We start from the raw sequence: 57,356 nt of genomic DNA, 5'->3' as shown, positions 1-57,356 counted from the left end.
AGATCGAAGTACGGGCACGCTGACCGAGGTCGAGGCGGAGCCGAGGACTCGGTTGTCCCAGCAGAGCAGGACCACAGCTTCTACCTCAAGTATCAGCGGCCTGAACACGAGTTGTTGAGGCAATGGTGCGGCCACCGCGCCGTCACGTTGCAGGAACGGCTGCTCGCCGCCGAGGCTGAAGTTCATCGCCTTGATGTCCTGCTCGCATCAGTCGTCAAACATTTGAAGGTCAGCGGCGACACCCACTTTGCGGAGAGTCTCATGCGAGAGCATGTCGAAGACCAGGTCACGCCGACGAACCTCAGACCAGTTGTCGAGCGCCCACTGGCCTGGTGGGACGTCCCGTCCCCTCCTCGGCCCAGATTTCGGGGACGATGGTTCTAGAGCTTCGAGGCGCTCTACATGCCTTGCCTGGGGTGATGGGCGGAAGCCATATGCGGCGATCACTCGCCATTTCGTGACCAGTTGCCTTCCCCCCGAACGTTCGAGAGGATTGCACTTCCTGCTCGGATCAACACCTTTGGATGGAACTAATGACCACAGCCGCTGGACCTGACCTCGTGCTTGTTTGCCCCCAGTGTGAGAAGGCCGAACTGGCCTTTTCCTCGGATGGCGTTGAGTGCAGTACGTGCGGCGAGGCGGACAGCCCCGACGCCCTGGCAAAGTCCTACGTCGAGAGGATCCTCGGCGTGAGCGAGTACACCGCTGTTTCTGATGGCGAAGTGTTCCCGGTTTTCTCCTGCAAGGAGTGTGGCGGGGAATCATTGGTTCGAGGTGTGAAGCTCCAGCCGGAAGATGACTCTGAGTACGTACATCCGAGCGACGTTTCTCCGGAAGCATGGGCATGCTTCTCCTGCGGAGACACCTGCCTCGAAGGCGAGCTCGTCTACTGCGAAGAGGGCAGCCACGTCGGGCCAGCAATGACCAACGATATGTGCGTCGAGTGTTTCCAGGCGAAGGTCGACAGTGAGTAGACCTGTCCGGGTCCGCAGCGGGTCCGCAGCACGACTTTGACTCGCCGTTTCTCCCTCATCTCACCAACGGTCGAATCTGCTGGTCGGGCGCTTTTTGCTCACACAACTCACATCGACAAATTTCACCGTTTCCCGAGAAAGGGTCGTTCGGGACGAAGAGGTCGTGGGTTCGAATCCCGCCACCCCGACAGTGATAAGCAGTTCAGAGGCCCTTTCCGCAGTGCGGAAAGGGCCTCTGGCCTTCTCACGGGTCGACTGCCCCGACAGTCCACTTTCGAAATGTCAATGGATCGACTCGTGCACCATCGCCGCGATTCGACGTTCGAGATCATTGAACGCCACCGACGTCACGTCCCGCTCATCTCCGAGGTCGATGTCGACGATGTCGCGGATGTGGCCCGGCACTCCGTGCGAGGCACCGCCCGTCATGACGACCACGCGATCCGACAGGTACACAGCCTCCTCGATACTGTGCGTCACGAAGATGACAGTTGTGCCCTCCGCCTTCTGGATCCGCGCCAACTCGTGCTGAAGAGTGGTTCGCGTCAGCGCGTCGAGAGCGCCGAAGGGCTCATCCATCAGCATCACTGCCGGATTGTTGGCCAGCACCCGTGCAATCGCCACGCGCTGCTGCATACCTCCGGAGAGCTGATGCGGGTACTGCTCCGCGAACCGCTCGAGCTGAACGGCGTGAATGTACTTGTCGGCCTGTTCGTTCGCGATGTTGCGACCCAGTCCGCGCTGGCGGGGACCGTATGCGACGTTTTCACGCACGGACATCCACGGGAAAAGTCCGTAATCCTGGAAGACGACGCCTCTCTCCGGGCCGGGGCCGCGTACCGGATTACCACCGACCACGAGGTCTCCCGAGGTCTGCGCCTCGAAACCGGCGAGCATCCGGAGCAGTGTGCTCTTCCCGCAACCGCTGGCGCCGACGAGGCACACGAATTCACCGGATTCGATCGTGAGGTCAACGCCCGCGAGCGCCTGGACGGCACCCGGACCGTCGCCGTACTGCTTGGAGAGGTCCCGGATAACGATATCGGCGGCCTGCGCGGCTCGACCGGCCTGCGGCGCGAGGGTCGTTACTGCGTTCGACATGGGATTGCCCTTTCGTCGTCAAGTGTGGATGCGGGTCAGGACAACCCGGGTCGGCTACCGGTCGCAACCTTCAGGATCCATCCCATCAGCCGGTCGGTGATGAATCCGGCCAAGCCGATGAAGACCATGCCGGCGATGATCAGGTCGGTACGGCTCATGTCCCGCGCCTGGGTGATCATCGCGCCCAGACCGGTGGAGATGCCTACGGTCTCGCCGACGACCAGCACCACCCAGGACAAGCCGAGCGCGATGCGCAACCCGCTCGTGATGCTTTGCATCGCACTGGGAATGATGATCTTGTAGAGCGTTTTCGGCTGCGGCGTCCCCAACATGGCGGCCGCCTCGAGGAGACGCGGCGGAACCTGGGCGACGCCCATGACCGTGTTGAGCAGGATCGGGAAGAACGCGGCAATGAAGATCAGGAAGATCGTCGAACGGTCGCCGTAGCCGATGATCAGCAACGCCAGGGGTGCCCATGCTGTGACCGGGATGGGACGGACCAGGTTCACGGTCGTCTCGAGGGCTCGACGCACCGGCCCGAAACGGCCCATCAGCACGCCCAGTGGGATCGCCAGGGCAGCCGCGAGGAGAAAGCCGTTGAGCACGCGCAGGGTGCTGGCGGCGAGGTGTCGCCAGAGCGATCCGCTGTACGCATCATCGTGAATGCCACCGAACGTGACGTCCCACATCCTGCGAGCAACCTCGCCCGGTGGTGGCAGGAATTGCATTTGAACGCCGAGCGGGAGCGTCCAACCGAACCGCACGCCGAGGCTCCAGAAGCCGCCGAGCAGAACCAGGACCGGCAGACCGTAGAAGACAGCCGCTGTCTTTTTGAGGGCAGCGAGCGGGGCGGACACGACAGCAGTGCGAACTCGGGGAGTTGCAGGCGGAACGGGCTGATTGGGTGTCTTACGGCTGATCACGTCGGTCATCACTGGTCCGCCTTCTGGAACGAGTCGTCGATGAATACCTTCAGGTCGGGTTCGACCGGGATCTGGCCCAATGCCACCATCTGCCGGGTGAGCGCCGCGACCTGGCTCCGGTAGTCGTTGGAAAGATCAGAACGAGGCCAGATGTTGGCGATCGCGGTCTCGGCGACCTCGGAGTCGAGTCCGAACTCTCCGACCACGCCCTGCTGCCACACGTCGCGTTCGGCATCCAGGAACGCTGCCGTCTCGGCGTGTACGTCGACCAGCGTCCGCACCAGATCGGGGTTCTCGTCGATGGTGCGCTGTGTGGTCGCGAGCCCGATGTTCACGCGGCCAACCGGGGTTTCATAGGGAGAAATCAGGCTGTGCGCGCCTGCCTTGATCGCGGTGGCCGGACCGAGTTCCGCAGACGAGAACGCCGCGATCTGGCCGGTCGACAACGCGTTCGCCATATCGGAGAAGGGGAGGTTGACCAACTGGATGTCGCGGTTCGCATCCAATCCGTTCTGCGCGAGGGTGAGCCGGAGCAGAATCTCCTGTGAGGAACCGAGCGGGAATCCGACCTTCTGCCCCCTGAGGTCCTCGACCGTCTCGATACCCGCTGCCGCGACAATGCCCGTGCCGCCATCCGCGGCGGAAGCAATCAATCGAACATCCTGTCCCGCAGCCGCACCCGCAAGGAAGGCGGGGACGCCGGCGACACCGAAATCGATTGCTCCGCTGACCAATGCATTCTTGATGTCCGGTGACGTGTCGAACACGACGACCTCGACGGAAGTTCCCGCGGGCGCGAACCGGTCGTACAGGAAGGGATGGAACAGGTGGGGCTGACCTCTCAGCGTGCCGACCTTCACGATGTTCGTGCTGCCACCGTCGCCGGTTGGTTGCGCCGCGAACGTGGCGTCGATGTTGCTGCACGAGGCCGTGAACAGCATGGCGAGACCAGCCGCAGCGACGGCGAGTTGCCGAAATAAACGAAGGGGCACGGGAACTCCTGGGGTAGAACAACGAAATCAGGGTGACCTGCTGCAAAGAGGCGCTGGTCAAGTGGAATACAAGGCTGTATCCGTGGTGTATACAGTCGCCCGGTTCGGTTACCCCGAGCGTTCCGCTACGTGACAGCGTTGTTACGAGTCGTCGCCGTCCGTAAGTGTCACGTCACACGGGGACTCTTCCGAGAAACGCGCGCCAGCCGCCGAATTCGGTGATGTCCTCGCCCACGGCAGCGGACGCCGGTGTGCAGGTGAAGCCGATGACAGGCGTGCCGTCCGAGAGAGTGATCGCGGTGAGCGCCATCGGCTCGGGTAGTGCCGCCAAGAAACTGCCGAGTCCCGCTCGTGAGATGCGGTACAACTCACCGGGAATCGACCGGCCCTGCCCTCCGGGACTGTGCACCAGGCCAGGCTTGGCCGGCAGCGTAGCCAGTCGGACCATGATGTAGTCGTCCGTCGTCTCGATGTCACGTTCGTAACGGGCACCCATCGCCTCGAGCTGAAAATGAAGTGGCTCGCCCCTCAAGTGCGCGCCGAACACAGCCAGCGGCACGCCCACCTCCGGCGCAAGCGGCGCACTGCGGACCCCTGCAACCAAGGCTGCGACGTCGAGTGCCACCTGGTCCCCGAACGCCGGCGTGATCGTCATGAAACCGAACGATTCACCGGGCGCACCCTCGGCGGGCACCGCGACCGAAGCCATGTCGAGCAGGTTGCAGAAGTTGGTGAAAGTACCGAGACGCCGGTTGATCTCGACCGGCTCGGCCAACACGTCTTCGATCAGCGGGTGCTCGGTGGTGGTGGGCAGTAGCAGCGCGTCGATGTCATCGAACAGCTCGGCTGCGAAACGCTTCGCATGCGCCAATGTTCCTATGTCGCTCGCGAATTCGTGGGCTGACTTTTCCCGCGCGTTCAGAATGATGGCCGCGACCGTCGGATCGAGCGCGGCCTCCGGGTTCGCAGCGACGAACGATCCCACAGCGTCGAAGCGTTCGGCGACGAGCGCACCGTCGTACAACAGCCGGGCTGCCGCGAGCAGGGGCTCGATGTCGACCTGAACCACCTCGGCGCCGGACCTCTCCGCACGTTGGACGGTGGCCGCGAAACTACTGCGGTACGTGGGCGACAGCATTTTCAGCTGCGTGTCGATCGGTACGCCGACGCGAGGTGCCGACGGGGCGGACAGCGTAACGTCGGCCGGCCATACCCGGCTCCGCGGGTCGGCGGCATCCGGACCGATCATCACCGACATCGCGAGGGTGGCCACATCCAGGCTCGGCGCCATCACGGTTACGCAGTCGAAGTCGGCACAGGCGGGGACGACGCCTCGGGTCGGGACCAAACCGAGAGTGGGCTTGATGCCCACCACGCCGTTGAACGTCGCCGGCACCCGTCCCGATCCGGCCGTATCGGTGCCCAGTGCGAAGTCGACCATCCCCAGGCCTACCGCGGCGCCCGATCCGGAACTGGAGCCGCCCGAGACCCGCTCGGGGTGATGCGCCGCACGCACCCGCCCATACGGGCTGCGCGTCCCCACCAGTCCGGTCGCAAACTGATCGAGGTTGGTTTTGCCGAGCAGGACAGCGCCGGCCCGCAACAGCCGCTCCACCGCGGGTGACGACTCCGCCGGGACGTAGGCGAACTCCGGGCACCCCGCGGTGGTCGGCAGTCCCGCCACATCGATGTTGTCCTTCACCGCGAAGGTCGTGCCGGCCAGCGGCAGCGCCTCTCCCGCCGCGATGCGAGCCTCGACCGCCGCAGCATCGGCGAGGACGTCGTGCTCCGCGCGCAACGTAATCCAGATTTCCGGCCGGTCGCACTCGGTGATGCGGGCGAACGCATGCATGACACGTTCGCTGGGGGTCGCTTCGAAGACCGTTGTCATAGTGACCGCTTTCTCGGGCGGGCCGTGCGACGACCCAGAGATGTATACGTCGCTGTATACATAAATGGAGCGTTGTTACAGACGCGCTACGCGGCGTGACCGTTTGATGTCACCGGATGCGAAAGGGCGTCCTGCGGGGGCCGTTCGCAAGAATCGGCGCACTCGGAATTGATACCTAGAGATTGTTTACAGCTTCGACGGCGAGCTCATCATGGCTTCCAGCCCCGAGGACATCTCTCTAGTACTGGGCGTGGACGTACGCGACCAGACCGCCGGCTACGTGCGCGCCTCTCGCACACGGGGTGCTGAGGTCAGGGCAGCAGACGGTCGAGGAAGCCGTTGCTGAACACGCGATGGGGGTCGTTGCGGTCGAACGCCGCCAGGGCGGCGTCCCAGCCCTCGTCGGACGACAAGCCCTCGCGATACATCGCGGGTATGGTGCCGCCGAGGAAACCGGCGTCGCGGTACCCGCCCTCGTTGTCGAAGGCCCACCCCTTCGACCATTCGGATCGGAAGGTCGCGTAGTCGCCCGAGTAGCGGTCGGCCATCCACTGTTCCATCTCGCGGAAGAAGGCGGACAGTCCCGCGGTGCCCGGAATCGACACGACGTTCATCCAGATCGCGGTGTCCCAGTCCGGACGGTCGGGCCGGGGACGTACCGGTGAAAGATTGGGAGCGCCTGCCGAATCGGTGAGGACCTCGGATTGGTCGTCGATGCGGCACAACCGGACCTCGAACGGCATGTTGACCGGATACTGCCCGAGCGACGCGTAGTACGTCATCCGCTCGTGCAGCCACGTCGTGAATTCGTGGATGACTTGCGCGATGTTCTCGCGCCGGGTCACCACCACGCCTCCACCGGCGACGACCCGCAACGTGGTGGCCCGAAGGTAGAACATCAGGTCTTTCGACCATCCCCACAGATCGCTGGTGTCGGTGGCCACGAGTCCCGCTGCGACCGCGCCGAACTGAGAGGCACCGAACGCGGGAGTGATGGCCTGGTTGCCGCTCGCCACCTGAGCGAGCGCATCGGTCACCGGTTCGGGGATGGAGTCGGAGAACACGTAAGGATAGGGGCCGAAGACCTCACGCGATTCTGCCGGTTTCTCCGGACTGACCGACCAGGTCTTGAGCCACGGCGTCTCCGTGAACGGAAACCAGATCGCTTCGACGCGTCCGTGTTGTTCGACGTAGCTTTCGAACGTGCGGCCCGGCGCACCGGGCGGGGCGAACAGTTCGCGCCACGGCACGTCGGTGGAACTCTGGCAGCGCACGCGGTAGTTCGCGCCGGCCTGCAACGTGACCGAGGTGACGAAGGTTCGTCCGAGGTGCGCGAGCAGAGGCGTGATTTCGGCGTCGGAGCGACGGAACTCGCGCAGTTCGTAGGACCCCGCGGCGTCGTTCCATACAACGGCGGTGAGGGCGAGCACGAGGTTCGACAGCGATCCGAACGACTGGCCGGCAACGACCGCCTCACCGGCGGCGGGGTACGTGGAGCCGTGTGCTCCGATCGACAGGGCACCGGCGATCGAGATGTCCCCGATGGCCGGGGAATTCGCCCAGCCGAGCCCCTCTCGTTGGAGGGCGCTCAGGATGGCTTCGATGCTCGCGCCGGCGTCGGCGGTGACCGTCGCCGGATAGCCGGTGGGATCGACCGATACAGAATTCAGTTGCGACATGGTGTCCACCAGGACGACCTTCTCGACGTTCTGCCCGGCTTCGAGGGTGAGGGGGCTCCAGCTGTGCATGGAGCCGCGCGGCCGAATCCGGAAGCCGTGGATCCGCGCCCAGTCGGCCAGCCGCACGATGTCCTGGGCGTCACGGGCAGTCGCGGTCCACACTGCGTCGAATTCGATCGTCTTCGCCCAGTTGACGAATCGCTGCTGCGCGAGCGGAATGTCCGCGGGGAAGTTCGGGGGCGCCGCGATGGTCGCGGCCGGATCGCCGAGCGGCACAGCACCCGCGCGGCTCCACCCTGTCCCCATCACGAGCGCGGCGCCGGCCGCGGCACCGAGAAGACCACGGCGACTGAGGATGGGGCCAGAGGCGCGAATGCTCACGGTGGCGAGCTCCGTTCTGTCGGGACGAGCCGGGCTATGGCCTAAAAATAGAACAAGTTCTCTTTTTTGGCCATAGCCCGGCAGGCCGACAGTCCCCAGAGTTCGGACCCGCCCGGGTACGAGGCGGCGCTACCTCGTCAGGACGCGAGGCTAGAACGCGAGACCGGAAGCCTCGAGGGTCTCCATGATGTACTCGGGAGCACCGTCGATGGACCACACGGCAAAAGCCACGGTCGCGAGGGTCAGTGCGGGACCGAGGATCCCCATTTCGAACGGCCCTCCGGCCCTGATCGCGATCATCTTCGGGAGTTTGATCTCCCACCATCGGGAACCTCTCCACGGGACGAACGGTGCAAGGAAGGGAATCCCCTCCTTCGTGATGGCGTCGCCGATACAGTGCGTCACGCATCCCAGCGCCACCGCGACACCGAGCCCGGTCGACCCCACCTCCCCCGGGAACCATCGCCACGTGAGGATCGACAGCACCGCCGCGACAGCCGTGACGGTGAACCACCCGTTCTTCTTCGCCCAGTTACCGAACAACCCCCGCAATGCCAGGCCCAGGGTCACAAAGAGGACCGCGATGACTGCTGCCCGGTCGAATCGCGCGACGAGCAGGGACACCCCCGTACCGAGCAGAGCAGCGAACAGCGCGGTGTGGGTCATCGTGCGGTGCCCCCCACGACGCTTTCCGTCGCGCCGGCCCTTGGTGATCGAGTAGTACCCCAGCGACACCTTGTCGATCCCTCGCGCCGCGACCTGACTGATCGGGCCGAACGAACGCGACACGGTCGATTGCGCCGTGTCGAGGTCGGGTAACAGTGCTGCGCCGGAACAGACGGCCGCGAACGCGAAGGCCTCGGCCGTCGAGGTCGGCCCGCCCCATTCGCGGGGAAGCACATCGGCGACGATGAGGCCGACGAGCGCCCCTGACACTGCATGGGTAGGGCCCATCACCATCTCGCACAACACCTTTCGACACACGGAATCGAGTCCGGCCCCGGTGGACGAGCCACCGGGGCCGGACTATCAACCTAGCAATCACACCCGACCCACCCGTCACACGGATGTTCGAATGCGCCGAAAGGCAGACGAGGAGCGCTTACGCTCCCGCGCGCACGCCTTCCTCGACCTTCTTGCCGAGTTCCGCGTCGACGTTGCGCCAGTATTCGAAGATGCGCTCGTAGAGTGCCTCCGAGGTCCCGCCCAGCACGTGGCCGATGATGTTGTTCGCCAGTCGGTCGCGCGCCTCGTCGTCGAGAACCTCGCGGACGAGGATGCCGGCCTGAACGAAATCGCCGTCTTCCGGGTGTTCGATGTATCCGGCGCGCACCGCTTCGGTACCGAACGTCCACAGCCCGTCGTCGCCGGCACGCTCGGGATCGGCGTGCGGCCCACCGAAACTGTTCGGCGCGTACACCGGCGTGTCCGGGTCGTTGAACCGGTACGTCATGGTGCCGTCCTGCGAGTAGGAGTCGACGGTGTTCTTCGGTGCATTCACCGGAAGCTGGGCGTGGTTGGCGCCGATCCGGTAGCGATGCGCATCGGCATAGGAGAACACGCGGCCGAGCAGCATCTTGTCGGGCGACAACCCGATTCCGGGAACGACGTTCGAGGGCGCGAACGCCGCCTGCTCGATTTCGGCAAAGAAATTGCGCGGGTTGCGGTTCAAGGTCCAGGTGCCGACCTTGACGAGCGGGTAGTCCTTCTGCGACCAGACCTTGGTGACATCGAACGGGTTGAAACGGTAGGTCTCCGCCTCGGCGACCGGCATGATCTGTACGTGCAACGTCCAGCTGGGGAAGTCGCCCCGCTCGATCGCGTTGTACAGGTCGGCCCGGTGGAAGTCCGGATCGGTGCCGGCAAGGGTGTCGGCTTCCGTCTGGGTCAGGAACTCGATGCCCTGGTCGGTCTTGAAGTGGTACTTCACCCAGAAGCGCTCACCGGCGGCGTTGATCCACTGGTAGGTGTGCGAACCGAAACCGTCCATGTTCCGCCACGAGCGCGGGATGCCGCGGTCGCCCATGAGCCAGGTCACCTGATGTGCCGACTCCGGCCGCAGGGTCCAGAAGTCCCACTGCATCGTGTGGTCGCGGAGGCCCGACCCACGCAACCGCTTCTGGGAGTGGATGAAGTCCGGGAACTTGATCGGATCCTTGATGAAGAAGACCGGGGTGTTGTTACCGACGATGTCGTAGTTGCCCTCTTCGGTGTAGAACTTCACGGCGAAACCGCGGGGGTCACGCCAGGTGTCGGGACTGCCCTGCTCGCCCGCAACTGTTGAAAAGCGCACGAGTGAATCGGTTTTCGCACCCGGCTGAAAGAGTGCGGCCTTGGTGTACGCGGAAACGTCTTCCGTGACCACCAGTTCGCCGAATGCTCCGCCGCCCTTGGCGTGCACGACACGCTCCGGCACGCGCTCACGGTTGAAGTGTGCGAGCTTTTCGATCAGGTAGTGATCGTGCAGGAGAATCGGTCCTTGGGTTCCCGCAGTGAGCGATTCGTTGTCGCTCGCGACGGGAATACCGACGTCGTTGGTGGTGAACCGGGTGTTCGACATATCAGTGTCCTCCGAATTGCATGCCCGGATTTCGGGTGTGCGTGATCGGCACGGGCCGCGAGAAGCGAGTCCGTGCTGGTGAAGAGATGAAAGATGAGTGGAGATTCAGGGAACGGCTAGCGGCAGTTCGCGCACAGTCCCCAGAAGGTGACCTCTGCTTCGTCGACGACGAAACCGTGGTCGTCGGATGGGGTCAGGCACGGCGCCGCGCCGACGACGCAGTCGATGTCGACCACCGAACCGCAGTTCCGGCAGACGAGGTGGTGGTGGTTGTCGCCGATGCGCGTCTCGTACCGGGCCGCCGATCCGGCAGGTTCGATTCGCCGGAGCAGTCCGGCACCCACGCACGCCTTGAGAACGTCGTATACGGCCTGGGTGGACACAGATCCGAGAGTCTCCCGCACTCGGGCGGCGATGTGGTCGGCATCCGAATGGGGATGCTCGGCAACCGTTCCCAGCACGGCAACTCGTGGAGCCGTCACCCGCAGGCCCGCGGAACGCAGTTGTTCCGTGGGGTCGAAGTGATGCCCGTCCATTCGTTGCATGGGAACCAGTATACCCCTTTTCTGGAATTAGTCAAGAAAAGGGGCATACTGGTCTACTTCGCAGGTCCGGTGCTCATCCGTCCGGAGGTGATGACGATGCCGTGGTGGGTTCCCGGACGCAGCCAGCGGCTCAGCGTCGGCCCTTCCGCCTCCACCCCGACACGTGCGTACCGGAACTTGCCACGCAGTCGCGCGGTCGCGCGAGAGATCGAACCGTCGTCACCGGGCTGTGCGAAGGTGAGTCCACCGATGATCGGCAGTTCCGGACCGCGAGGGCGAGCCGAGGTCGCGACCTTCCATCCGCCCCCGGCTGCGGAGAAGTCGCCGAGCACATCGCCCGAGAACGTCGCCAGCACCTTCGGCAACCGCCAGTGCGCCCGGCCGCCGTGCACCGACGGTTCGGAGTCGACCGCGATGAACGGCACCGCCATCGCCGGGATCAGTCCCCGTCGTAACACCGGGCTGGCCAGTATCTCGCGATAGGGCCCCACCGGGGAGTCCAGGTAGTCGACCATCATCGCGAGCGTGATCGGGAGGGTCGGGCCCTCGGGCCCGTATTCCGCGGCGGCAGGCGTACTGCGGTGCCACCACAACGTCGCCCGTACCGCTGCCGGCCACGGCGGGGGCGGCGACGTCGGCCATTCGATGCGCTCGTCTGCGCTCTCAGGCACTTTCCACAGCACGGTCTGCGTCCTTTCGTCGAGTCGGATGGATCGGGAGTCGGAGCGCAGCAGGAGCGCCGGCAGGGACCGTCGGTTTCACGGGAGGAACCGCGGTCACCGGTTCGTAGGGTGCGCCGAGTGGAGGCCGGGTGTCGTTCGCGCCCTTGTTCGGCCACAACGCCATCGCCCGCTCGGCCTGCGCGGTGATCGTCAGCGACGGGTTGACCCCGAGGTTGGCACTGACGACAGACCCGTCGACGACGTGCAGACCGTCGTGCCCGTAGACACGCAGGTACGGGTCGACGACGCCGCGTTCGGGAGAATCACCGATCGCACAGCCGCCGAGGAAGTGCGCCGTCATCGGGATGTTGACCAAGTCGACGATCGAACCGCCCGGGTCGCCTCCGATCTTCTGCGCGATGCGGCGGATCGCCTCGTGCCCGACCGGAATCCACTCCGGAGGCCGCTCCCCCGGTCCCGGCTTGCTGGTCAGCCCGCGACCGAGCGGGGTGCGCCTGGTCTTCAGTTCGAGGGAGTTGTCGTCCGTCTGCATCACCAGCGCGATCACGGTACGTTCCGACCAGTTCCGCACGGACAGGTTCCGCAGGAACGCACCCGGATTCCGGGCCGCGACACCGAAAAATTTCACCACGCGGGGCACCCGGCCGCCACCGTCGACGAGCATCGCCTGGATCATCCCGATGAGATTGCTTCCCTTGCCGTACCGCACCGGTTCGATGTGGGTGTGATCGTCGGGATGGAACGACGACGTGATCGCCACACCGCCGGTGTAGTCCACGTCGCGATTCCGGGCGGTCGCCGCGAGTACCGCCTCGGAGTTGGTACGCACGACCGTTCCGAGGGTGCTCGACAGGTTGGGCAGATCCCCGGTCTCGCGGCTCGCGAGCAGCAAGCGTGCGGTTCCGTAGGTGCCGGCGGCGACGACCACGTGGTCGGCGGTGAACACGGTGCGGCGCTTACGAATGCCGTCGGTGCTCCGGGTGTGGACCTCGTAGCCACCACCGGGGCGGGGAACCACCCGGGTCACCGTGGTCAGTGCATGGATCACTGCGCCCGCGCGTTCCGCGAGGTACAGGTAGTTCTTCACCAGGGTGTTCTTTGCTCCGACCCGGCATCCGGTCATGCAGCTTCCGCATTCGGTGCAGCCGGTGCGCTCGGGTCCGGCACCTCCGAAGTAGGGATCCGCCACGGTCTTGCCGGGCTCGTCGAAGAACACGCCCACCGGCGTGGTCACGAAGGTCTCGCCGGCGCCCATCTCCTCGGCGACCTCGCGCATCACCTTGTCGGCGGGAGAGGTGGTGGGGTTCGGGCGCACGCCCAGCATCCGGGCGGCCTGATCGTAGTACGGGGAGAGCTCGGCCTCCCAGTCGTCGATATGCCCCCACTGAGGGTCACGGAAGAAGGGTGTGGGCGGCTTGTACAGCGTGTTCGCATAGTTGAGCGAGCCGCCGCCGACGCCTGCCCCGGCCATCACCAGGACGTCGGGAAGCAGGTGCATGCGCTGGACTCCGTAGCACCCCAGTGCAGGTGCCCACAGGTACTTGCGCAGCCGCCAGCTGGTCTTCGGCAGATCCTCGTCCGAGAAGCGACGGCCCGCTTCGAGAACGCCTACCTTGTAGCCTTTTTCGGTCAGCCGTAACGCGGCGACACTGCCTCCGAATCCGGAGCCGATCACGAGAACGTCGAAGTGGGTCATGCTGTTGCTCCTGCCGCGGCGGTCCGCTGTGTGTAGTTCTCGAGATCGAACTGCTTCGTGCGCGCACGGTAATGCCAGGTGAACGTCGGCCACATCACGGAGTTGCGGCCCTTCTCGTCGATGTACCAGCTGCTGCAACCTCCGGCGTTCCAGACCGTCCCCTCGAGGAGCGGATCGAGTTCGTCGGTGTAGCGGCGCTGCGCGTCCCCGGTCACTTCGAGGGCGGTGATCCCGCGGGATCGCATGGTGCGCAAAGCGTCGGCGATATATGCAGCCTGCGATTCGAGCATGTACACGATCGAGCTGTGTCCGAGGTTGGTGTTGGGTCCGTAGACGAGGAACAGGTTGGGGAACCCGTGTACCGAGATTCCCAGGTGGGCCGCGGGGCTTCCGTCCCACGTCTCGGCGAGTGTGCGACCGTCGGTTCCGCGGATGTGGTGGGCGACGGGAGGTTCGGTCGGCGTGAAGCCGGTACCGAAGATGATGGTGTCCACCGGGTACTCGTTGCCGTCCTTGTCGACGACGCCGTTCTCCGTCACCGCGGTGAGCCCGGACGACACCACGCTCACATCGGACCGCGTGATGGTGGGGAACCACTCGTTGGACAGCAGGATCCGCTTGCAGGTGATCGCGAAATCGGGCGTGAGCCGCTCGCGCAGCGTCGGGTCCTGCACCTGCTTGCGGAGCACCTGCCGGGCGCGGCGCTCGAACAACGGCAGGAGGTATTTGCGGGCGAACGGCTTCGTCATGCCCACGACATAGATTTCCTTCTGCCCGTATACGGCGCCGCGCATGAGCTTCTGGGTGAAGGGGAAGCGGCGGTACAACGACCGGACCGAGCGCGCGATGGCGGGGTCGTGCTTGGGCATGACCCACGACGCGGTGCGCTGGAACAGGGTGAGGTGGGCGACGCGGTCGACGATCGCGGGAACGAACTGGATGGCCGATGCCCCGGTGCCGATCACCGCGACGCGTTCACCGGCGAGGTCGTGGTCGTGGTCCCATTCGGCGGAGTGGAAGGTCTTGCCCCGGAACAACTCGAGTCCGGGAACCTTCGGGTAGGTGGGCGTCGAGAGGGCACCGGTTGCGGCGACGAGCACGTCTGCGGTGAGGTCGCCGCGGGACGTCGACACCGACCACACTGCGCGGGCGGCGTCCCACTGTGCCTCCCGCAGTTCACATCCGAACATTGTGCGCTGGGTGACACCCTCGTCACGGGCCACGCGCCGGAGGTAGGCGTAGATCTCTTCCTGGGTGCCGTGGGCACGCGACCAATCGGGTTCGGGTGCGAAGGAGAACGAGTACAGCGCGCTCGGGACGTCGCATGCCGCACCCGGGTAGGTGTTGGCCCGCCACGTACCGCCTACGTCGTCTCCCCTTTCGAGGACGAGAACATCTGCGGTCGGATCCTGGCGCAGCAAGGTAGCGGCCGTTCCGATTCCGCCGAAGCCGGCGCCCACGACAAGGGTGTGCACGTGGTCGGGGAGCATCGCGAGACTCATTTCGACACCAGGGCCTTCCAGACCGGGAGGAGACGCTCCCGGAACTCTCGATCGGATTCAGGGGTACGCATCAGGGCGGAGACGGCGAAACCTCGCGCCAGTTCTATGGCGAGGTCGATGATGTCGGGACTCACCCGGTCGCCCATGATTTCGAGGCAACCGGTGCGCAGCGCGTCGGACACCTTGCGTTCCAGCGGGATCATCGCTGCGTGGAGCGACGGATCGGTCCGGGCCGCGACCCACAGTTCGAGTGCCGCGTCGAACAACGGTCCGGAGAACGCGTCGAACAATGCCTCGAATCCGTACTCCGGGTCGGGGTCGGATTCGAGGATCTCGTGCAGCCGCTTTTCCACCAGATGCTCGATCGCCGCCACGACCAGCGATTCCTTGGTGGGAAAGTGGTGTAACTGTGCGCCACGGGAGACACCGGCGCGGGTGGCGATGCCCTGCGTACTGATGCCCGCGTATCCCTGCTCGACCAGGGATTCCACGGCTGCGTCGAGCAGTTTCCCGCGAGTGGCCGCTGTTCGTTGCGCCTGAGTGCGTGTGGCGCCGGGCACAGTGTCGTGGATCACGCTACGGATCGTAACGGTAAACCAACAAACAGTCCAGACTGTATGTAAACCCCTTTAGGGCGGTTCAGCGACCGGGCCGTCTCATGGGTAGGTGGTCGATACCCGCCTCGACGCAATTCGGGCCGGTGCGCTCGAAACCCAAGCGGCCGTACCAGTCCTCGAGATATGCCTGTGCCAGGATCTCGACGGGTTGCGGATGGTCGTCGATCACCGACTCGATCAAGCGGGCAGCGAGACCCCTGCCCCGGGCCTGCTTCGCGGTCGCGACCCGCCCGATGTGGATGACCGGTCCGTCGGCGTCGAGGACCCGGAGGGTCGCCACCACATCGTCGCCCTCCTCGACCCAGTAGTGCGTCGTGCCGGGCTCGAGGTCGAGTCCGTCGAGTTCGGGCTCGGACACGATCCCCTGCTCGTACACGAACACTTCCGTGCGCAACCGCACGATGCGGTAGAGGGTCGCCGGTGCGATGCGGTCGAGGGTCGCGGAACGAATGGACGTCACACCGGCCATCCTAGGTGGGAGCTCACAGCGAACCCTCGGACGAAAAGCAGCGAGTGGACCACCCCTGGGGATGATCCACTCGCTCGAGTACCGAGATGACGGAGCTCAGACGAGCAACTCCGCGATCTGAATCGTGTTGAGCGCAGCGCCCTTGCGCAGATTGTCGCCCGAGACGAACAGCGCGAGGCCACGGCCATCGGGCGCACCCGGGTCCTGACGGATGCGGCCCACCAGCGAGACGTCGTCACCGGCTGCCGCGAGCGGGGTCGGCACGTCGACGAGCCGGACACCCGGAGCCGCGGCGAGGATCTCCTGCGCACGCTCGACCGACAGGGGCCGCTCGAACTCCGCATTGATCGACAGCGAATGGCCCGTCACGACCGGCACGCGCACGCACGTTCCGGACACGAGCAGATCCGGAAGACCCAGAATCTTGCGCGACTCGTTGCGCAGCTTCTGGTCTTCGTCGGTCTCGCCGGAACCGTCGTCGACCAGCGAACCGGCGAGCGGCAGCACGTTGAACGCGATCGGTGCGACGTACTTGTCGGGTGCCGGGAAATCGACCGCGCCGCCGTCGTGCACCAGCTTCTCCGCGTCGTCGATGACCGCGCGGGCCTGGCCCAGCAGTTCCTCGACACCGGCGATACCGCTACCGGAGACCGCCTGGTAGCTCGAGACGATCAGACGCTGCAGGCCCGCCTCGTCGTGCAGCGCCTTGAGGACCGGCATCGCGGCCATCGTGGTGCAGTTGGGGTTCGCGATGATGCCCTTCGGCGGGTTCTTCGCCTGCTCGGGGTTGACCTCGCTCACGACGAGGGGAACGTCGGGGTCCTTGCGCCATGCCGACGAGTTGTCGACAACGGTCGCGCCTGCGGCAGCGAAGCGCGGAGCCTGCGCACGGGACAACGTCGCACCGGCGGAGAACAGGGCGATGTCGATGCCCGCAAGGTCCTCGTCGGACGTCGCGGCAGCGTCCTCGACGACGATTTCCTCACCCCGGAAGGGAAGCTTCTTGCCGGCCGAGCGAGCCGAGGCGAAGAAACGAACCTTGTCGGCCGGGAAGTTCCGCTCCTCGAGGAGCGTGCGCATGACGATGCCGACCTGTCCGGTGGCACCCACAACAGCAATGGTGGTCATATCTATCGCCCCGTCCCTGCGTGCACGACCGCTTCCTCGGTGCCACCGAGATCGAACGCTGCATGCAGGGCACGCACCGCTTCGTCGAGTTCGGTGTCGTCGACGAGGACCGAGATGCGGATCTCGGAGGTCGAGATGAGATCGATGTTGATGCCGGCGTCGGCGAGTGCCTCACAGAACTTGGCGGTGACGCCGGGATGGCTCCTCATGCCTGCGCCGACGAGGGAGACCTTGCCGATGTGGTCGTCGAAGAGGACCTGCGTGAAGCCGATCTCTTCCTGCCGCTTGGTGAGCAGTTCGACCGCGCGCGGAGCGTCGGAGGTGGGCAGGGTGAAGGTGATGTCGGTCTTGCCGGTCTCGACCTTCGAGATGTTCTGCAGCACCATGTCGATGTTGATGTCGGCGTCGGCGACCGCACGGAACACCTTGGCGGCGTAGCCGGGGGTGTCCGGCAGACCGACCACGGTGATCTTCGCTTCGCCGCGATCGTGCGCAACGCCGGTGATCAGTGCCTCTTCCACAGGGATGTCCTCCATCGATCCGGACACGATGGTGCCGGGCTTGGTGGTGTACGACGAACGAACGTGCACAGGCACGTTGTAGCGGCGGGCGTATTCGACGCACCGCAGCATCAGGACTTTGGCGCCACTCGCGGCCAGCTCGAGCATCTCCTCGAAGGACACCTTCTCGAGCCGCTGTGCGTCCTTGACGATGCGCGGGTCCGCGGTGAACACACCGTCGACGTCGGTGTAGATCTCGCACACGTCCGCCTCCAGTGCGGCGGCGAGAGCGACGGCGGTCGTGTCGGAGCCACCGCGACCGAGCGTCGTGATGTCCTTGCTGTCCTGGCTCACTCCCTGGAACCCGGCGACCAGCACGATGCTGCCCTCGTCCAGGGCCGTGCGGACACGACCGGGTGTGACGTCGATGATCTTCGCGTTGCCGTGGCTGCCCGTGGTGATCACGCCGGCCTGCGAGCCGGTGAACGAGCGGGCCTCGGCACCGAGAGAATGGATAGCCATCGCGACCAGGGAGTTCGAGATTCGCTCACCCGACGTGAGGAGCATGTCCATCTCTCGCGCCGGGGGCACCGGGCACACCTGATGAGCGAGGTCGAGCAGTTCGTCCGTGGTGTCACCCATTGCGGACACCACGACCACGACGTCGTTGCCCGCCTTTTTGGTCTCGACGATCCTTTCAGCGACGCGCCGGATCCGCTCGGCCGTCGCGACCGAGGATCCTCCGTACTTCTGGACGACGAGTGCCACGCTGTCGAACCTCCGGGTCTTGGGAACAAGTCCAGGGGCCAAGCTTACCGATGGCTGTGTGGGGGTCGGTCGGGCCCATCGGGAAAGTGTCGTGCGCAACAACGGGCGGTCGCCGTCGGCGTCACGAACCGGCCGCCCGAATGTTCGACCGGTCTACTTCCTCGAGCCTTCGCCGCAGAAACCGGGCCGTTGCCTCGTTGCCCGTGGTCTTCAGTGCGGCGCGGTACGCGTCGGCGGCGTCGGCCCGGCGCCCGGCGCGCCGCAGCAGATCTGCGCGGGCAGGCTCGATCAACCTGCGCAATCGTGGGTCTTCGGGCAGCGCCTCGAGTGCTGCGAGCCCCGCCTCCCACCCGTCCCGGAACCCGAGGGCAACCGCGCGGTTGACCGCCACGACGGGAGATCCCGACAACTCCAGCAGGCGGTCGTACGCACCGACGATGGTGACCCAGTCGGTCGCGTGCCAGGTCGGAGCGCAGGCGTGGACGGCGGCGATCACCGCCTGGGGCAGGTACGGCCCCGCAGAGCCACCCGCGCGATCGAGCGCGTCGAGACCGTCCCGGATGCGGTCCCCGTCCCACCGCCCGCGATCCTGCTCCTCGAGCGGTCGCACCGCTCCGTCGGCGCCGACTCGCTCGTGACGCCGGCTGTCGTGCAGGAGCATCAGCGCGAGGAGTGCCCACGCCTCCCGCTGGCCGGGCATCAGGTCACACAGCAGCCGTCCGAGCCGAATCGCCTCCGCGCACAGGTCCTCTCGGACCGGTGCGTCACCGGATGTCGCGGAATAACCTTCGGTGAAGACCAGGTAGATGCAGGTGGTGACTTGCGGAACACGTTCGGGCAGAAGGTGTTCCGGAGGTGACCGGAACGGTATCCCCGCATCCCGTATCTTCGCCTTCGCGCGGCTGAGACGCCGCGTCACGGTCGACTCGGTCTGCAAGAACGCCCGGGCGATTTCGGCGGCCGTCAGCCCGCACACCAGACGGAGCGTGAGAGCGACTTGGGCGTCGGGCGCGAGCGCCGGGTGACAGCAGGTGAACAGCAACCGCAGTTCGTCGTCACGCACCCGCGGCACCTCGTCGTCGAGCGCCCCCGGTACGTCGCCGCGCCGCACGGCCGCGACCTCCTTTCCGTCGCGGGCCGCCTCCCGGCGGATCCTGTCCAGGGCACGCCGACGCGCAACGGTGGTGATCCACGCGCCGGGATTCGCGGGTTCGCCCCGGTCCGGCCAGGTCCGCAATGCGTCGACGAAGGCGTCCTGAACGGCGTCCTCCGCAAGGGTGAGATCGCCGGTGAATCGCGTCACCGCTGCTACCGCGCGGCCGTGCTCCGCGCGAAACACCCGGGCGACGTCCATGCGGCCACTCCGCTACTCGTCGACCATGCGGCGTAGTTCGACGCATCCCCGGGGGCCCACCGGGATCTGCAGCGCGAGTCCCACTGCGGTGGCGCGATCGGGCGCGGACAACACGTACAGGCCGTTGGCGATCTCGGTGGATTCGGAGAACGGCCCGTCCGTCAGCATCACCTCGCCGCCCTTCGTGCGAACCGTGGTCGCCGAGGCCGGGGGGCGGAGTGCTCCTCCCGCGCGCACCGCCGAGCCGGCCGCCTCCGTGAATCGGGCATGCGCGGCCGCACCCTCGTCCCAGGCCGGGGTACCCGGATCGTCCGCGCCGCCGGCGGGTTCGCGCAGCAGTGCAAGCCAGCATCCGGCGCTGTGCGGCGTGGAGAACCACTCCACCATCGGCCACAACTCGATGTAGCCGTTGTCCATGTCGGGAATCCGGCGTACGAGGTCGAGAGCGGCATCGACATCGTCCGCCTCGAAGATGTAGAACCCGCCGACGACCTCGTTCGACTCGGCGAACGGACCGTCCGTCACCAGCGGGGTGCCGCCGGTGTTCCTGACGGTCGCCGCTTCGGCCACCGGATGCAGCGCACCGCCGCCGACGATCGCCGGACCGGCGTACGCGTCGAAGACCGCATGATGCGCCACCGATTCCTCGAACTCCGGGGTGCCCGGGATGGAGGCGGGCCCGCTTTCCGGTTCCGCCAGCAACGCCAAGTACTTCATCTCGCTATCCTCTCGTCTCGGAAAGGGGCGGGAAGCCCCTTTGCAAAGACGACGAACAATCGGAGCCCTTTCGGACAAAGCGGGGGCCGGCGGTGCAACGAGGTGTCGTGGCGTTTACACTGCTTGGCATGCAGCGCGCGCTTCTCCTCGGCCGCCGCGGCGGGATCTGACCAGACCGGCTTCCCGTCGCGGGGTTTCTACGCGCCGGTCGATATCCTGATCTGGACCCACCGGTCCCACCTCTTTGGAGATACGTCATGTCACCCGCCGACGCTTTCACCTCCGGTTCGCGCACCATCACCCCGCCGAGCAAGCCCGCGCCCGCCGATCAGCCAGCGTGGAACACCCAGAAGAACTCGTCGATGCCGACGTACCGGTACCGGCCGTTCGCCGAGGAAGTCGAGCCGGTCTCGCTGCCCGACCGCACCTGGCCCGACAAGATCATCGACCGCGCACCCGGCTGGTGCGCCGTCGACCTGCGTGACGGCAACCAGGCGCTCATCGATCCGATGAGCCCGGCCCGCAAGCGCCGGATGTTCGATCTGCTGGTGCGGATGGGCTACAAGGAGATCGAGGTCGGCTTCCCGTCCGCGAGCCAGACCGACTTCGACTTCGTCCGGGAAATCATCGAGGACAACGCAATTCCCGACGACGTCACCATCCAGGTACTGACGCAGTCCCGTCCCGAGCTGATCCGGCGCACCTTCGAAGCATGTGTCGGTGCACAGAACGTGATCGTGCACTTCTACAACTCCACGTCGATCCTGCAGCGCCGGGTCGTGTTCCGCGCCGACAAGGACGCCGTCAAGAAGATCGCGACCGACGCCGCGGAACTGGTGATCGAGACCGCGAAGGATTACCCCGACACCAACTGGCGGTGGGAGTACTCCCCCGAGTCCTACACCGGCACCGAACTGTCGTACGCCAAGGAAGTGTGCGACGCGGTCGTGGCGACCCTGGGCGCCACCCCCGAGCACCCGGTGATCATCAACCTGCCGGCGACCGTCGAGATGGCCACCCCGAACGTGTACGCGGACTCGATCGAGTGGATGCACCGCAATCTGGCCCAGCGCGACTCGATCATCCTGTCGCTGCACCCCCACAACGACCGCGGGACCGGTGTCGCGGCCGCCGAGCTGGGTTACCAGGCCGGCGCCGACCGTATCGAGGGTTGCCTGTTCGGGAACGGCGAGCGCACCGGCAACGTATGCCTGGTGACGCTGGGCCTGAACATGTTCAGCCGCGGGGTCGACCCGCAGATCGACTTCTCGAACATCGACGAGATCCGCCGCACCGTCGAGTACTGCAACCAGCTGCCCGTCCCCGAACGGCACCCGTACGGCGGCGACCTGGTCTACACGGCGTTCTCCGGTAGCCACCAGGACGCGATCAACAAGGGCATGGACGTCATGAAGGCCGACGCCGATGCGGCCGGTTCCGATGTCGACGACATCACGTGGGCCGTGCCGTACCTGCCGATCGACCCGAAGGACGTCGGCCGCAGCTACGAGGCCGTGATCCGCGTCAACTCGCAGTCCGGCAAGGGCGGCATCGCCTACATCATGAAGCACGACCACGGCCTGAATCTGCCGCGTCGTCTGCAGATCGAGTTCTCGCAGTCCGTGCAGGCCGTCACCGACGGGGAAGGCGGCGAAGTCAGCCCCAAGGAGATGTGGGACATCTTCCACGAGGAGTACCTGGCTCCCGTCACCCCGCTCGAGCGGATCCGCCAGAAGGTCACGGCCGCGGAGACGGACGACGGCGAAGACACCGTCACCGCGGTCCTCAAGGTGAACGGTGTCGAGAAGGAGATCACCGGTACGGGCAACGGCCCGCTGGCCGCCTTCGTCGACGGCCTCGAGTCGCTGGGCTACCGCGTCGCCGTACGCGGATACTCCGAGCACGCCATGTCCGCCGGCGACGACGCGAATGCCGCGGCCTACGTCGAGGCCGACGTGACCCGTCCCGACGGCACCACGACGCTGGTGTGGGGCGTGGGAATCGCCTCGTCCATCACCGTCGCGTCGCTGCGGGCGGTCGTCTCGGCGGTCAACCGCGCGAGCTGATCGCTCGGCCGATTCGGCCTCTGTCCCGACCTGCGCGGCGGTACTCTGCGGGAAGTTTCCGGGGTACCGCCGCGTCGTCGGTTCGGTACGCATCCCCGGACCACTGAGCTCGTCCTACGAGTAAGGGGATCGCCGTGGAGTTCTGGGACATCATGTGGTACATCATCGTGTGCTTCGCGTTCATCGCGTATCTGATCATGCTATGGCTGATCATCAGTGATCTGTTCGCCAACCGAGACCAGTCCGGATGGGTGAAGGCGATCTGGATCGTGTTCCTCTTCATCTTCCCGCTGCTCACCGGCCTGGTGTACCTGGTGGTCCACGGTCGCGGTATGGCCGAGCGGTCGGCGCGAGAAGCAGCGCAGATCAAGTCCGCGCAGGACAACTACATCCGTGAGGTCGCGGGTAAGTCTCCGGCCGAGCAGATCGCCGACGCGAAGGCGCTGCTGGACGCCGGCACGATCGACGAGGACGAGTACCGGGTGCTGAAGTCGAAAGCCCTCGCCTGAGTCGCTTCCGTTCGAAAACGATGCCGGTTCACTGCGATCCGAGTACCGCCGCCGCTGCGGCACGAAAGCTCTCCATCACCGCAGCGACGGCGGGTCGCCGTTCCGCACCCGGCCGGGTCACCAGGTCGTAGATCCGTCCCGCGCGAACCCCGGCCAGCGGACGCCGCTCCAGCCGTGGATTCAGGATCGAATACCGTGGCAGGAGAGCCACACCACGACCCGCGACAACCAATTCCTCGATCACGCGGAAGTCGTTGATGCGGTGTATGACCCGTGGCCGTATCCCCGTGACGGCCGCGACGGACAGTAGGACGTCGTCGACCGGAAAACCGCCCCGCACGCTGATCCAGCTCTCCCCGGCGAGGTCGTCGAGTCGCACCTCGGAACGTGCCGCCAGGCGGTGTCCGGGTGCGAGCACGATATCGATCGGCTCCCGCATGAGCGCATCGACGACCACCCGCGGCGCGGTGAGCGGCGCGCCGCGCTCGTCGCGGTGGGTGAGTACCACGTCGTAGTCGGCGAGGAGCCCCGGCACTGCGGACGCGGGCGCGTCCTCGTCGCTGACGTCGAGTTCGACACCGAGCGCGGTTGCCGACGCGAGGACAGCAGGGAGCAGCAACGCGGCTCCCGAGGGGAACACCGCCACGCGGACCCGGCCGGTCGGCGACTGCCGGTAGGCCGCCATTTCTGCATCGGCCCGATCGAGCGCGTCGACGACCTCGTCGGCGCGCAGCACGAGAGCCCTGCCCGCGTCGGTGAATCGCAGGCGCCGGCCGTCGGGTTCGAGCAGTGGCACGCCCGCTTCGCGCGCGAGGATCTTGAGCTGCTGCGACACGGCAGACGGTGTCATCGACAGTGCCGTTGCGGTGGCGGCGACGGTCTCACGGTCTGCGAGTTCGCGCAGGATCCTCAATCTCGCGACATCCATGAAGAAATTCTAAATGTAGCGTTCGGAAAGATTCGATTGTCCTGGACGTTTCTTCCTGCGAACAATATCCGTATGACTCCCCGCGACCGCCTTCTCGCTCTCACCGTGGTCGTTCTCTGGGGCTGCAATTTTCTTGCCATCCGGGTCGGGCTCGACCATTTCCCACCGTTCTTCTTCGGAGCACTCCGCTTCGCCGTGATCGCGATTCCCGTGGTGCTGTTCGTACCGCGACCCGTGGTGCCTCTGCGGTGGCTCGTGCTCTACGGTGCCGGTTTCGGGTTCGGACAATTCGCATTCCTGTTCTGGGCCATGGAATCCGGGTTGCCCACCGGCCTGGCTTCGCTGGTTCTCCAAGCCTCGGCGCCGCTGACGGTCGTGCTGGGTGCAGTGCTGTTGCGCGAGCGGCTCGGCGGCATTCGGATCGCCGGCGTACTCACCGCCGTCGCCGGGATGGTGGTGGTCGCATTCGCACACGGCGCCGCCGACGCGAGCCTGGTCCCGATGATGCTCGCGTTGCTCGCCGGGCTGTCGTGGGCGATCGGCAACATTGCGACGCGCAAGGCCGCCTCGCGCGAACCGATGCGCCTGATGCTGTGGATGTGCGTCGTCCCGGTCCTTCCGTTGCTCGCCGTGTCGTGGGTCGTCGAGGGTCCGTCGGCGTGGGTCACCCTCGGCACCGCGTTCACGACGGCCGACGGAGCGCTCGCGCTTGCCGGTCTGACCTACATCGTCCTGCTCGCCACGATCGTCGGTAACGGCATCTATGTAGCGCTGATGTCGCGTTATCCGGCGAGCACCGTCGCTCCGCTCTCGCTGATGGTGCCGATCGTGGGATTCGCGGCAGCGGGACTCGCGTTCGGTGAGGAGCCGGCTCTCCTGACCCTGCTCGGAGGTGCCGTCGTCATCGCAGGGGCACTGGCTGCCCAGGTGGCACCGAGTCGGCGGAGCGCCGCTCCCGGGCCTGTGGAACACTCGCCGACGTGGGAACTAGCACTGAAATCACCGCGCGCGGCCGGTTCGCCCTGCGCGCCGCGAAAGCTGCCGCCTGGGCGTCCCAGAAAGCCGGACGCGGTAAGGGGTCGATGATCGGCGGGCTCATCGCCCTGAAGATCGAGCCGACGCTGATGAAGCAGGTCGGCCACGGACGCCGCACGGTGCTCGTCACCGGCACCAACGGCAAGTCGACCACGACGCGGATGACCGCCGCCGCCCTGGAGACGATCCACAAGACCGTCACGCAGGCGGACGGCGCGAATATGGACGCGGGCATCGTGGCGGCCCTCGCCTCCGATCTCGGCGCGCCTCTCGCCGCGATCGAGGTCGACGAGCTTCACACCCCGCACGTGGCCGACGCCCTCGCCCCCGAAGCGATAGTCCTGCTCAATCTCAGCCGCGATCAGCTCGACCGCGTGGGCGAGATCAACATGATCGAGCGCAAGCTACGCGCGGGCCTTCAGCGGCACCCCGACGCCGTGATCATCGCCAACTGCGACGATGTGCTCGTCACGTCGGCCGCGTACGACAACCCCAACGTCGTGTGGGTGGCCGCCGGCGCAGGATGGGCGAACGATTCGGTGAGCTGCCCCCGCACCGGGGAACCCATCGCCCGCGAGGGGGTCCACTGGTACAGCACGGGATCCGATTTCGCTCGGCCCCAACCTGATTGGTGGGTCGACGACGACAACTTGTACGGGCCCGACGGTCTTGTGCTGCCGTTGAAGCTGACACTGCCCGGCAAAGCCAACCGCGGAAACGCCGCCCAGGCGGTCGCGGCCGCGGTCGCGCTGGGCGCCGACCCTGCCGACGCGGTCGCCGCAGCAGCAGTTGTCGACGAGGTCGCGGGCCGGTACAAAACCGTCCAGGTCGGCCCGCATTCCGTCCACATGCTGCTCGCCAAGAATCCGGCGGGCTGGCAGGAAGCGCTGTCGATGATCGATCCGACCGTCGACGGACTCGTCATCGCCGTCAACGGCCAGGTGCCCGACGGCGAAGACCTGTCTTGGCTGTGGGATGTGCGCTTCGAACACTTCGAGGGAGTACAGGTGGTCGCGGCGGGCGAGCGAGGCACCGACCTTGCGGTGCGCCTCACCTACGCGGGCGTCGACCACACTCTCGTTCCGGACCCGCTGAAGGCCATCGCCTCCTGCCCGCCCGGGCGGGTGGAGGTGCTCGCCAACTACACCGCGTTCCGGGATCTCAACACCGAAATCTCCAGGAGGACGGCCAATGTCTGACTCGACCGTTCGGATCGGGCTGGTGCTGCCCGACGTCATGGGCACCTACGGCGACGGCGGAAACGCCCTCGTGCTGCGGCAGCGTCTGCGCATGCGCGGCTATGACGCCGAAGTCATCGAGATCGGTTTGAGCGACCCGGTGCCCGAGTCGCTCGACATGTACACGCTCGGCGGAGCCGAAGATGCCGCGCAGCGACTCGCCACGCGGCATCTCCAGCGTTATCCGGGTCTGCAGCAGGCCGCCGGCCGCGGCGCGCCCGTGCTCGCGATCTGCGCCGCCATCCAGGTGCTCGGCCACTGGTACGAGACCTCGTCGGGAGAACGCGTCGACGGTGTCGGCCTCCTCGACGTGACGACGTCGCCGCAAGAGGTCCGTTCGATCGGGGAGATCGTCACACAGCCCGTCGTCGACGGTCTCACCCAGCCGCTGACCGGCTTCGAGAACCACCGAGGCGGAACAACTCTCGGGTCGAGTGCGACAGGCCTGGGACGCGTGTCCCGCGGCGTCGGCAACGGTGTCGGCGACGGACTCGAAGGCGCAGTACAGGGTTCGGTGATCGGCACCTATCTGCACGGACCGGTGCTGGCGCGCAATCCCGAACTCGCCGACCACCTGATCGCGCAGGCACTGGGCGTGGATTCACTACCGCCGCTCGATCTTCCGGAAGTCGACCTGCTGCGGCGCGAGCGCCTGCGCGCCTAGGACTCCGTCGAGAGCCCGCCTCCGTCGAGAGCCCGCCTCCGTCGAGAGCCCGCCTCCGTCAGCTGTGGGCGGAGGCGTGCTCGACGACGAAGCGGGCGAGTTCGTCGGGGACTTCGTCCGGGATCCAATGGCTGACGCCGGCGAGCGTCTCCGACCGGTACGGACCGGAGACATAGCGCGGCGTGGCCTCGACCCCGGCGGGCCCGACGGCGACGTCACCGTCGCTCCACACCATGAGCGTGGGCACCGTGACGGACTCGAGCGTCGCCTTGGGGTCGCTCCACAGCATCGCCCGGTACCAGTTCACCCCACCGCGCACCGCGGATCGATCGGCAAGACGCGCCGCGTCGCGCGTCACCGCAGCGTCGGGCTGGCCCGACCGGCTCAGAACGAAGCGTCCGACCGACTCGTTGCTCAGCAGCAGTTCCGGGACCCACGGCATCTGGAACGCGAGCATGTACCAGGACTTGAACAACTGGGTGCTCGTGGCGAACGCGCGAAGGAACGCCGCGGGATGGGGCACCGACACTGCGGTGAGGGACCGCACGAGGTCCGGGTGCTGGGCAGCCACTCCCCACGCGACTATCGCGCCCCAGTCGTGCCCCACGAGGTGGACAGGCGACCCGTCGCCGACCTGCTCGATGATCGCAATGGCGTCCCCGACGAGCAGGGGAATCCGGTAGTCGCGGCGACGCGGCGGACGCGCGCCCGGTGAATACCCGCGCTGGTCCGGCGCGAAGGTGCGGTATCCGGCCTCGTGCAGCCACGCGGCCACGCCGTCCCACGATCGTGAATCCTGCGGGAACCCGTGAAGCAGTACGACACGTTCGCCGTCGATCGGTCCGTCGTCCCGGATGTCGAACGTCAATCCGTTGTGGACGACGGTCGTGATGCGTTCCCCCACCCTGATCCCTTTCGTCGCAGGCCCCCCGACAGGGGTTCGGCCCGGTTCCGCTCTCGCGTGTACCGGGCCGGATCTCTGCTTCACGAGCACTTCTCTGTCGTCCGCGGACGTCTCCGGCTCGATTCGCAAGATCGATGTTACCTAGGTCACATCGGCGGGTGCAACCCCAGGGGCTTCTTGCGCGAGGATCGCGGTACCCATCCACCGGCGCAGGTACCGGCGCAGTTCGTCCTCGCTGCGCGGAGGATCCCCCGGGGAGACGAAGAACGACTGCATCGTCCGCAGGACGAATTCGACCAGTTCGCCGAGCGACTCGTCGTCGTAGCCGTAGCTCTCCCAGTCGACGTCGAACCGCCGGATCATGGTCATGCCGAAGGCGCGCGCCTCACCCGACGCGATTACTTCCGGATGCGGGTCCGAATACGTACTCGACAGCAGGATGCCCAGGTGCGGGGTACGACGGACTTCCGCGAGCGTGAACACGACCCCGGCGACCATCGCCTCCGCGGGGTCACCGATACCGCTCACCTCGTCGGCCAGCCGATCCAGGAATCCTTCGACCGACGCGATCGCCGCCGCACGCATCAGCGCGTCTGCGCTGGCGAAGTACCGGTACACCGTCTGACGGATGACGCCGAGCGACTGAGCGACGTCGGCGATGCTGATTTCCGCTCCGGACTGCGCGATCAGCTCGACCGCTGCCGCGACTATCCGCTGCGTGGCCTCCTCGTCGTCGACGGGAGGACGCCCGCCCCATCCACGTCTCCGCGCCACGATCTGCTTCCTCGGGTACCACGACCTGCAACAAGAACCCGACGGTAACACGGCGCACGTCTGCACACCGGGCCCGTCTGCGCGTCGCGGGGCCTTCCGCATCGGCGCCGGGATTCCTATCATACAAATGAGCGCACTGATGTATGGTCACGCCGAACCGAGGCCTCGTCACCCGGGGCCCCACCCGTCCGGCCTCCCGGGGCCGGCATGAGACGAGGTAGCGCCACGATGACGAACCTGCAGGTCCGGAAGATGCGCTTCGCATTCGCGGACTACGACGTGCCGTTCCTGTGGAACGAGGAGAACCCGGCCTTCTCGAGCATGGCCAACGCGGTGTCGTTCCTCGCGATCGGTTTCGAGAAGATGATCGTGAACATGGTCCAGGAGGTCGTGCACCGGATCGAGGACCCGAAGGTGGTCGAGGAAGCCAATGCCTTCATGTACCAGGAAGGTCAGCACTCCACCGCCCACCGGCAACACGTCAAAGGGCTGATCAAGCGGTACCCGGGTCTGCAGGAAACGCTCGACGAGGTCGTCGCTGCGTTCGATCGGCTCACGGCGGAGAAATCCCTCGAGTACCGCCTCGCCTACACGGCGGATCTGGAAGCGACCTTCACTCCGGTGTTCAAGCTGATGCTCGACAACGACTCGCACTTGTTCCGGCCCGGCGACGACCGGGTCGCATCGCTGTTCATCTGGCATTTCGTGGAAGAGGTCGAGCACCGCAGTTCCGCGCTCATCATCTTCGATGCGGTCGTCGGTAGCGACCTCTACCGGATGCGCATGGCACCTTCCGTGTTCAAGCACGTGCTCGACGTCATCGCCATCGCGTGCGACGGCTTCAACAAGCATGTGCCGATCGAGGACCGGAAGATCGACGCCATGTCGATGTTCGCGTCGTACCGGCGTAAGCAGATCCTGCGCAAACGCCTGCCGTTCCTCGACGCCGAGGACCACGGGCCGATGCCGCGGGCGTTCGACGTTCTGCCGTTGCGTGAGCAACTCGTCGCACTTGCGGGTGTCGTGCGCAGCCAGTTGCCCAAGCACAATCCCGATCACGAGAAGCTTCCCGCGCTCGCCGACGTCTGGTTCGAACGGTTCGACGCCGGCTACGACGTCTCACACTGGTACACCGCCGAGACCGTATCCGCGCGGGAGGCCGACTGATGTCGGATCTCTGTTCCCCCACGTTCGAGGATCTCGCAACCCGGCTGGGGTTCTCGTGTGCCGAAGCCGGCGGACTCTTCGAACTGCGTAGCCCGTTCGCCCTGGAGAACTGGACCCTTCCGGTGCTCGAAGCGACGATCGTGATCGGTGCGCTCCTGGCGCTGATCTACGCGATCGTCCGGCTCCGCCGCACCGGTGATCCCACCAATCTGGTCGTGTGGCTCGGAACGCTTGCGTTCCTGTTCATCATCGAACCGCTGCTGTACTTCCCCGACGCCTTCGGGGTCGAGGAATACGTGGACACGATGTTCGCGCACAACGTGTTCACGGTCGAGTTCATGTGGGGGCGTCTGCCCCTGTACATCATCGCGATCTACCCGCTGATGGCGACGATCGCGTTCGAGATCGTCCGGATGCTCGGCGTGTTCCGGCAGTACGGCACCCTCGTCGGCGCCGCGTGCGTCGGTTTCGTCCACCACGCTTTCTACGAGATCTTCGATCATCTCGGCCCCCAGTTGCGGTGGTGGGAGTGGTCGCTCGACAATCCGGTCAACCAGCCGTTCTTCGAGTCGGTTCCGCTGCCGAGCGTGGTCGTCTTCGCCGCCTTGTGGCCGATGTCCCTGGCGTTCTGCGTCCAGTACTTCGTCGGCCGCCACGCCGACGCGGGCCGCACCTTCGGAGGTCTCGAACTGGTCTGGCGGACAGTGGTCGTCGGGCTTCTGGCCGCTCTGGGAACGGTGATCCTCCCGGCACCCGCGACCGTCATCGGGATGGGCAGCACGACGGTCCGCGCGACCATCTACGCCGCCGAACTCGTGCTCGTCTCCGCCGTGGCGATCTATGTGCTCGCACGCCAGTGGCGCCGGTTGCGCACCGTGCAGGGCACGACCGGTTCACCGGCGACGCCGGCGTATTCCAACGACTTCGTCAGGTATTTCAGCATCGTGTACCTGCTGGTGATGGCGGTGTTGTGGGCGAGTGCGCTGCCCGACTACTTCGCGGCCACCGACGGCGTGACCGCCGACGGCGATCCCGTCGGCAGCCTCTGGTACACGGCGGCATGCTTCGTGGCGGCGATACTCGTTGTGGCAGCGACCTTCACGATCCCGCGCAGCTACTCGTCGAGCGTCGACGACGCTCGCGCGAGGACACTCTCCGGCGCATAGTTGGCCCAGCCCGTTCCGGGCCAGTTGAACCACCCCGACGACGCGAGTGTGCCGCCGTCGGGGTGGAGCGTCGTTCCGGTGACGAACGACGACAGACCCGACGCGAGGAACACGACGCAGTTCGACACGTCGTGGACGTGACCGACCCGCCCCATCGGGATCGCGACAGCCGCGCTGCGTGGATCCGTCAGCGCGTGCTCGCCCACGGCGAGTTTGTCGAGGTTAGGCGTCGGAACGAAGTCCGGGGCCACGTTGTTCACCCGGATGCCGTCAGGCGCCACCTCGACGGCAAGGGTGCGGGCGAACTGCTCCACGGCAGCCTTCGCCGCCGAATAGACGGCGAATCCGGGTGCGGCACGGTGCGCTTCGATGGTGGTGAGGTTGACGATGCTTCCCCCGCGGCCACCACGCTGCATACGGGGCACCGCCAGGGAACACGCGTGGAACACATGCGAGAGGTTGGTGCGGACGAGCGCGTCCCACCCCTTCGGGGTCGTATCGACGAACGGTGACCGGAACGTGCCACCGACGATGTTCACGAGGGTGTCGAGTCTCCCCCATCGCTCGTCGGCCGCGTCGAACAAGGCCTCGAGCGTCTCCGGATCCCGGACGTCGCCGTGCCGGACGACGGCGTCGACGCCCGCCTCCCGCAGCGACGAATCCAGTGCATCGACTGCGGCACGGTCGATGTCGAGGACGGCGGGACGCACGCCGTTGGCGGCGAGGTCCCGGACGATCGCCTCACCGAGACCGCCTGCCCCTCCGGTGATCACGGCGACGGTGCCGGCAAGACGGGCCCGCTCCTCGAACCATCCTCCGGGCGAGGCGTTCGCGGTGGTGTTCTGCACGGCTGCGGGACCTTTCACGACAGGTACGTGGTGCCGAAGGATTCGAGGAAGTCGACGGTGGCCGACAGTCCCTCGATGGGGCAGGAGACGGTCACCCAGTCCACACCGGCCTTATCCAGATCCGCGAAGACCTCGCGGTGCCGGTCGGGGTGGACGCCCGCCGAACCGATCTCACCGCTGTACGAATAGACGACGTCGATGTGGTCGGTGCGGCCCGCGGCGACCGCCGCCTCGCGCACGTCGGTGATCTGGCCCGCAAGCTGATCGAGGGGGCCGAGTTCCTGCGTGCGCGCGGTCGCACTGAGCTGGGCGCCACCGGACATCGGCATCCACCCCTGCGCTCGCTGCGCGACGCGACGGCGGGTCAGTGCCGAGTTGCCCCCGATCCAGATCGGGATCGGATTCTGCACCGGGCGTGGCCTCGCCACGATGTTGTGCGCACTGAAGTGACGGCCGTCGTAGCTGAAGGGTTCACCGCTCCAGTGCAGCGGAAGGACGTCGAGCGCCTCGTCGAACAGTGCGTTGCGTTCGTCGAAGTCGACGCCGAGCGCATGGAACTCGCTCTTCTGGTAGCCCGTGCCGATTCCGAGCATGAAGCGTCCCCCGGAGATCTTGTCGAGCGATGCCGCTGCCTTGGCGAGCAGGAACGGGTTCCGGTACGGCGCCACCGCGAGGTAGGTGAGCAGACGGAGACGCTCGGTCGCGCCGGCGACATAACCGAGAGCAACGAACGGGTCGAGAGTCTGATGCCCACCGGCGGAGAGCCAGCGCGCGCCCGGAGCGGGATGCTCGCTGAAGGAGAAGGCGTCGAATCCGGCACGCTCGGCAGCCACCGCGACCTCGCGGACGGGCCCGGGGTCGAGTACATCGCCCTCGGGGCCGTTGATCTCGGGGTAGTGGAAGATGAACCGCATTGTCACCTGTGCGCCTTTCCGGCGAGCCGTCTGCCGTTGCTCCACCCGCGCGTAAACGGGATTCTGGTTTGTGAGAACTTTCCTATCTTCAAAAGATAGTCAGATTGTCTCAGGATGCAACGGCGAGGCTTCGGAGCGGTGGAAGGATCCGGTTACGCGGCGTCGGCGCCGTCGAGCAGCCACCGATCGTCGACGCGCTCGACCGTGACGATGAACCGGGTCGCGTCGGTGCGGCCGTCCGGCACCACCGCATTCGTGACGTCCTGGTCGAGGAAGACGAGCACCGTGGCGGTCTCACCGTCGAAGCTCTCGAGTCCGGCGTGGTCGGCGCGGGCGACGGACGTGCCCTGCCCGTTCTCGACCAGTCCACGCAGATCGCCCGCCACACCTTCGTACTTCGCCGCGAACTCGGCGGTGGAATTCGCGGTGACCGCAGCCAGCGACTCGTCGAAGGTGCGGTAGTCGTACGTGCCCAGCATGACCGCGTACTCCCGCGCCTTCGTCACGGCTTCGGCGCGCAGCGCGGCAACTTCCTCCGCCTGCCACCACCGGAACCCGAGGAATGCCGCTGCGGCGAGAAGCGCAACGATCAACGCGACTACCGCCCATCGTGCGGGCCCGCCCCTCCGGAATGCGCCCCGCGCGTCCGGCGACAGCGCCGGGGTGTCGTCTCCCGTGTCGACGTCCGTCGCGGTCGTGCCTTCCGACGTTTCGGCAGGTTGCGTCATCTCAGTTGCCCAATCCTTCCAACAGCTGCTGCCAGTAGTTGAGTGCTTCCACCCCGGTCGGAATGAGGAGCGGGTCGTCGGCGATGTCCGGGCCGGTCACCGCACCCGGCGTGGTCTGGTTCTGCAAGCCGAGGTCGTTCGGTCTCGGGGCCACCCGCGCGCCGCGCTGAGCATGGCCTTCGCCCGGTGGGCAGTAGAGCGAAAGGTTCGGCTGCCGGGGGCCGTAGTCCGGGATGGTGCGGCGCGGGGTGTCGTAGTAACACACCGGCCCCTGCGTGGCCACGAGCGAGAAGTTGCCCCGGTCACCCACGACGACCCGGTCGAGATCCTTCAAAGCCGCCGGAATCGACACGAGTCCGGCCTCCAACGCCGGGGTCCGTGGTCCCAGCACCTCGCCGACCGTCACCAGGTTGGTGAGCAGGACACCGAAATTGTCCTCGGTCGCCGCGAACAGCGCTTCGACGCGGGACAGGGCCTCCGGCGAGCGATCGAGCAGATACACGAGCGAGTCCTTGCTGCCCACCAGTTGGTCGGATACGTCGCGCACCGCCCCGACCGTGCCGGGGAACGACTCGGAGTTGGCGGCCAGTGCGTCGACGAGACCGAGTCCCTCGTCGAGCAGCGTCGCGAGGGCCGGCGCCCGTTCTTCCACCATCCGCGACAACGCGTCGGCGTTCTCGAGCAACGCCTGCAGTTCGGGACCAGTCCCTTCGAGGGCGGTTCCCCAGGTCGCGCCGAGGGTGACCAGAGAGTCTGCGTCCAGACTCTCGATCAGCGACGTCATCCGGATCAGCATCTGGTCCAGCCGAAGACTCTGTTCCTCGACCGGTACGAGGATTTCGTCGCCGGCAACGAGGTACGGGCCCTCGTCCGTCTCGGGTTCGATGTCGAGAGTGAGAATGCCGATCGCTGTTGCGGTGACCACCCGCGCAGTACTGCCGACCGGAATCTGCGTCCCCGGGTCCAGGGAGAGCACCGCGTCTGACCCGCGTCCGCCCGGTGCGACCTCGATGGAGTCGATTTCCCCCACAGCGACGCCCCGGTACGTCACGGATGTGCCCGGACCGATCCCCCGCGCGTCGGACAGGTGTGCCCGGATGTCGATCGCCCCGCCGAGACTCTGCGGTCCCAGCACGTACCGGACACCGAAGACCGTCGCGAGGAGGCCGACGATCACGAACAAGGTGACCTGCACTTTCACCGAGCGGTTCACCGGACACCGCCTCGGAGCAGGTCCTGCAATCCCGTCGCGATGTCCGCCTGCGGCAAGGGCACCGCCGGCCCGCCGTCGAGCGGTACCCCTCCGGTCACGAGCAAGTCGATGGCTGCGGGAATGTCGAAGGCGCCGTCGAAGATCAAGTAGTCGCCGGGTGTCGCGCGGCGGAAGCCGTCCATGAACCCCGTCATGTTGACGAGCGCCGCCTCCACGGTGTTGTTGAAATCCTTGATACCCGAAGTGATGTCGGCGAGGTCGGACACCGCTCCCCCGATCGCGCCGGAGTCCTGCATCACGGCATCGACCGACGCGGACACCGCCGCGGTACTCGACACGAGCGTCGTCAGATCCTGCTGCTGCTCGGCGAGCAAGGTGACCATGCGCGAGCTGTCGTCGATACTGCGGTCGAGCAATTCCTGTTGCTGCGCAAGACGCCCGGACACCGACTCCACCGCGACGAGAGTGCGCTCGAAGTGCACGCTGTTCTCGTCGGCCAGCGCCATCGTGGAGTCCAGGCGGGTGAGCATGTCGCGGATCTTCTCCCCGCGGTTGCCGAACGCGGCATCGAGTTCCGTGGTGATGGTGCGGAGCTGGTCGAGCCCGCTGCCGTTGACCACCTGACCGAGCATCGCGAAGGTTGCCTCGATGTCCGGACCCACCTCCGTCCGCTCGATCGTGTCGCCGTCGGACAGCGGCTCGGGTGACGGGTCCTCCGGCATGTCGATCTGCACGAAAGGGCTGCCCAGCGCGGACGGAAGTCGCACGGACGCGCCGATATTCGACGGGAGCTCGGCAGACGCCGACATGCTGAGATCCAGGTACGCGCGTGTGCCGTCCGTCCGCAGCGTGTGGACACGGCCCACGACGGCCTGCCCGGCACGCACCTCCGCTCCCGGGTCGATCCGGTCGGCGCTCTCGAAGACCGCCGTCACCGTGTACGTCTCACCGGCTGCGGTCCGGCCGAGCGGGAGTTCGTGCAGGCTGAGACCGCACCCGGACAGCACCGTGATCGACGCCAGTGCCCCGGCCACGCGGAGACGCCCGATCATCGGGTGCCGCCTTCGTTCAGGGCACGGTCGAGTGCTTCGGGTACGAGATCTTCGTAGGGGTCGGAGAGATCGAACGGCACGGTGATGGGGTTGGTGAATCCCGCGCCGGTGCACAGCGGTAACGGTTCCTGCGCACAGAGTTCCTGTGCGCGCGGGAACTGGCCGATCTGCGTGGAGATGTTGAGCCGGATACGTGCCCGGCCGTCGGGTCCGATGGCGTTGTCGATGTTCTGCATGGTCAGAGGCAGTACGTCGAAGATCTCGGCGAGCCCGACCTCGTGGAGCGCAAATGTGTCGGTGAGCGTCTGCGCATTCGACATGATCTGTTCGATGTCGCCGCCGCGGTCGGCGAGCAGGACGTCGAGTCGGTCGAGCACGACGGTGAGTTGATCGACCGGGGTTCCGACGTCGAGATCTGCGCGCTGCAATTCCTCGCCCAGTTCGCCCATCCCCTCGACCAGGGTGGCGAGATCTCCCTCCTTCGAACGGACTGCCCCGAGCGCGACCGCGAGGTCGTCGATCACCCCGCCGATGTCGTCGGACTTGGCGCCGACGACCGAGGTGGCCTGGCTCAAGGCGACGATCGCGCGGTTCATGTCCTCGCCCGTTCCGGCGGTCGCGTCCGCCGCGACCTCGAGGGTCCGGCCGAGTTCGCCTCCCTCGGGGCCGAGCGCACCGGCGAGCATGTCGACGCTTTCGAGCAACTCGTCCCAGTTGATCGGGGCGTGACTGCGTTCGACTGGGATGACGTCGCCGTCCTGCAGGGCGGGGCCGTCCTGATACGCCGGCCCCAGTTCGATGAAGCGGTCGCTGATCACCGCCGGGTTCATGACGAAAGCCGACACGTCGGCAGGAAGAGTGACGTCGGTCGGGACCGTCATCGTGACCTCGACGACGCGCCCCGCCGGCCGCACCTCTTCGACCGTGCCGAGGGGCAGGCCGAGAACGGCCACCTTGCTCCCCGGATAGATGCCGTTCACCGACGCGAACTGTGCGACCACGGTTCTGGTGCGGTCGGGTCCTACGACGTACCAGGCACCGGCCGCGCACAGACCCAGGACAGCCACGATCGCGATAACGCGTGTCAGCCACCTTCTTCCCGTCCCTTTCAATTGCACCCCTCCATCACGCCGACGGCGCACAACGCGTTGTCGGGAATCGGTCCGGCAGGGGCGTGCACGTCGACCCAGTTCCCGTTGCCGGACGCATCGGTCGCGGCGCGGAGGCCCGCGGGCAGCGTCGCGAGAATCCGGTCGATGTTCGCGGCGTTGGCCGCGAGCGTCGCGGTGACGGATTCCAGATTCACGAGCAGCGCGTCGACCTCGGACGAGTTGTCGGTGAGGAACGCTGCCGTGGTGGCGGCGAGGCCGCGCAGATCCTCGACGAGACGGACCAGGGCCTCCTTGCGCGCGGCGAGGATGTCCACCACCGTGGTGGCATTGCGGACCAGAACCGAGACGTCCTCGCTCTGCGTGGCGACCACCGAGGTGAGCGACTTCGCGGAACGCAGCAACGACGTGATCCGCGCATCGTTGCGCACGATCATCTGCGACGTCGCTTCGACGCCTGCCAGTGCGTCGGCGATGTGCCGGGAGTCGGAGGGCATGGCGTCGGTCAGCGTCTGCATCATCGTTTCGATGGATTCGATATCGAGTCCTTCGCTCACAGCCTGTACGTCCGTGGTCAATTCGTCGAGGCTGTAGGGCACCGCGGTGCGGGACAACGGAACACGGCCGCCGGTGAGTTCGCCGGCACCCGCGGGTGTCACCGAGAGATAGAGCTTACCCAGGATGGTCTTGAGTTTGATCTCCGCCGTGGTGCGGTCGCCGAGATCCTGTTTCCGGTCGATCCGGAAGTCGACCAGTATGTGGTCGCCTGCCATCTCCAGGCCCTCGACGCGGCCCGCCGGGACACCGGAGACGTAGACCGGGTCGTTGGGAGCGAGCCCCGCCGCGTTGGCGAATTCGGCGGTATACGACTGTGTCCTGACCAGATACGTCAACTGCGGAAGCGCCAGTGCACCGACCATCACGACCGCGACGACGACCATGCCGATCACACCGAGAAGGATCGGATTCGCATTCCGGTCGTGCCGTCCGGAGAAGATCGCCGCGATCGCGTCCCGCGTCTCGCGTGTCGCGCTCATCGGCACACCTCCGAGTAGGCGGTGCCGAGAAGGTTCGTCTCGAAGTCTCCCGACAGGACCGTGAAGTTGCACATGTAGAGGTTGAGCCAGCCGCCGTAGTCGCCGATCCGATTGAGGCTGCCGGCGAGCGCGGGCAGCCCCGCCATCGCCTCGTCGAAGTTGTCGGTCTGCGGAATCCACGCGTCGGTCATCACCCGCAGATCCGTCACCGCGGTATCGAGTGGGGTGACGGCGCCGGACATCAGTGCAGCAGTGGCCCGTACGGCCGAACTACCTCGATCGACGAGTGCCGCGAGTTGCGCCTCGTCGCCGGCGAGTGCCTGGCTCACGACCGCCATCCCGGAGATCAGGGACGAGACCTCCTCGTTGCGCCGGTCGACGACGGTGACGAGTTGCTCGAGATTGGCGATCACCTCGTTGAAGACCTGCTCCTGTTCGACGACGTCCGCGCTGACCGAGGCAATGTGCAGAAGCAGGGATTCGAGTGTTCCGCCTTGCCCCTGGAACGCCTCCACCACGGAAACCGCGAGGGAATTGATGCGGGCGGGATCGATCGCCTCGAACAGTGGCTTGAAGCCGTTGACCAGCGCGGTGAGATCGACCGGCGGGGCGGTCTGCTCGAGGGGGATGGTCGCGTTCTCCTCGAGCACCACGCCTGTCGTGTCGGCAGGCAGGCGCAACGCGACGTAACGTACGCCGATCATGTCGCCGTAATTGACTTTCGCGGTGACGTCGGTCGTCAGTTGCCGACCGGATTCGATGTCGAAGTGCACTCGCGCACGCGAGCTTCCGTCGTCCTGCGGTGCGAACTCCACACGCGCGACCTTGCCGACACGGACTCCGGCGAGTGTCACGTCGCTGCCGGGAGTGAGCCCCTCGACATCGGTGAACTCGGCTGAGTACTCGCGGGTGGATCCGACGACGGGCTGGTCGAGGGTGTTCCCCACGACGACAGCGGCGAGCACTCCTACGACGCAGAACGCGCCCAGGCGCAGCATCGGTCCGGTCAGGGCACTCACGGGATGCTCACCTCCGCTCCACGAACGAACGGCGCGAGCAGCATCGACGCGGCTGCCGACGGGTCGTCACCGAACTCCGCCGCGTCGGGCGCGATACCCGCGGCGATCTGCTCGAGGTAACGGAGCGGTGCGCGCTCGGCCGATGCGGACCGAATCGAGGAGGGGTTCGGCGCAGGCGTCCGGACCGGATCACCGCAGTTCGCGCCGTCCATGCCCGGGTACCTCGGGCAGTCCGCTGCTGTGTACGGCATCGGGTCGGCGAAATCCGGAACTGCGGTGATGTTGAACCGGCCGGTCGAGAACACCCGGGCGCCGGCACCACCGAAGACGGACAGGTAGCGAAGGGTCTCGTCGAGGCCTGTGGTGTTGCCTGCGAACGCGCCCATCACCGGTGCCCCGTTCCGGACCACCGCGATCATGTTGCCGGTGTTGGCGGACAGCACAGCCGCGCCTTCCTGCCCGAGTGACGCGCCCCCGGACAGCAGTCGGCGGATACCGTCCTCCCGGTCCAGCACGACCTGGGACAGTTCGGACGCGTTCTGCATGATGGCGACGACATCGTCGGTGGCTGCGGAGATCGCTTCGTTCACAGTTGCGAGCTGGGGGGCCGCGGCGATACCCGAATCGACGAGCGGGCCGAGATCGGTTGTCAGCGTGGCCATGCGGTCGATCGTCTCCCCCAGGGCTGTTCCCCGTCCCTGCAATGCCTGGCTCATGGCGTCGAGCGCGACCGAAAGCTGCTCGGGCCGAAGCTGTTCCATCAACTCGGCGGCCCGGTAGTACAGGTTCGCCAGTTGCACGGACTCCGAGGAGGTATCGACGCTCAGTTCCGCCCCCGGCTCGAGTCGCGGTCCGCGCTCGGGTTCCTCCGGCGGCACCAACTCGAGGAACACGTCGCCGAAGAGCGTGCGCGGCACGACGCGTACCCGTACCGATGCCGGAATCTCGGACATCTGCGCCGCGTCGATCTGCATCGTCAGACGGGAACTGGTGACGCCGGCGTCGATTCCGGTGAGGCTTCCCACGTGCACACCCTGGTACTGCACCCCCGCGGAACCGAAGATCAGTCCGGCGTCGGCGGGAAGTGTGGCGGTGATGCGCGGATCCCGTGACAAGGACCCGGCACCGGATGCGACGAGCAAAACCCCGGTAACGACGAGGATCACGGTGGAGACCACACCGATCAGAGCGAGGACCGGGCGGGTCGGACCCGACATCTTGTTCGTCCGGCGTGGGGCGGCGGGCGCGGGCACTGGGCGCGGGACGAGGCGTGCGGACGTCACGAGACTCCCACCCCCGGGATGGTGGGCACGAGACCCCACAGGGCGAAGGTCAGCACGACGTCGGTGATCCCGATGGCCAGGATGCTCGTACGCAACGCCCGCCCTGCGGCACGGCCCACGCCTTCCGGTCCACCTGAGGCGTAGAAGCCGTACGCACAGTGCACGATCGCCACGATCATCGCGAACACGACTGCCTTGATCAGCGAATACCAGAGGTCGGCCGGGGAGAGCGCGAGGTGGAAGTAGTAGTCGTAGGTGCCGGCCGAGTTGCCCTGGAAGTTGACGACGACCAGGCGGGTGGCGACGAACGAGGCGAGCAACCCCACCATGTAGATCGGTACGACGCATACCGCCGCGGCGACGAGACGGGTGCTGGCGAGAAACGGGATCGACCGGACGGCCATCGCGTCGAGCGCGTCGATCTCGTCGGAGATACGCATCGCGCCGAGTTGTGCGGTGAAGCCGGTTCCCACTTTGGCAGCGAGCGCGATGGAGGCGACGACGGGGGCGAGTTCCCGGGTGTTGGCGATCGCGGACAGCATGCCGGACAGGGACGTCATGCCGATCAGCTCGAGTCCTCGCTGCGTTTCGACACCCACCATCATCGCGGCCACCGCGGACATCGCGAACACGATTCCGATCGTGCCGCCCCCGGCGAGCAGCGACGCGTATCCGAAACTGACATCGCCGATGTGGTAGAGCACGTGACGGAAGTACCGCCGCAGCGCAATGGGGATTCCGGCGACCGCTTTCCCGGCGAACACAACTTGCCGGCCCATCGATGCGAACCCGTCGACGGTCGCGGCGACCGGGCGATGCGTCATCGAGCGCGCACGGGTGAAGGTGGTGTACGAGATCATCAGTAGGTGCCCACCGCGGGAACGAGCACGGTGTACATCTGGGACAGAACGGTATTGACGACGAACACCATGACGAACGCCAGCACCACACCTTCGTTGACGGCGTCGGCGACACCGCTCGGTCCGCCCTTGGCGTGGAGCCCCTTGAAGGAAGCGATCAGCGCGGACGTGACGCCGAAGCACGCGGACTTGAACATGGCCGTCGCGAAATCCGACAGTCGACCGTATTCGCCGAGGGTTCTCAAGAACGCCCCGCCGGACCCGTCGTTGAGATAGATCTCGTACAGGTAGCACGCGGTGACACCGACCAGCGTGACGAGGGAACAGAGCATGAGCGAGACGAGTACCGAGGCGAGCAGTCGAGGCACCACCAGTCGTTCGACCACGTTGAGTCCCATCACCTCCATCGCCTCGATCTCTTCCCGGATCGTGCGCGACCCCAGGTCTGCACAGATCGCGGAACCGCCGACACCGGCGAGCATGAGAGCGCACACCAGCGCGGCGGCCTGTCCGACCACGACGAACGAGACGATTGCGCCGGAGTAGGCGCCGGCGCCGAGTTGTCCCGCGAGCGAACCGACCGACACCGCGATCAGTACACCGACCGGGAGCATCAGCAGTAGTGCGGGACCGCTGCAGACCTTCGCGATGAACAGCGACTGGGTAACGGTCTCGCCGAGCGAGAGACGACGGCGGAACAGGACGCGGGCCGTGGCAACCAGGGTTTCGAGAGAGAAGCCGACGAGCGCACCGACCTGGATCGCCAGATCGTGTGCCGGTCCCTTCGGTTTGGGCAGTTCGAACGTCATGTGCCCCCTCTCCTTTCACTGATCCACGGCCCGGTCCCGAACTCGACCGGGTGGCCGGTGCGGAGGGTCAGCCTTGAATCACGGCGGACAATCCGCCGCGGAGTTGGCCCTTGACGACCTTGCCGCTGGCGTTGCGGGGCAACGCCTCGACGATCACGACTTCCTTGGGGTGCTTGTACCGCGCCAAGTGGTCGTCGAGGTAGGGCTGGAGTTCCTCGATGGTGAGGTCGTCGGTGCCGGGTCCGAGCGCGAGCACCGCCACGGGGACCTCGCCCCACTTCGAATCCGGACGGCCGACGACAGCGGCTTCGAGAACCTTCGGGTGCCCGAAGAGGACGTTTTCTACCTCGGCGCAGTAGATGTTCTCGCCGCCCGAGATGATCATGTCCTTCTTGCGGTCGACGACGTAGACGAAACCTTCGTCGTCGACGCGAACGAGATCTCCGGAATGGAACCATCCGCCGTAGAACGCGTCCGCCGTGGAGGACGGGTTGTTCCAGTATTCGCGCATCATGGTCGGCCCGCGATAGACGATCTCCCCGACCTGACCCGGTTCGACGTCGTTCATCTCGTCGTCGACGACACGCGCCTGAATCGTGGGTATGACCCGGCCGACGGATCCGAGCTTGCGAATCGCGTCGTTTCCGTCGAGGACGCACGTGATCGGCGACATCTCCGTCTGCCCGAACACCGCGACATTGAAAGCATCCGGGAAGGATTCGGCCATTGCGCGGAGGATGGTATCCGAACTCGGCGCTGCGCCCCAGGAGATGTTGCGCAGCTTCAGCTTTCGCGGGTTCGACTGCTGGGCTGCGCACACGGCCTGCCACTGCACGGGAACCAGGAACAGACTGGTCACCTGCTCCGCTTCGAGTACGTCGAGGAGCACCTCGGGGTCGAACGCGCCGACGGGGTGGATCACCGTCGTCGTGCCGAGCATCAGGCTCGGTGCGATCGAACCGAGCGCCGCGATGTGGAACATCGGCGACGCACAGAACCCGATGCCGGATTCGTCGAAGAGGCGGAACGCCCGGATGCACGTGAGCGACTGGGCTTCCATGTTCGAATGTGTGAGCACAGCGCCCTTCGGGCGGCCGGTGGTTCCGGAGGTGTACATGATGAGCGCCGGCGTGTCGTTCGGGATCTCCACCGGCGTGCGGGCATCGCCGTCCTCGGCGACGAGGTCGTCGTAACTCACGGCGTCGCCCTCGGGTTCGGCACCGAGGGTGACGAAGAGTTCGATGCCTTCCGACTGTGCTCGCGCAGCGGCGGCGAGCGGGACGAGTGGCCCTTCGGCGACAATGGCTTTCGCACCGGAATCGGCGACGAGGAATGCCACCTCGGGCGCGGTCAAGCGGAAGTTCACGGGGACCGCTATGGCACCGAGCGCATTGGCGGCAAGTACCGTCTCGAGGTATTCGGGGCGGTTGAGCATCAGCACGATCACCCGGTCGCCGAAGCCGATGCCCCGCCGCGACAGCGCATCTGCCAGCTTGTCGATCCGTGCGTCCAGCTGAGACCAGGAGATGGATTCGCCCAGGAATCGGAGTGCGGTGCGGTCGGGAATCATCAACGCGTGCCGGGAGACCTGGTTGTTCCAGTTGTTGCTACGAAAACGCATCGACTCGGTGACAGTCGATCGGGTGCCGGTCGATCCGGGAGTGCCTGCGGGGGGCGCCATCGATAGGTCCTCTCGTGACGGGACAGGAAGGCGAACCGGTGGGAAGCCGAGCCTTCGATGTGTGAGGCACATTACAGGGGCGACGGTGGCAAGACCAGAGTTTTGTTAACGTAGATTCTCCACGGTCGAACACTGACAGAGCGCGATATCCCGAAAGGGAGCAGACCCGAACGACGCGTGTGTTATCCGCTTTCAGCAGCGGCTTTTCCGAATGGCACCGTGCAGCGTGGTGATGTCGCGGTCCGCGACTCACCGTCGGAAAGTGCACGACCTGTTGGAGTATTCCGGGCTACGTGAAACGGGCGGGGCGCTTCTCCAGCATCGCCATGGCGCCCTCGGCGAAATCCGCCGAAGTGAGCAGTTCCACCTGACCTTCTTTCTCCCGCGCAAGCGCGCTGTCGAGCAGTGGGAGGGTCACGGCGTTGAGTGCTTTCTTGGTGAGGGCCTGTGCGCGTCGGGGTCCCCGCGCGGTGCGCGCGGCCACCGCGTCCACGTGTGCCGCGAGTTCGTCGTCCGGCAGTGTCCGCGTCACCAGTCCGAAACGGTCGGCGTCCGCACCACCGATGCGTTCGCCGAGCAGCGCCATCTCGGCCGCGCGAGCGCGGCCGATCGCGGCCGGAACGAGCAGACTCGCCCCACCGTCGGGCATCAACCCGATGTTCACGAAGGACAGCAGGAAGTATGCGCTCTCAGCAGCGTACGTAAGGTCGGCGACGAGGGCGATCGACACTCCGACACCGGCGGCAGGACCGTTCACTGCCGCGATGACGGGAACGGAAACGTCGGTGATCGCGCGGATCAAACCGGTAGTGGCATCCATCGCTACGGTCGGGTCCTGCGGATTCGCCGCTCCCGCAGCGAGATCCGCTCCGGTACAGAATGCCTTGCCCTCACCGGTGATAACGATCGTGCGCACCCGGGTGTCGGTATCGGCCGCCGTCACCGCGTCGCGCAGCGCCGACAACGTCGCCAGATCGATCGCGTTCATTCGCTTGGGCCGGGAAATGGTGAGCCTGAGGATCCCGTCGGCGAGTTCGGAGCGGAGTCCCTCGACGGTGGGCGTTGCGGTCATGCCCCCACCTCCGAGCCGGCGGCCACGAAACCCTGGAGCCGGCTGGTGATGATGTCCTCGGCTTCGGCGACCATGCGTGTGACGAGGTCCGACACCGTCGGTATGTCGTCGATCAGCCCCTGACTCTGACCCGCGCTCCAGATTCCTGCGTCGAGGTCTCCGTCCTCGAACACCTTCCGGCCGCGGGCGCCCGAGACGAGATGCTGGATATCTCCGAACTCCGCTCCGCCCGACTCGATGTCGACAACCTCGCGACTGACGGCATTGGAGGCGACGCGGGCCGTGTTCCGGAGCGTCCGGAAAATGAGCTTGGTGTCGAGTTCGGTATTCCGGACGATCTGCTCCTTGACCTCCTGCGCTACCGGCGACTCGACCGTGCACATGAACCGGGTGCCCATGTTCACCCCTTCGGCACCGAGCGCGAGCGCGGCTACGAGACCGCGGGCGTCGGCGATTCCACCGGATGCGATCACCGGGATCGTGAGCTTGCGGGTAGCGGCCGGGATGAGAATCAGGCCCGGCACATCGTCTTCACCGGGGTGCCCGGCACATTCGAAGCCGTCGATACTCACCGCGTCCACGCCGATCCGTTCCGCTTTGACCGCGTGACGAACGCTGGTGCATTTGTGGATCACCTTGATACCGGCGTCCTTGAAAAAGGGAAGGTGGTCCGCGGGGTTGAATCCCGCTGTTTCGACGATCTCGATACCCGAGTCGACGATGGCCTGCCGGTATTCGGCGTACGGAGGCGGGTTGATCGAGGGAAGAATGGTGAGGTTGACACCGAACGGCTTGTCGGTGAGTTCGCGGGTCCGCTCGATCTCACGCACGAGATCCTCGGGGGTCGGCTGCGTCAGAGCCGTGATGAAGCCGAGCGCGCCGGCATCGGCGACAGCGGCGACCAGTTCGGCGCGGCCGACCCACATCATGCCGCCCTGAACGATGGGATGTTCCACCCCGAACATCTCGGTGAATCGAGTCCTCACGGGTCCCCCTCGGATCCTGGATGTGCTTGTGTCCAGCACGATTCCCTACCTCAATTCTATGAATTGCATGGAGAATCGGTGTTAACTTTGGTGGCTCCTCCGGGGTTTGTCAATACGTTCTGTACTGCGGTTTTCCGCCGATCGCGAGGAAGATGCGCGTTCCTTTCCCCGGGGTGCGGCTGTTACCTTTGAAACCGACCATCCCCCTACGGCCCCGGTCGTGGGCCGCGCTTCACCCCATCCGAGGAGGCCCGGTGCCCGAACACGCGCAGGTCGAGGCGCGCAACCGCGCGGAGGCCGGCTCCGCCACTCCCGCACCGCGCCGCCGGCCCAAGAACCGGAAGGCGCAGATCGCCACCGTTGCCGCCGAGGCCTTCAGCGAACGCGGCTACCACGGAGTGAGCATCGACGAGATCGCGTCCGCAGTCGGCATTTCCGGTCCCGCGCTGTACCGGCACTTCCCGAACAAGTACGCGCTCTTCCACCACGCCGTCGCCACGCTCGCCGACGCGCTCGAAGGCGCACTGAACGAGCTCGATCCGGGGGACGACCAGAATCCGGCCGACGTGCTCGACCGGCAGCTCACCTCGCTCATCCGGACCACCGTCGACAACCGGCGCACCGGGGGTCTGTATCGCTGGGAGCGGCGGTACCTCACCAGCGACGACCGCAGCGTGATCCGCTCGAAGATGGTGGCGATCAACAGGCGGCTCGCGCATACCCTCTCCCGTCTGCGACCCGATCTTTCCGATTCCGACCACGTGTTGCTCAGCACGGCCGTGCTCAGTGTCATCGGCTCGATCACCACCCACCGCGCACCGTTGTCCACCCGTCGCATCCAGCAGTTGCTGCTCGATGCCTGCCGCGCACTCGCCGCGGTCCCCCTCGTACCGGATCTCCCGGAAGCCGACCCGGCGCCCGCACCCCAGGGCCTCACCATGGCGAACAAACGCGAAGTGCTGCTCCACGAGGCCGTGCTGCTGTTCGATGCCCGCGGTTACCACGAGGTGAGCATCGAGGAGATCGGGGCGGCGGCGGGCATCAACGCCTCCGGGGTCTACCGGCACTTTCCCAGCAAAGCCGAACTTCTCGCAGCCGCGTTCCGGCGCGCCGCCGATCGGGTGGCGGTGGCCGTGGGCGCGGCCCTGACCGAGTCGACGACACCGGCCCAGGCGCTCGAGACCCTCAGCGACTTCTTCATCCGGCTGTCGTTCGAGCACAGCGCCCTGATGTCGGTGTATTTCGCGGAGATCGGGAACCTTCCGGCCCATCACCGCAGCGACCTGCGGAACATCCAGCGACTCAACATCGAGGACTGGGCGCGGCTCATCGGGGAACTGCGCAGCGACCTGTCGCCGGTGGAATGCCGCTTCCTCGTGCACGCGGCCCTCAACGTCGTGCTCGACACCGGCAACCTCCTGCGATTCCGGTCCACCGCATCCACGCGGCGCCGAGTGCAGCAGTTGATGCTCGCGATACTGCTCGGCACACCCCGGCCGGAAGCACAGCACGGATGAGGCGCACGGCGACGGCAGCAGTTCTCCGGACGTACGGGGCCCCGTTGCAACTCGAGCAGGTCAGCGTCCCCGATCTTCGTCCCGACGAAGTCCTCGTGCGCATTCGTGGCGTCGGAATCTGTCACACCGACCTCACCGCGGCGGCCGGGGGCGTCCCCATTCCGGTGCCCGCGGTCCTCGGACACGAGGGCGCCGGCGTCGTCACCGAAGTCGGCACGGCGGTGACGCGACTCGCGGTCGGAGACGCGGTGGTTCTGGGTTTCGATTCGTGTCGGCAGTGCCGCAATTGCACACGCGGCCGACCCGCGTATTGCGCCCGCTTCGCCGGGCTCAACTACGGCGGTACCCGGAGCGACGGCACGACTGTTCTTCAGGACGCGAACGGCCGTGCCCTGCACGGCAACTGGTTCGGGCAATCGTCCTTCTCGTCGCTGGCGGTGGTCACCGAGCGCAATGCGGTGCGGCTGCCCTGCGACGTACCGGTCGCTCTCGCGGGACCTCTCGGATGCGGGCTCGCCACCGGCGCGGGCACGGTCCTCCGGGTTCTTCGGCCGGAACCCGACTCGTCGATCGTGGTGTTCGGCCTCGGTGCGGTCGGGATGGCCGCGATCATGGCCGCCCGCATCGCGGAGTGCACCACCATCATCGGTATCGACCCCAACCGTCGCCGGCACGACCTCGCGCGCGAACTCGGGGCCACCGAGGTGGTATCGCCCGACGAGCACGACGACCTCGGCCGTCATCTCCGTCGTCTCACGGGCGGCGGAGCCGATTTCGCGGTCGAAGCCGTCGGGACCGAATCGGTTGTTCGGCAGGCGTTGTCGTCGTTGGGCAGTCCCGGCGTGTGCGCGACACTCGGCCTGCAGGCAGGCCGCAATCCCATCACGGTCGATCAGACGCATCTGCTCGGCGGGCGCACGCTGACCGGAGTGATCGAAGGTGACACGGATCCTCATCGGTTCCTGCCCGAACTCGCGGACCTGTGGCGTGACGGCCGTTTCCCCGTCGAGAAACTGGTCCGTACGTTCGACTTCACAAAACTCGACGACGCCCTCGATGCCGTGCGCTCGGGCGAGGTCGTCAAAGCAGTTCTGACCTTCGACAACTAGAGGAGACGACATGGACGTAGTTCGGCACGTCGCGGACCTTCGCGCCCGCACCGAGACAATCGATCCGCGCGAACTCGACGCGTTGTGGCCGCGTCTCACGCCGGCACGGATAGACGATCTCGTCGGATTCCGCTGGAAAGGGTTCAGCTTCGATACCGGCCATCGCACCCACGGGCTTCTCGGCGCGTCCCGGTGGTACGGGAAGACGTTCGTCTCACCGACCGAGGTGCAACCCCTGGTGTGCCGCGGCGAGGACGGGGAACTGTTCTCCGACAAGGAAACCGGTCGCGGAGAGGCGAGCCTGTGGGAAATCGTGTTCCGGGGCGAGGTGACCGCGACGATGGTGTACGACGGCATGCCCGTCTTCGACCACTTCAAGAAGGTCGACGACGACACACTGATCGGTGTGATGAACGGGAAGGGAAAACTCGTCTTCGACGGCGGAGAGCACTACTGGTTCGGACTCGAGCGCGACGTGGCTCTCTGAGTTCTCCGTCAGATGAGATGCTGCTGCGCTGCCATGCGGCGGCGCATGTCGCGCAGGTAGTACGTCGCCGACAACTGCCGGATCGGCCTCGGGACGAGGCGATAGAGCGGGGGAAAGACCTTCCAGAAGAGGTCGAATCGGCGCTGGTCGCGCCGACTCCACGGAAGGGCGAACTCCTCTCGCAACCGTTGCGGCAGAAGGCCTATCGTCATGAACCGCTGCAGGGGCATCAGCGCGCGGACTGCGAGGGGGGCGTCGCCACCGGAAAGCAGGTGGCGCGTGAAGGCACGAACCTTCGCGTCCACCTCGAACGACGCGATCTTCTCGTCCCAGTACGCCTCGAAGTCGGCTCGCGTGGCCGGCCACATGTGTTCCTTGACCTGAAGCGCGGTTCCGTACACCGCCGATTGGCGATACAGGTGCTCGAGGTCGTTGTCGCCGAGTTCGCCGAAGATGCGCGAGTACATCTCCGCACCATTGCGGTACAGCGTCGCCGCCACCCACAGCTGGAGTTCGGGATCGAACGCGTTGTACGTCTCCGAATGCACCGGCACATGGGCCTTGTTGACCATCCGCACGATCTGCTGCTTCTCCTCGGGGGAACCGAGGGTGACCGCGTAGACGTAGGTCATGGTGGTCCGCAGCCGGTCGAGCGGCCGTTGCAACGTGGTGCTGTGCTCGGCAACGCCGTGCCCGACTCCTCGCTCCCCGAGTTGCAGGAGAACAGTGGCCCCCGCTCCGAGGAGCAACATGGACTCACCCACGAAATCGGCGAGGTCGACGGAGCCGGGCGGAATCGGGCGGGACTCGGTGGCGACGCGGGGTGCGCCCTCTCCGGTGCGGGTCACCATGAGCTCTCCTGACGGGAATACGGATGCAGCACGATCATTCGAATTGTGCACACCCGTATTCAGATAGGCAAGCGCCGGTCCTACACCCCCGGCCGGTCCGTCACCATCCGTCGGCGATGCTCGACCAATCTCTCCGCCGCGTCGTCGAACTGCACCAGGGTCTGCGTGATCACCTCGTTGTGATCACGGACCCGCATCGCCTCGATGAGCTTGGCGTGCGCCGCGACCGCCTTCGTCCCCCACCCGGTGTCGCGCGCATAGAGGCGGTACGGGATGACACGTGCCGCATTGTTGAGGAACCAGGCGAGTTTGGGACTACCCGCGATGCGGTTGACCTCACGATGGAAATCGAACTCCGCGTCGGCGATCCGCTCCACATCCGGCACCGCGCCGCCGGGAAGAGCGACGAGCGAGCGCAACCGCTCGTTGAGTTCCGCGAGCCGCACGAGATCCTCGGCATCGACCCGATCCACGGCGCGCAGCGCCAGTTCCACCGCGATCTGCCCCTGCAACCAGAAGATGTCGTCGATGTCGGACCTGTTCAGGGGCGAAACCCGGTAGCCGCGATTCGGCGCCGACTCGACCATTCCTTCGCCTCGCAGCGTGAGGAGCGCTTCGCGCACCGGCGTGACACTGACCCCGAGTTCGGCGGCCGTCTCGTCGAGGCGGATGAAATCTCCGGGCCGGAGCGCGCCCGACATGATCGACCCGCGCAGGTGCCCGGCGACCTCGTCGGACAACTGCGGTCGCCGGCGCATCGGCGACCCCGCCCGCGGCCGGATCCCGCCCCGCTCACTGGCCTTGTCGGTGCTCGGTGTGGGTGCCGACATATCGTCTCCTGGAGTAGTCCGGACAACTGCACACAGGGGTTGTCCAATCACCGCGACAGCGCCTAATGTGATGTCCACTACAGCTATCACATCAAATATATTTGATGCGGTCCACAGGAAGTGTCGGTCATGACCCAGAATCTCAGTCCCTCGGAGACCTCGGAAGCGGGTACCGCGCAGGCGGTTGCCGCCTCGGAAAACTCCGACACGTTCGCCAGCCTCGACCCCCGCACCGGTGAGGTGATCGCCGAGTATCCGATCGCCGATGCCGCAGAGGTTGCCGCCGCGGTCGACCGCGCACGGATCGCCTCACGCTGGTGGGAGGCGCAGGGATTCCGCGGACGCCGGGAGTGGCTGCTCGAGTTCAAGAAAGCCATCGCGTCCGATGCCACCTCGCTCGCCACCGTCGTGTCGAGGGAGACCGGAAAGCCGTACGGGGACGCGTTCCTCGAAGTCCTGCTCGCCGTCGAACACCTCGACTGGGCCGCGCGCAACGCGAAGAAGGTGCTCCGCCCGCGCAGGGTCCCGTCGGGCGTCGCAAGCTTCAACCAGGCGGCCACCCTCGAGTACAAGCCGCTCGGCGTGGTCGGTGCGATCGGGCCGTGGAACTACCCGGTCTACACGCCGATGGGTTCCATTGCGTACTCGCTGGCGGCAGGAAACGCAGTCGTCTTCAAGCCGAGCGAACTCACGCCGGGCGTCGGAAAGTGGCTCGAGGACAAGTGGAACTCGATTTCCCCGTCCCAGCCTGTGTTCCAGGTGATCACAGGTCTCGGGGAAACGGGCTCGGCGTTGGTCCGATCGGGTGTCGACAAGGTCGCGTTCACCGGATCCGGTCCCACCGCACGCAAAGTCATGGCCGCGTGTGCCGAGACGCTGACCCCGCTCGTCGCCGAGTGCGGCGGTAAGGACGCAATGATCGTCGCGGCCGACGCCGACATCGACAAGGCGGTGGAATTCGCCGCCTTCGGTGCGTTCGGCAACGCCGGCCAGACATGCGCGGGCGTCGAACGGATCTATGTCGTCGAGCCTGTCTACCGCGAGTTCCTCGACAAGCTCACCGCGACCGTCTCCCGCGCACATCCGGGCGGGGACACCGATTCGACCTACGGCCCGATGACTCTGCCGCGCCAGGTGGACGTCGTACGCGGCCATATCGAAGATGCGCTCGCGAGCGGCGGCAAAGCGGTACTCGGCGGCCTCGACTCGATCCAGGGTCTCGTCATCGGACCCGTCATCCTGACCGACGTCCCCGAGACGTCCACGGCCGTGTGCGAAGAAACCTTCGGCCCCACGGTGGTGGTCAACAAGGTTCGCGACCTGGACGAGGCGGTCGATCGCGCCAACGGCACCGAATACGGTCTCGGGGCGTCGATCTTCATCGGCAACAAGTCCAAGGGACGCGAGCTCGCCGAGCGTCTGCGCAACGGCATGGTGTCGATCAACTCGGTGCTCGGGTTCGCCGCTATCGCGTCGCTGCCGTTCGGTGGCGTCGGCGAGTCGGGCTTCGGACGCATTCACGGCGCCGACGGTCTTCGCGAGTTCAGCCGCCCCAAGTCGGTCACGGTCGAGAGGTTCAGTTCCCCACTGAAACTGATGAGCCTCGAGCGGCCGGCGCGTGACCTGAGGATTTCCGAACTCATGCTCAAGTACATGCACGGAAGGTGACCGGATGACGACCACTCCCCCGCGCACCCGCAGCCGCAAGGCGGCAGTCGTGGCGAGTCCGGCGGCTCGTATCGAGAAGGCAGGAACGTTCGCGCCCCCGGACCGCGAGCCTCGCCCGCGGCGGGGTCGCATGGGGTGGGTCAAGGTCATCGAGAAACTCGACCCGGTGACGCAGCACCAGGACATCCACCGGATCACGGCCGGGTACGAATTTCCCTGGGACTACCAGCGTTCCCTCGAGTTCGCGTTGTTCCGTACCTACTGCGTTCCCACCATTTCCGCACTTCTCGCCCGCACCGGTGAATTCGAGAAGCGCCCGCAGAAGCGTTACGACGACACAGCCCTGCTGATGGCCGAACTCGTCGAGCACGGATACGACGCCGAACGCGGACGCGAATCGCTGCGGAACATCAACCGCATGCACGGCAAGTACTCGATCGACAACGACGACATGCTGTACGTGCTGTCGACCTTCGCGTTCGACCCGCTCGACTGGATCGACAGGTACGGGTGGCGTCGACTCCACCCGAACGAACGACTCGCGTCGTTCCACTTCTACCGGCAGGTCGGTATCCGCATGGGTATCAAGGACATTCCGGAGACGTTCCAGGAGTTCTACCGGTTCAAGCAGGAGTACGAGCGGACGAGGTTCGTCTACAGCGACGACAACCATGCCATCGGGACCTACACCCTCCGGCTGTTCCGGTCCTGGTATCCGAAGCCGCTGCGCGGTGGAGTGGAGAAGGTCGTGTACTCCCTGATCGACGACCGGATGGCCGCGGCGTTCGGATTCCCGAAGGGCTCGGCGCGGATGCGGGCGGTGTCCGAGGGTGCGCTGCGCGCACGGTCCGCACTGGTCCGCCGCTTCCCGAAACGACGGGCGTCGCTCTCCGCGAGCAACCCGAGCAACCGGACCTACCCGGGTTACCCGCTCGGATACCGTCCGCGTGACCTCGGTGTAGAGAACTGAGAATCCCGAAGCGCGAACGTGTGCGCACGTCGAGCATCGCCGACGAGGGAGCGCCCGCTGGGGCTGCCTAGCTGTTGCGGGACAGGAGGTTGATGACGCGCGAAACGGCAACGCGGGCAACCCTCTCAGGCTGCTGACGCTGACTCGATGATCTCTGCTAGGAGGGATCCCGTGCGCAGTAGGGCGAGTGTGCGTTGGGCGATGTTGTCTAGCCGCGCGTCGAGCGCAGCGAGCGAGTAGCTCGCGTCAGCGAGGTCGCGGATCGCTGTGATCGCCTTTTGCACATCTGGAATGCGGTAGCCGCCGGCACGGAGTGCTGCGGTGATGCGCGCTTCTCGGATGGCGGTGAGGGTGTAGCGCCGCGCTGTCCCTGCTCGTTTTGCGACTCGGTCGGGTGCCACCAGGCCGGCCTTCTCCCAGAAGCGGAGCGTCGAGGCCCTGACTCCAAGGGCCTGCGACAGTTCAGTGATGGTCATGGCGTCGTCTTCAACGGGCTTAGCCTCGGTCGTTGCTTCCTCGTTGATTGACTCCAGCGCATGCCGTGCTGCGAGTGCCTGCTTTCGCTCGGCGTTGAGCCTGGCATGGAACCCGCAGATCAGCGCCGCAGCTTGGTCGCGCGGTTGGAGTCGAATGTCCCGCATGGCGCGTCGAGCCTCGACGGGACCTACCGCGGATGCGAGGTCGCGGTAGGCGCGCAGGTGTCGTATGTGTTCTGCAGTGAACCACCGGTACCCGCTGGGTGACCTGGCTGCAACGGGGATCACGCCGCGAGCCTCCAGATCGCGCACCTGCTGGGCTGAGTATCCCGCGGCTGACGCGGCGGCGGCGGTGGTCATGAGTGTCGCTTCGTCCGCTCGCATCGTCTCAACCCTCCATAAGCACTTCAAGTGCACGCTTGAACCATGAGTATGGACGAACTGCTAGAGACAATCCGAGCCTTCGACGGGGTGCTCGAACTTGCCCCCGATGAGAGCAGCGCCTTCCCAGCGATCGCATGGGGTGACCACTTCTTCTACTACGCACCCGACGGCCAGGTGCCGACGCGTGAGCAGCCTTACGCCACCATCGTGACGAAGAACTACCCGGATGACGCCCTGTCCGGACTCGATGAGCCCGATCGTTGGCGACTCAACATTCACGTCGGCACCGACGTGTTCATCGAGCTTGTCGGTGAGGCCCCCCGCTCAGAGGCGGGAACGTGGGATTACGCCGCCACCGACATGGTTCTTCCTCACCCCGTGTACCGCGGGCAAGGTTGGGTGTCGATCGTCAACCCGGGCGCGAGCACGCACGGATTGGCTGCCGGCCTTCTGCGACAGGCGCACGAGGCTGCCCATCGCCGGGCGGCGCGGCGAAGCGCCTCCACGAGGCCCAACGCGGCTCCAGGTCAGGGGTGACGACCGGTGACACACCGCAACGCACCGCTTTCAGCTGAGGGTAGACGCAGGCTGATTGAGCGATGCCGCACCCGCCCCATCGCCCACGTAGCAGCCGAGATGGGCATCTCCCGTGCCTGCGCCTCGAAATGGGTAAACCGGTGGCGACGCTACGGCGAGGCTGGACTCCGGGACCGCACGTCCACGCCACACCGAAGCCCCAGCGCAACACCGGCGTGGGTAATCGCGAACATAGAGTCCTGGCGCCGCGAGCAGAAGTGGTCCGCCCAGCGCATCACTGATGAACTCGCCGACCGCGGATTCGGCATCAACCGGCGCACCGTCACTCGGCACCTGACCAGGCTCGGGCTCGGCAAGCGGAAGTTCATCGACCCGGGCGGCGAGAACAACCGCAAACCCGGGAAGATCACTGCTCGCTGGCCCGGCCACATGGTGCACCTCGACGTCAAGAAGGTCGGGCGGATTCCGGACGGAGGCGGATGGCGGATCCACGGTCGCGACAGTAGCGAGGCCAAAGCCGCCGACCGGGCAAAATCAGCAGGGGCGAAGCGCGGTTACGTCTACCTTCACTCAGCTGTCGATGGGTTCTCGAGACTCGCGTACACCGAACCGCTCGCCGACGAAAAGGGTGCCACCGCCGCCGCGTTCCTCGGTCGAGCCAAGGTCTGGTTTGCCGCACACGGCATCGACCACGTTCACCGGATCGTCACCGACAACGGGGCCTGCTACAGATCGGGCGACTTCGCAAGAATCGTCGGCCAGAAGACCCGACACCAGAAGACCAAGCCCTATACGCCACGGCACAACAGGAAGGTGGAGCGCTACCAGCGCATCCTGGCCGAGGAACTTCTCTACGCCCGGGAGTTCACCAGCGAGGACGCCCGCACATCTGCCATCGCGGTCTGGAACATTCACTACAACTACCACCGTCCACACAGCGCGGCCGGCGGCCGCCCACCGGCGTCACGGCTCCGGGCCGGTGTCACCAACGTCCAGCCCTCCTACACCTAGCGGCTCGTTGGTGTAGACGCCACCTCGACAGCCATGACACCCTTCGCTCAACAGCCGGCGATGCCGTCGATCAGAACTCGCACCCGGGAGGAACGCTCAGCCCCATTCAGTCACGATCATGACTGAGCTGACCGCAGAAGATCGCTGACGGTATGAACGTTCTCGGCCCAAGCGTTAGAACTCGCAAGCCGTGGGTATTACCCAGGCAACAAAAGTGTTGCACTTATAAGTGCAAGTGGCTACCGTCGGGGTGAACGTAGGAGGTGTAAGCGATGGACGCGGTGATCGATCGTGGCGTCGGGAAGACGACACTGACAGTGACATCGAATCAGGTATCGCAAGCGGGAGCGTTCAACCCTGCGGATCTTCTGTCGGTCGTGCCTGCAGAGTTGGCCAGGATTCTCGTCGAAGTCGTGCAGACCGTCGCTGCGGGCGGCACGGTGACTATCGGTTCGATGCCGGATGAGTTGACCACTACGTCTGCAGCAGATCTACTCGGCGTCTCCCGGCCTACGTTGATGAAACTGATACGGGAGGAGCAGATTCCAGCGCACAAGGTTGGCACCCATACACGGCTGAATACCGCCGATGTCCTTGCCTACCGCGATCGGCTGCGCGAGCAACAACGGGCCGCGTTTCAGGATTTGCGCGACTTCGAAGAAGCAGAGGACCTGGATTACTAAACTACTGACGGCCCGGGAGTTCGATATGTGCGGTAGTGGCGCCTATTGTCACTCGCGTGAGCTCACGAGTGCCGAACGTGCTGCCAGACGCGAACGTACTGTATTCGCGGACCCTGCGGGACTGGCTCTGTTTGCTGGCAAACAGGTCTGGACCGCCGCTTTTTCACTTGCGCTGGACCGAGGACGTCATGGCGGAGTTGGTATATCACCTGCGCAAGAAGCACCCGAACTTCTCCGATCATCAAATCGGGGGAGTTCGGGACAATATTGTTAAAGTCGCTGTACACGGCCGAATCAAAGGGTACGAGATCGACCCGGGCCTCGCTTACACAGACAAGTACGACGCACACCTGCACGCCGCGGCAGAACACGGCGACGCTCAGTACGTCATCACGAATGACGCCGGATTCCACGAATTCGCCTCAGGGCACGATGAACTTCTCGTCTATGAGGTCTACACCCCCGACGACTTCTTCATGCTCGTCTATCGAGACGCGATTTCCACAGTCCGAGTGGCAGGTCCCCGATAGTCGGTCCGGTCGGTTCTAGAGCCGATTCCTACTTGCAGTCGATCAGTCGATCTCACACGCCACCGGCTGGTGCCGGTGGGTGCATCCGGCAGCGTACTCGGCAGGAGTTCGGTACCCCAGCGCCGAATGACGGTGCCGGTGATTGTGGTCGTCCTTGAAGTCCTCGATCACCACCCGGGCCTCGAGCAGAGTGGGCCAGTAGTTTCGGTTGAGACATTCATCGCGCAACCGGTTGTTGAACGACTCGATGAACCCGTTGTTCCACGGCGTGCCCGGCGGAATGTAGGACATCCCGACCGACCCAGCACAGAAGTCCCGCAGCGCTTCCGAGATGAACTCCGGCCCATTGTCCATCCGCAGCACCAGCGGCGGCCCACCCCACATCGCGAACGCCTTCTCCAAGCCCTCGATCAACCGGTCGGCGGTGATCGAGCGGTCCACGATGTTCAACAACGACATCCGGGTATGTTCGTCGACCATCGACGCGATCTTCACCGTCTTGCCGTCGACGGTCGAGTCGAACTGGAAGTCCAATGCCCACACCACATTCGGAGCATCCGCGTCGACGATCGGAACCGAGGACAGGCCGGCACGTTTGCGGCGTGGAGCACGCCGGACCTGCAGCCCTTCTTCCTTCCACAGGCGGTGGATCTTCTTCTTGTTCAACTCGATGCCCTGGTCGTAGCGCAGCCACGCCCATGCTCGCCGGAAGCCGTGCCGCGGATGCTTGCGGGCATATCTGCGCAGCTCTGCGCGCAGAT

At 65.9% G+C, this 57,356-nt stretch carries 56 protein-coding genes (1 of these 56 running past the window's edge); 18 read left to right on the top strand and 38 right to left on the bottom strand.

Translation table 11 applies throughout. The features are described 5' to 3' along the window. Both ACFWBU_RS11670 and ACFWBU_RS11665 read left to right on the top strand, forming a co-directional pair. A protein-coding gene (locus ACFWBU_RS11670; RefSeq protein WP_378528326.1) for a hypothetical protein crosses the window boundary here: on the top strand, positions 1-384 show its end. It extends 720 nt beyond the left edge of the window; only the last 384 of its 1,104 coding nucleotides appear in the window; the start codon falls outside the window, past its left edge; it ends in the stop codon at positions 382-384. Between the two features lie 149 nt (positions 385-533). Next, positions 534-974 (top strand): hypothetical protein, encoded by a 441-nt coding sequence (locus ACFWBU_RS11665; RefSeq protein WP_378528325.1) that lies wholly within the window; start codon positions 534-536, stop codon positions 972-974. A gap of 282 nt (positions 975-1,256) precedes the next feature. Here ACFWBU_RS11665 and ACFWBU_RS11660 read toward each other — a convergent pair whose 3' ends face one another. The 17 genes from ACFWBU_RS11660 to ACFWBU_RS11580 all read right to left on the bottom strand — a co-directional run bounded on the left by ACFWBU_RS11660 (position 1,257) and on the right by ACFWBU_RS11580 (position 20,480). After that, positions 1,257-2,075: an ABC transporter ATP-binding protein gene (locus ACFWBU_RS11660; protein ID WP_169622627.1), complete on the bottom strand. Its 819-nt coding sequence runs from the start codon at positions 2,073-2,075 to the stop codon at positions 1,257-1,259. Between the two features lie 35 nt (positions 2,076-2,110). Continuing rightward, complete coding sequence (locus ACFWBU_RS11655) at positions 2,111-3,007, bottom strand: ABC transporter permease (RefSeq protein WP_240952659.1); 897 nt, start codon at positions 3,005-3,007, stop codon at positions 2,111-2,113. Next, positions 3,007-3,990 carry an ABC transporter substrate-binding protein gene (locus ACFWBU_RS11650; protein ID WP_169622626.1) on the bottom strand — a complete coding sequence of 328 codons (984 nt, stop codon included), beginning with the start codon at positions 3,988-3,990 and terminating at the stop codon, positions 3,007-3,009. The genes ACFWBU_RS11655 and ACFWBU_RS11650 overlap by 1 nt, the downstream gene beginning before the upstream one ends. A 172-nt stretch (positions 3,991-4,162) precedes the next feature. Further along, entirely contained in the window at positions 4,163-5,881 is a 1,719-nt protein-coding gene (gene atzF / locus ACFWBU_RS11645; protein ID WP_169622625.1) for an allophanate hydrolase, read from the bottom strand. Positions 5,882-6,192: 311 nt separating this feature from the next. Next, positions 6,193-7,866: a cholesterol oxidase substrate-binding domain-containing protein gene (locus tag ACFWBU_RS11640; RefSeq protein WP_378528351.1), complete on the bottom strand. Its 1,674-nt coding sequence runs from the start codon at positions 7,864-7,866 to the stop codon at positions 6,193-6,195. A 225-nt stretch (positions 7,867-8,091) separates the two neighbouring features. Continuing rightward, positions 8,092-8,901: a metal-dependent hydrolase gene (locus tag ACFWBU_RS11635; protein ID WP_169653026.1), complete on the bottom strand. Its 810-nt coding sequence runs from the start codon at positions 8,899-8,901 to the stop codon at positions 8,092-8,094. A 142-nt stretch (positions 8,902-9,043) separates the two neighbouring features. Then, positions 9,044-10,501, bottom strand: a complete 1,458-nt coding sequence (locus tag ACFWBU_RS11630; protein ID WP_378528324.1) for a catalase — start codon at positions 10,499-10,501, stop codon at positions 9,044-9,046. Positions 10,502-10,617: 116 nt separating this feature from the next. Then, positions 10,618-11,037, bottom strand: coding sequence for a Fur family transcriptional regulator (locus ACFWBU_RS11625; RefSeq protein WP_206037334.1), 420 nt, complete (start codon positions 11,035-11,037; stop codon positions 10,618-10,620). Between the two features lie 62 nt (positions 11,038-11,099). Next, on the bottom strand, positions 11,100-11,717 hold the full coding sequence (locus tag ACFWBU_RS11620) for a hypothetical protein (RefSeq protein WP_378528350.1): 618 nt from the start codon (positions 11,715-11,717) through the stop codon (positions 11,100-11,102). After that, positions 11,710-13,425, bottom strand: coding sequence for a GMC oxidoreductase (locus tag ACFWBU_RS11615; RefSeq protein ID WP_378528323.1), 1,716 nt, complete (start codon positions 13,423-13,425; stop codon positions 11,710-11,712). Before ACFWBU_RS11615 ends, ACFWBU_RS11620 begins: the two co-directional genes overlap by 8 nt. Next, the gene (locus ACFWBU_RS11610; RefSeq protein WP_378528322.1) at positions 13,422-14,927 is read right to left on the bottom strand and encodes a flavin-containing monooxygenase; all 1,506 of its coding nucleotides are present in this window, start codon (positions 14,925-14,927) and stop codon (positions 13,422-13,424) included. Before ACFWBU_RS11610 ends, ACFWBU_RS11615 begins: the two co-directional genes overlap by 4 nt. Then, a complete protein-coding gene (locus tag ACFWBU_RS11605; RefSeq protein ID WP_378528321.1) occupies positions 14,924-15,502 on the bottom strand; it encodes a TetR/AcrR family transcriptional regulator in 579 nt (192 codons plus the stop codon). The genes ACFWBU_RS11610 and ACFWBU_RS11605 overlap by 4 nt, the downstream gene beginning before the upstream one ends. A gap of 64 nt (positions 15,503-15,566) precedes the next feature. Then, the gene (locus ACFWBU_RS11600; RefSeq protein ID WP_169653021.1) at positions 15,567-16,004 is read right to left on the bottom strand and encodes a GNAT family N-acetyltransferase; all 438 of its coding nucleotides are present in this window, start codon (positions 16,002-16,004) and stop codon (positions 15,567-15,569) included. A 105-nt stretch (positions 16,005-16,109) separates the two neighbouring features. Continuing rightward, a complete protein-coding gene (locus tag ACFWBU_RS11595; RefSeq protein WP_169622617.1) occupies positions 16,110-17,141 on the bottom strand; it encodes an aspartate-semialdehyde dehydrogenase in 1,032 nt (343 codons plus the stop codon). 2 nt (positions 17,142-17,143) lie between these two features. Next, positions 17,144-18,409, bottom strand: coding sequence for an aspartate kinase (locus ACFWBU_RS11590; protein WP_169622616.1), 1,266 nt, complete (start codon positions 18,407-18,409; stop codon positions 17,144-17,146). A gap of 121 nt (positions 18,410-18,530) precedes the next feature. Continuing rightward, a complete protein-coding gene (locus ACFWBU_RS11585) occupies positions 18,531-19,763 on the bottom strand; it encodes an RNA polymerase sigma factor (protein WP_378528320.1) in 1,233 nt (410 codons plus the stop codon). A 12-nt stretch (positions 19,764-19,775) separates the two neighbouring features. After that, a complete protein-coding gene (locus tag ACFWBU_RS11580; RefSeq protein ID WP_296549621.1) occupies positions 19,776-20,480 on the bottom strand; it encodes a YciI family protein in 705 nt (234 codons plus the stop codon). 257 nt (positions 20,481-20,737) lie between these two features. Between ACFWBU_RS11580 and leuA the strand changes: the two genes are divergently transcribed. Beyond that, a complete protein-coding gene (gene leuA / locus ACFWBU_RS11575; protein ID WP_169622613.1) occupies positions 20,738-22,546 on the top strand; it encodes a 2-isopropylmalate synthase in 1,809 nt (602 codons plus the stop codon). A gap of 134 nt (positions 22,547-22,680) precedes the next feature. Next, the gene (locus ACFWBU_RS11570; protein WP_169622612.1) at positions 22,681-23,055 is read left to right on the top strand and encodes an SHOCT domain-containing protein; all 375 of its coding nucleotides are present in this window, start codon (positions 22,681-22,683) and stop codon (positions 23,053-23,055) included. Between the two features lie 28 nt (positions 23,056-23,083). Here ACFWBU_RS11570 and ACFWBU_RS11565 read toward each other — a convergent pair whose 3' ends face one another. Beyond that, complete coding sequence (locus ACFWBU_RS11565) at positions 23,084-23,983, bottom strand: LysR family transcriptional regulator (RefSeq protein WP_169622611.1); 900 nt, start codon at positions 23,981-23,983, stop codon at positions 23,084-23,086. Positions 23,984-24,055: 72 nt separating this feature from the next. Between ACFWBU_RS11565 and ACFWBU_RS11560 the strand changes: the two genes are divergently transcribed. From ACFWBU_RS11560 to ACFWBU_RS11550, 3 genes are read left to right on the top strand one after another with little or no spacing between them, the layout of a single operon-like run. Then, a complete protein-coding gene (locus ACFWBU_RS11560; RefSeq protein ID WP_378528319.1) occupies positions 24,056-25,069 on the top strand; it encodes an EamA family transporter in 1,014 nt (337 codons plus the stop codon). After that, positions 24,964-26,217, top strand: coding sequence for a MurT ligase domain-containing protein (locus tag ACFWBU_RS11555; RefSeq protein WP_378528318.1), 1,254 nt, complete (start codon positions 24,964-24,966; stop codon positions 26,215-26,217). Before ACFWBU_RS11560 ends, ACFWBU_RS11555 begins: the two co-directional genes overlap by 106 nt. Then, entirely contained in the window at positions 26,210-26,920 is a 711-nt protein-coding gene (locus tag ACFWBU_RS11550; protein ID WP_378528317.1) for a type 1 glutamine amidotransferase, read from the top strand. The genes ACFWBU_RS11555 and ACFWBU_RS11550 overlap by 8 nt, the downstream gene beginning before the upstream one ends. A gap of 58 nt (positions 26,921-26,978) precedes the next feature. Here the strand turns inward: ACFWBU_RS11550 and ACFWBU_RS11545 are convergent, their stop codons facing one another. Beyond that, a complete protein-coding gene (locus tag ACFWBU_RS11545; protein WP_378528316.1) occupies positions 26,979-27,824 on the bottom strand; it encodes an alpha/beta fold hydrolase in 846 nt (281 codons plus the stop codon). Positions 27,825-27,965: 141 nt separating this feature from the next. After that, complete coding sequence (locus ACFWBU_RS11540) at positions 27,966-28,598, bottom strand: TetR/AcrR family transcriptional regulator (protein ID WP_378528315.1); 633 nt, start codon at positions 28,596-28,598, stop codon at positions 27,966-27,968. A 228-nt stretch (positions 28,599-28,826) separates the two neighbouring features. Between ACFWBU_RS11540 and ACFWBU_RS11535 the strand changes: the two genes are divergently transcribed. Next, positions 28,827-29,765, top strand: a complete 939-nt coding sequence (locus tag ACFWBU_RS11535) for a metal-dependent hydrolase (protein WP_378528314.1) — start codon at positions 28,827-28,829, stop codon at positions 29,763-29,765. Next, positions 29,765-30,931 carry a hypothetical protein gene (locus tag ACFWBU_RS11530; RefSeq protein WP_169653012.1) on the top strand — a complete coding sequence of 389 codons (1,167 nt, stop codon included), beginning with the start codon at positions 29,765-29,767 and terminating at the stop codon, positions 30,929-30,931. The genes ACFWBU_RS11535 and ACFWBU_RS11530 overlap by 1 nt, the downstream gene beginning before the upstream one ends. Here the strand turns inward: ACFWBU_RS11530 and ACFWBU_RS11525 are convergent. The 14 genes from ACFWBU_RS11525 to ACFWBU_RS11460 all read right to left on the bottom strand — a co-directional run bounded on the left by ACFWBU_RS11525 (position 30,880) and on the right by ACFWBU_RS11460 (position 45,542). Next, a complete protein-coding gene (locus ACFWBU_RS11525; protein WP_378528313.1) occupies positions 30,880-31,779 on the bottom strand; it encodes an SDR family NAD(P)-dependent oxidoreductase in 900 nt (299 codons plus the stop codon). The two genes, ACFWBU_RS11530 and ACFWBU_RS11525, sit on opposite strands and share 52 nt — an antisense overlap. A 14-nt stretch (positions 31,780-31,793) precedes the next feature. Beyond that, on the bottom strand, positions 31,794-32,693 hold the full coding sequence (locus ACFWBU_RS11520) for an LLM class F420-dependent oxidoreductase (protein WP_378528349.1): 900 nt from the start codon (positions 32,691-32,693) through the stop codon (positions 31,794-31,796). Positions 32,694-32,845: 152 nt separating this feature from the next. Beyond that, on the bottom strand, positions 32,846-33,421 hold the full coding sequence (locus tag ACFWBU_RS11515) for a hypothetical protein (RefSeq protein ID WP_296549615.1): 576 nt from the start codon (positions 33,419-33,421) through the stop codon (positions 32,846-32,848). Between the two features lies 1 nt (position 33,422). Then, on the bottom strand, positions 33,423-34,634 hold the full coding sequence (locus ACFWBU_RS11510) for an MlaD family protein (RefSeq protein WP_296549614.1): 1,212 nt from the start codon (positions 34,632-34,634) through the stop codon (positions 33,423-33,425). Continuing rightward, positions 34,631-35,686, bottom strand: a complete 1,056-nt coding sequence (locus tag ACFWBU_RS11505; protein WP_296549613.1) for an MCE family protein — start codon at positions 35,684-35,686, stop codon at positions 34,631-34,633. The genes ACFWBU_RS11510 and ACFWBU_RS11505 overlap by 4 nt, the downstream gene beginning before the upstream one ends. After that, a complete protein-coding gene (locus ACFWBU_RS11500; RefSeq protein ID WP_378528312.1) occupies positions 35,683-36,753 on the bottom strand; it encodes an MCE family protein in 1,071 nt (356 codons plus the stop codon). The genes ACFWBU_RS11505 and ACFWBU_RS11500 overlap by 4 nt, the downstream gene beginning before the upstream one ends. Before the next feature lie 41 nt (positions 36,754-36,794). Beyond that, positions 36,795-37,832, bottom strand: a complete 1,038-nt coding sequence (locus ACFWBU_RS11495) for an MCE family protein (RefSeq protein ID WP_378528311.1) — start codon at positions 37,830-37,832, stop codon at positions 36,795-36,797. After that, positions 37,829-38,851: an MCE family protein gene (locus tag ACFWBU_RS11490; RefSeq protein WP_169653006.1), complete on the bottom strand. Its 1,023-nt coding sequence runs from the start codon at positions 38,849-38,851 to the stop codon at positions 37,829-37,831. The genes ACFWBU_RS11495 and ACFWBU_RS11490 overlap by 4 nt, the downstream gene beginning before the upstream one ends. Next, positions 38,848-40,068, bottom strand: a complete 1,221-nt coding sequence (locus ACFWBU_RS11485) for an MCE family protein (RefSeq protein ID WP_378528310.1) — start codon at positions 40,066-40,068, stop codon at positions 38,848-38,850. The genes ACFWBU_RS11490 and ACFWBU_RS11485 overlap by 4 nt, the downstream gene beginning before the upstream one ends. 62 nt (positions 40,069-40,130) lie before the next feature. Further along, on the bottom strand, positions 40,131-40,994 hold the full coding sequence (locus ACFWBU_RS11480; protein WP_169622596.1) for an ABC transporter permease: 864 nt from the start codon (positions 40,992-40,994) through the stop codon (positions 40,131-40,133). Then, a complete protein-coding gene (locus tag ACFWBU_RS11475; RefSeq protein WP_378528309.1) occupies positions 40,994-41,803 on the bottom strand; it encodes an MlaE family ABC transporter permease in 810 nt (269 codons plus the stop codon). Before ACFWBU_RS11475 ends, ACFWBU_RS11480 begins: the two co-directional genes overlap by 1 nt. Positions 41,804-41,870: 67 nt before the next feature. After that, positions 41,871-43,424: a fatty-acid--CoA ligase FadD5 gene (gene fadD5, locus ACFWBU_RS11470; protein WP_378528348.1), complete on the bottom strand. Its 1,554-nt coding sequence runs from the start codon at positions 43,422-43,424 to the stop codon at positions 41,871-41,873. Between the two features lie 349 nt (positions 43,425-43,773). Then, positions 43,774-44,556: an enoyl-CoA hydratase gene (locus ACFWBU_RS11465; protein WP_378528308.1), complete on the bottom strand. Its 783-nt coding sequence runs from the start codon at positions 44,554-44,556 to the stop codon at positions 43,774-43,776. After that, a complete protein-coding gene (locus tag ACFWBU_RS11460) occupies positions 44,553-45,542 on the bottom strand; it encodes a nitronate monooxygenase family protein (protein ID WP_296549607.1) in 990 nt (329 codons plus the stop codon). Before ACFWBU_RS11460 ends, ACFWBU_RS11465 begins: the two co-directional genes overlap by 4 nt. Before the next feature lie 254 nt (positions 45,543-45,796). Between ACFWBU_RS11460 and ACFWBU_RS11455 the strand changes: the two genes are divergently transcribed. From ACFWBU_RS11455 to ACFWBU_RS11445, 3 genes are read left to right on the top strand one after another with little or no spacing between them, the layout of a single operon-like run. After that, on the top strand, positions 45,797-47,059 hold the full coding sequence (locus ACFWBU_RS11455; protein WP_346765397.1) for a TetR/AcrR family transcriptional regulator: 1,263 nt from the start codon (positions 45,797-45,799) through the stop codon (positions 47,057-47,059). Further along, on the top strand, positions 47,056-48,168 hold the full coding sequence (locus tag ACFWBU_RS11450) for an NAD(P)-dependent alcohol dehydrogenase (RefSeq protein ID WP_378528307.1): 1,113 nt from the start codon (positions 47,056-47,058) through the stop codon (positions 48,166-48,168). The genes ACFWBU_RS11455 and ACFWBU_RS11450 overlap by 4 nt, the downstream gene beginning before the upstream one ends. 10 nt (positions 48,169-48,178) lie before the next feature. Beyond that, entirely contained in the window at positions 48,179-48,655 is a 477-nt protein-coding gene (locus ACFWBU_RS11445; protein WP_169622590.1) for a DUF4334 domain-containing protein, read from the top strand. An 8-nt stretch (positions 48,656-48,663) separates the two neighbouring features. On the opposite strand, the gene ACFWBU_RS11440 is transcribed toward ACFWBU_RS11445, so the two are convergent. Beyond that, positions 48,664-49,506 carry an oxygenase MpaB family protein gene (locus tag ACFWBU_RS11440; protein ID WP_378528306.1) on the bottom strand — a complete coding sequence of 281 codons (843 nt, stop codon included), beginning with the start codon at positions 49,504-49,506 and terminating at the stop codon, positions 48,664-48,666. Positions 49,507-49,586: 80 nt separating this feature from the next. After that, positions 49,587-50,336, bottom strand: coding sequence for a GntR family transcriptional regulator (locus ACFWBU_RS11435; RefSeq protein WP_378528305.1), 750 nt, complete (start codon positions 50,334-50,336; stop codon positions 49,587-49,589). Between the two features lie 129 nt (positions 50,337-50,465). On the opposite strand from ACFWBU_RS11435, the gene ACFWBU_RS11430 reads away from it, so the two are divergent. Then, a complete protein-coding gene (locus tag ACFWBU_RS11430; RefSeq protein ID WP_378528304.1) occupies positions 50,466-52,004 on the top strand; it encodes an aldehyde dehydrogenase family protein in 1,539 nt (512 codons plus the stop codon). A 4-nt stretch (positions 52,005-52,008) separates the two neighbouring features. Next, entirely contained in the window at positions 52,009-52,974 is a 966-nt protein-coding gene (locus ACFWBU_RS11425) for an oxygenase MpaB family protein (RefSeq protein ID WP_378528303.1), read from the top strand. A 125-nt stretch (positions 52,975-53,099) separates the two neighbouring features. Here the strand turns inward: ACFWBU_RS11425 and ACFWBU_RS11420 are convergent, their stop codons facing one another. Next, a complete protein-coding gene (locus ACFWBU_RS11420; RefSeq protein ID WP_378528302.1) occupies positions 53,100-53,810 on the bottom strand; it encodes a MerR family transcriptional regulator in 711 nt (236 codons plus the stop codon). 66 nt (positions 53,811-53,876) lie between these two features. Here ACFWBU_RS11420 and ACFWBU_RS11415 point away from each other — a divergent pair, with 66 nt between their 5' ends. From ACFWBU_RS11415 to ACFWBU_RS11400, 4 genes are all read left to right on the top strand, one after another. Next, positions 53,877-54,371, top strand: a complete 495-nt coding sequence (locus ACFWBU_RS11415) for a DUF6194 family protein (protein WP_378528301.1) — start codon at positions 53,877-53,879, stop codon at positions 54,369-54,371. Between the two features lie 6 nt (positions 54,372-54,377). Next, positions 54,378-55,382 carry an IS481 family transposase gene (locus ACFWBU_RS11410; protein WP_378528300.1) on the top strand — a complete coding sequence of 335 codons (1,005 nt, stop codon included), beginning with the start codon at positions 54,378-54,380 and terminating at the stop codon, positions 55,380-55,382. Positions 55,383-55,654: 272 nt separating this feature from the next. Continuing rightward, on the top strand, positions 55,655-56,065 hold the full coding sequence (locus tag ACFWBU_RS11405) for a helix-turn-helix domain-containing protein (RefSeq protein WP_169622586.1): 411 nt from the start codon (positions 55,655-55,657) through the stop codon (positions 56,063-56,065). 56 nt (positions 56,066-56,121) lie between these two features. Beyond that, positions 56,122-56,595: a PIN domain-containing protein gene (locus ACFWBU_RS11400; RefSeq protein WP_378528299.1), complete on the top strand. Its 474-nt coding sequence runs from the start codon at positions 56,122-56,124 to the stop codon at positions 56,593-56,595. Positions 56,596-56,637: 42 nt separating this feature from the next. Here ACFWBU_RS11400 and ACFWBU_RS11395 read toward each other — a convergent pair. Continuing rightward, positions 56,638-57,356 (bottom strand): IS3 family transposase (locus ACFWBU_RS11395; protein WP_378528298.1); only part of this gene is annotated, 719 nt, incomplete at its 5' end.

Source organism: Rhodococcus sp. NPDC060084 (assembly GCF_042730335.1).
Lineage (GTDB): Bacteria > Actinomycetota > Actinomycetes > Mycobacteriales > Mycobacteriaceae > Rhodococcus.
This window is presented reverse-complemented; position numbering and strand designations above follow the sequence as displayed.

Bases quoted from the DNA above. Each gene is read 5' to 3' on its own strand.
- ACFWBU_RS11665 (WP_378528325.1), top strand. From the start codon at position 534: ATGACCACAGCCGCTGGACCTGACCTCGTGCTTGTTTGCCCCCAGTGT.
- ACFWBU_RS11660 (WP_169622627.1), bottom strand. From the start codon at position 2,075: ATGTCGAACGCAGTAACGACCCTCGCGCCGCAGGCCGGTCGAGCCGCG.
- ACFWBU_RS11655 (WP_240952659.1), bottom strand. From the start codon at position 3,007: ATGACCGACGTGATCAGCCGTAAGACACCCAATCAGCCCGTTCCGCCT.
- atzF (WP_169622625.1), bottom strand. From the start codon at position 5,881: ATGACAACGGTCTTCGAAGCGACCCCCAGCGAACGTGTCATGCATGCG.
- ACFWBU_RS11640 (WP_378528351.1), bottom strand. From the start codon at position 7,866: ATGGGGACAGGGTGGAGCCGCGCGGGTGCTGTGCCGCTCGGCGATCCG.
- ACFWBU_RS11635 (WP_169653026.1), bottom strand. From the start codon at position 8,901: ATGGTGATGGGCCCTACCCATGCAGTGTCAGGGGCGCTCGTCGGCCTC.
- ACFWBU_RS11630 (WP_378528324.1), bottom strand. From the start codon at position 10,501: ATGTCGAACACCCGGTTCACCACCAACGACGTCGGTATTCCCGTCGCG.
- ACFWBU_RS11625 (WP_206037334.1), bottom strand. From the start codon at position 11,037: ATGGACGGGCATCACTTCGACCCCACGGAACAACTGCGTTCCGCGGGC.
- ACFWBU_RS11615 (WP_378528323.1), bottom strand. From the start codon at position 13,425: ATGACCCACTTCGACGTTCTCGTGATCGGCTCCGGATTCGGAGGCAGT.
- ACFWBU_RS11610 (WP_378528322.1), bottom strand. From the start codon at position 14,927: ATGAGTCTCGCGATGCTCCCCGACCACGTGCACACCCTTGTCGTGGGC.
- ACFWBU_RS11595 (WP_169622617.1), bottom strand. From the start codon at position 17,141: ATGACCACCATTGCTGTTGTGGGTGCCACCGGACAGGTCGGCATCGTC.
- ACFWBU_RS11585 (WP_378528320.1), bottom strand. From the start codon at position 19,763: ATGGACGTCGCCCGGGTGTTTCGCGCGGAGCACGGCCGCGCGGTAGCA.
- ACFWBU_RS11580 (WP_296549621.1), bottom strand. From the start codon at position 20,480: ATGAAGTACTTGGCGTTGCTGGCGGAACCGGAAAGCGGGCCCGCCTCC.
- leuA (WP_169622613.1), top strand. From the start codon at position 20,738: ATGTCACCCGCCGACGCTTTCACCTCCGGTTCGCGCACCATCACCCCG.
- ACFWBU_RS11565 (WP_169622611.1), bottom strand. From the start codon at position 23,983: ATGGATGTCGCGAGATTGAGGATCCTGCGCGAACTCGCAGACCGTGAG.
- ACFWBU_RS11560 (WP_378528319.1), top strand. From the start codon at position 24,056: ATGACTCCCCGCGACCGCCTTCTCGCTCTCACCGTGGTCGTTCTCTGG.
- ACFWBU_RS11550 (WP_378528317.1), top strand. From the start codon at position 26,210: ATGTCTGACTCGACCGTTCGGATCGGGCTGGTGCTGCCCGACGTCATG.
- ACFWBU_RS11535 (WP_378528314.1), top strand. From the start codon at position 28,827: ATGACGAACCTGCAGGTCCGGAAGATGCGCTTCGCATTCGCGGACTAC.
- ACFWBU_RS11530 (WP_169653012.1), top strand. From the start codon at position 29,765: ATGTCGGATCTCTGTTCCCCCACGTTCGAGGATCTCGCAACCCGGCTG.
- ACFWBU_RS11520 (WP_378528349.1), bottom strand. From the start codon at position 32,693: ATGCGGTTCATCTTCCACTACCCCGAGATCAACGGCCCCGAGGGCGAT.
- ACFWBU_RS11515 (WP_296549615.1), bottom strand. From the start codon at position 33,421: ATGACGCAACCTGCCGAAACGTCGGAAGGCACGACCGCGACGGACGTC.
- ACFWBU_RS11505 (WP_296549613.1), bottom strand. From the start codon at position 35,686: ATGATCGGGCGTCTCCGCGTGGCCGGGGCACTGGCGTCGATCACGGTG.
- ACFWBU_RS11495 (WP_378528311.1), bottom strand. From the start codon at position 37,832: ATGAGCGCGACACGCGAGACGCGGGACGCGATCGCGGCGATCTTCTCC.
- ACFWBU_RS11485 (WP_378528310.1), bottom strand. From the start codon at position 40,068: ATGTCGGGTCCGACCCGCCCGGTCCTCGCTCTGATCGGTGTGGTCTCC.
- ACFWBU_RS11480 (WP_169622596.1), bottom strand. From the start codon at position 40,994: ATGATCTCGTACACCACCTTCACCCGTGCGCGCTCGATGACGCATCGC.
- ACFWBU_RS11475 (WP_378528309.1), bottom strand. From the start codon at position 41,803: ATGACGTTCGAACTGCCCAAACCGAAGGGACCGGCACACGATCTGGCG.
- fadD5 (WP_378528348.1), bottom strand. From the start codon at position 43,424: ATGCGTTTTCGTAGCAACAACTGGAACAACCAGGTCTCCCGGCACGCG.
- ACFWBU_RS11465 (WP_378528308.1), bottom strand. From the start codon at position 44,556: ATGACCGCAACGCCCACCGTCGAGGGACTCCGCTCCGAACTCGCCGAC.
- ACFWBU_RS11450 (WP_378528307.1), top strand. From the start codon at position 47,056: ATGAGGCGCACGGCGACGGCAGCAGTTCTCCGGACGTACGGGGCCCCG.
- ACFWBU_RS11445 (WP_169622590.1), top strand. From the start codon at position 48,179: ATGGACGTAGTTCGGCACGTCGCGGACCTTCGCGCCCGCACCGAGACA.
- ACFWBU_RS11440 (WP_378528306.1), bottom strand. From the start codon at position 49,506: ATGGTGACCCGCACCGGAGAGGGCGCACCCCGCGTCGCCACCGAGTCC.
- ACFWBU_RS11435 (WP_378528305.1), bottom strand. From the start codon at position 50,336: ATGTCGGCACCCACACCGAGCACCGACAAGGCCAGTGAGCGGGGCGGG.
- ACFWBU_RS11430 (WP_378528304.1), top strand. From the start codon at position 50,466: ATGACCCAGAATCTCAGTCCCTCGGAGACCTCGGAAGCGGGTACCGCG.
- ACFWBU_RS11425 (WP_378528303.1), top strand. From the start codon at position 52,009: ATGACGACCACTCCCCCGCGCACCCGCAGCCGCAAGGCGGCAGTCGTG.
- ACFWBU_RS11420 (WP_378528302.1), bottom strand. From the start codon at position 53,810: ATGACCACCGCCGCCGCCGCGTCAGCCGCGGGATACTCAGCCCAGCAG.
- ACFWBU_RS11415 (WP_378528301.1), top strand. From the start codon at position 53,877: ATGAGTATGGACGAACTGCTAGAGACAATCCGAGCCTTCGACGGGGTG.
- ACFWBU_RS11405 (WP_169622586.1), top strand. From the start codon at position 55,655: ATGGACGCGGTGATCGATCGTGGCGTCGGGAAGACGACACTGACAGTG.